Here is a 43,637-nt window from a genome sequence, read left to right as displayed (position 1 = left end):
GTCTAGGGTAGGCTCGTACTGTCCAGGTGCGCCTGGTAGCGATGGATCAGGCGGAGACGTGCCTGGAAGCGGATGATTCATGTTGCACGCGAGGAAATACAGTAAACAGAAATTTCGCCACGCATTATTGTTTGGCGGAGCCAGCCCCGTAGGATCAGAGATATCCAGCGGACGATGTAACGCATATGCATACGTGGATGCATCGACCAAGACTCCGAACGGGTCGCTCTGGATATAGCGTCCCGTGGCCGCTTCGTAGTCACGATTGACGTTGTAGATCAAATCTGATTCGGCATCGAAATACTGCCCAGGAAAACGCAGATTAAGCGTGTAGCCCGCGGTCGAAGTCGGCATTTTCTCGCCAAAGGGATTGCTGTTATAAGCCCACTGCCACAGCACAACGCCTGTCGAGTTCGTGACGGCACGGGGAGATCCCAGGCCATCTGCGTGAATGAAGCTAGTTGCAGCCGCGGACCCTGTGCGGTCGACAACGCCGACAGGCATGCTGTCCATCCACACGTAGTCGCGGCTCATCTGGCCTGTACTCTCGGCGAGCAACCGACTGTCCTCATCGTATTCGAATCGGGTGCTCGCACTTCCGACTGTCTTCTGAACACGTTGGCCCAATGCGTTAAGGACGTAGCTGCCAACGGTAATGCCATTGTTCTGAACAACAGTGAGGCGGTTCCGGACGTTGTATCCGTATCCATAGGCACCCGACGCGAGGACATCGGCTGTCGTGTTGCCGCGCGCATCGACTTGACGCGTCGTCGTACCTACCCCCATTAGATGATGGGTGTTCGGGTCGTAGTTGTACGTCCCGGTCAGGAGGCCGGGAGCGGCCTTCGTCAATCGATCGCCCGTGCGGTTGTAGGTGTACGCCTCGATGTCCGACCCGCTGGCCGCCTTCACGCCGGTCAGGCGGTAAAGTGGATCATAGCCATAGGTTTCCGTCGGCGTAGTAACACCCGCAGTATCGCCGAGGGCGACGATGTTCCCCACCGCATCGCGCTTGACGTGCAAAGAGAACGCGGTACTTGCGATGTCGGTCAGGGCGCCGGTTGCGTCATACGTCATGGTGACCGTCTGGCCATCGCCCAGCACGTAGCTGGCAACGGGGCCAAATGGCCGGTAGGCCACAGCACTAGCGACGGTAGTCGTCGCGCCACCGGAGGGCATTGCCGTGACGGATGTGATCTGGCCAAGCAGGTTCCGGGCGTACGTAATCACCGTGCCGTTCGGCGTGGTGACGGACTGAAGACGATTGGCCAGCGTCCACGTGTACGTTGTCGTCCGTGTGTCGGTACCGACGGTCTGCTGCTTCTTGATCACGTTGCCGCGACTGTCATAGCACCAGGCGATGCCGCCATTGCCCTCCATGATGCGGGTCAGATGACCCTTGCCAAAGTTACCTGTGCAACCGGTGACCGAGTCCGCTTCGTCGTATTTGTACTGGACGTTGAGTGCGGCGTCGGGATAGGTCGTGGTCAGCGGGCGATTGACCGCATCGAACGTCGACGCGTGGCTGACATTCGTCGCGTCGGTCGAGCTCGTGACGTTGCCGGCGACGTCGAATGTGCGCGTGGTGGTTTCCGTGTCCGGGCTGTGCAGGCCGGTGGCATTGCCGAGCGCGTCGATGTCGTACGTCGTGTTCAGACCGTCCGGATCACTGAACCCGGTGGTGCGGTTGAGTGCATCGAAGGTCGTGACCGATTGGCTGTTCGCCGTCGCCGTATTGGACCCTTGGTAGTCCTTGAGCGTGCTGACCAGACGATCCAGACCATCAAAGACATGTTTCTTCTGGACGCCAAGGCCATCGGTCGTATGGACCAGATTGCCGTTGGCGTCGTAGCTGTCGGTACTGGTGGCCGAGAACACGGTGCGGCCAAGACTGTCGGTCAGTGCGGTGAGCTGGCCCAGGGGATTGAACGTGCGGCCTAGAGAGCGGACGACCGCGCCAGATGACGTCAGCACCTGTTCGCTGGTTCGATTTCCCGCAGCATCCAGGGTGTAGTGGACCCGGTTCCCTGATCCATCTGTAACGTCAGTGAGGCGGTGGGCGGTGTCGTAGGTATAGGTCGCCGTGACACCGTCGGCATCCTTGACTTGCTGCACCGTGCCGTCCGGGTTGTAGGCGATCGTAGTGACGGCGTCGCTCGCGGAGGGTGTCCCATCCGCCGATGCCCTTGTGGTCTTTGTCGCGAGCCAGCCACGAGGCGTGTACGTGATGTCGGTCAACACGCCGTTCGGCGCTTGCACGCGTGTCGGCCGTCCCGCCTTGTCGTAGGCCACGTAGGTGGTCACGAGGCCGGTGCCGCCGGTGGCCGACTGCACATCGCCAAGATGGTGGCAGGTGCCGCCCAGGGAGGCGCAGCCTGACTCGTCGGTCGTGAGGTAGTACGCGTAAGTCACCGTGTCGGTGACGTCCGTACGCGGTCCATCGATCTGGAGGGGCAGGCCGGTCAATGGACAGGTCGTGCCGTCGATCGCCGTGCAGTAGGTCATGACCGAACGACGGACACCTGCCGGCGCGGTGCCAGCTGCCGAACAGGTGTAAGAAGGCGCCGCGATGGCATCGATGAGGCATGCGGCCGTGGTCAAGCCGGTGGCGCTGTAGTCCCAGCCTTCTTTGCTGACCGTGTTTCCGGCGTTGTCCTTGACGACACGGGTCAACGGCACGCGGAGGGTCGTATTCCAGGTGGTATTGATAGTGCGCTGATCGGGGGTTCCCTGTGCATCGATCTCTTCCGTCATCAAGCCATTGACGTCATAGGTCGTCGCACGGACATGACCCTTGAAGTCGGTGTACGTGGACGGACGGGAGTTGGCGTCATAGGTGCGCGATGCATACGGTTGGCCGCATTCGCCGCATGGCTTGTCGAGGGTCGCCACGCGAGCCAGGCCCTGGACGATGGTGAAGGCCTGATGCGAGATCCCGCCGAGTGGATACGTTACGTCCGACGAACCATCCGCGTTGTAGGCGACTGAGACCCTTCCTGCACCGGACGGAGCCTGGGTATAGACAGCCCGTCCGTTCACGTCATAGGACGTTTCGTCGTAGCGAACGCCGTTTTCATCGATCGTCCCGGTCAGCGTTGTCCGCATCTCCTGGTAGCTGGTGAACGCGTACTCCCCATAGACGTACTGGCGCGTCTTTCCGTCCGGGTATTGAACGGAGCTCAGCGCGTTATGAATGTCATGGGCATAGACAAATGTGCTGCCATCCGGGGCGATAACCTGATGGACGAGCGCGGCGGAGTCGTAAGTGAACGACAACTGGCGACCGTTTGGGGCTGTAACCGAAATCAATAGCCCTGGCTTCGGCGCCACGGCCGATGCAGTCGACGCGTCGCTGTAGGCGAGCGTGGCGACCTGTCCGGTGGCGTCCTGGATAGTGAGGAGGCGCCCATCTGCGCTGTACGTTTCGGTGTGGTGTAGGGCAGCGACCCGAAAGGTGTATCCGGTCGTTTGCCCGGACGTGTCAGTGAACTCAGTCAGCTGATCAGGGTTGTTCGCGGTGGTCGTCCAGGCGGTGCCTGATTTCCGGAAGAATTCACGCACGCCATTAGGGCGATTCACAACGAGCGTAGGCGACCCGGGGCTGTAGCGGGCAAGAGTACGGTTGAACGAATGGCTCCAGCGTGCACCCATCGGGGTCAAGATGCCGTCGGGCGCGCTGTTGTAGAAGCGTCGGAAGGTCAGCCATGGGTCGGCCGTGAAATCATCTTCCTGGATGTACTTGTTGCCGGTGGCCGTATTGATGGGATCGCCGACCGATAGATCGGCGACGTCGGCTGCGGCACTGGTATTCGCACTTCCTTGGTTTCTGGAGCAACTTGGCCCCGGGTCCTTGCCGTCGCCATCGTGCCCTTCGCCGCCATCGCAGCCTGCGCCGGGGCCATTGTTGGTTCCGGGATCGAGCGGGCTGATTTGGCAACCGTAATTGCCTAAGGGGCCCTCTCCCCAGTGATAACCCTCGTCGCAGCTGTATACCTGGTAGTTGATGGACGCTGAGTAGATGATCTCAGGCGGATACCCCGGAAGTGGAATGACGCAACGCGTATCCGCCACGTAGGTCGTGGTGTGTTTGTGCTGGTCTGCATTGTAAGCCGCCTGCGATGGATCCTCTCGCCAGTTTTGAAGCGCACAGGTCTCCGGCGAGCCGGCCGCCGCAAAATAAGCGGCCCAGTTTGCGGCCGTGTGGGTTTCGGTCCAATCTCTCGCGGTGTCGCCGTCCCACTGCGGATTCGTCGCGGTGTAGGTACTGACGGCGTTGTAGTTCTGCGCGTAGACCAACGGCGAACAGAAGCACAGCAGAAGGAAAATCCATATCCGGTTCATCGGTTCGCTCCACCACGGAATACAACGTCAGCGCCGGCGCCATGGCGTCCGAGCACAGGTAATGGGGGCGTGTCCTGCCGCGCCGTGGCCCGAGTCCCCCAACCGTCGGGCGCCGTCGCGGCGAATCCTAAATCGGCCATATCCGGAAGTCTGTAGGGGAACTCCTACACACCCCCTTGCTGCACCGCCGTTTGACATTCCCAATTTAGAACGATTTAAATGCGGGTTCCGCTAGACAAGGGGATGAGCGTGACGGTATCGAAGCACGGTTGGGGCAGGGCGGCATTCGCCCTGGTGACGGCGTCTCTTGTGGTACCGGTGGGGGCTCTCGCGGCCACCCGGCGCTTTGACAGCTCCTTCGAGTCGGGTCAGCCCGCGCCGCTGGCGGCGAAGGGTGCGCTCGACGTTAGCGTGGTCGGTGGGCCGCCGGCCGACGCCGTCCTGACGGCCAAGGCCAACGTCGGCTTCACCGGCATGCATTCCCTGCGCTACGCGGGCAATGGCAGCGGGTCGCCGGCGACGACGAAGCTGTTCGATACCGATGTCCGCATCGGCGACGACACGGTGCTGTCCTGGCTGGTCTTCCCGCGCTCGAACAAGGATGACCTGGTCAATCCGGCGAACTATGTGGCTGTGGACCTGGTCTTCGACGACGGCTCGCGCCTTTCCACCAGCGCAGCGCTCGACCAGCATCGCGTGCCCGCCACGGCGAAGGGGCAGGGCGAAGGTCGCGTGCTCTATCCCGACCAGTGGAACTATGTGAGCGTGGATCTGGGCAGCGTGGCCAAGGGCCGTCGCGTCCGCTCGATCGAACTCACCGCGGCCGCACCGGCAGGCGAAGCCTTCGAGGGTTACCTCGACGATGTCCGCATCGGCGATGTCAAGGCGATCAACAGCACGCATCCGACCGATTACGTCGACACGCGTCGGGGCTCCAATGCCAACGAAAACTACTCGCGCGGCAATAACTTCCCCGCGGTGGCGATGCCGCACGGCTTCAACTTCTGGACGCCGACGACCAACGCCGGCTCCAACTGGCTCTACCAGTACCAGGCCCGCAACGGCGACGACAACCGTCCGCGCATCGAGGCCTTCGCGCTCTCGCACGAGCCGAGCCCCTGGATGGGTGAGCGCCAGACCTTCCAGGTCATGCCCGCGCAGGTAGCCTCGGGCGCCCCGGCGCTCAAGCGCGAGACACGTGCGCTGTCGTTCGGTCACGATGCCGAGCTGGCCCATCCGGATTACTACCGGGTGCGCTTCGACAACGGCATCACGACCGAAATCACGCCAACCGACCGTGCGGCGATCTTCCGCTTCACCTTCACCGACAAGCGCTCCCAGCTGGTTTTCGACAACCTCAACGAGAAGGCCTCGGTCACGCTCGATCCCGGCCAGCGCAGCATCCAGGGCTGGTCGGATGTGAAGAGCAGCCTGTCGACCGGTGCCACGCGCCTGTTCTTCTACGCCGTCTTCGACAAGCCGGTGACCGAGAGCGGCCGCCTGACCGGCGAGAAGCGCGATGCCGCCTCGGCGTGGTTCGGCTTCGACACGGCGAAGAAGGGCGATCGCGTGGTCACTATGCGCATCGCCACGTCGCTGATGGGTGTCGACCAGGCCAAGGCCAACCTCGCGCAGGAGATCGCGGCGGACGATACCTTCGACAGCGTCCGCGAGCATGCACGCAAGGCCTGGGACGATCGCCTGGGCGCGATCAAGGTCGAGGGTGCGTCGCCGGACGAGAAGACGGTGCTGTACTCGAACCTGTACCGGCTGTTCCTCTATCCGAACCATGCGTACGAGAACACCGGTAGCAAGGACGCCCCCGTATGGCGTTATGCCAGCCCGTTCTCGGCGCCTGCCGGCAGCAACACCGATACGACGACCGGCGCACGCATCGTCGACGGCCAGCCGTTCGTCAACAACGGCTTCTGGGATACGTATCGCACCGCGTGGCCGGCATATGTGCTGCTCACGCCGACCGAAGCCGGCAAGATGATCGACGGTTTCGTGCAGCAGTACCGCGACGCCGGCTGGATCGCGCGCTGGTCGTCGCCGGGGTATGCCGACCTGATGGTGGGCACCAGCTCGGATGTCGCCTTCTCCGATGCGTGGCTCAAGGGCGTGCGTAACTTCGACGTCTCGGCCTTCTACCAGTCGGCCATCCGCAACGCGTCCAGCGTCAGCGAGGAGAAGGGCGCCGGCCGCAAGGGCATCCAGCGCTCGCTGTTCAACGGCTATACCGATGATGGCGTGAAAGAAGGTCTGTCCTGGTCGATGGACGGCTATATCAACGACTTCGCGATCGGCAACCTCGCCAGGGCGCTGGCTAAGGATGCGCCGGCCGGGGACGCGTATCGCGCCAACTACGCCGACGATGCCGCCTGGTATCGCTCGCGCGCCCTCGGCTACACCAACCTGTTCGATCCCGCCGTCGGTTTCTTCGTCGCGCGTGATGCGGCCGGCAAGTGGCGCTGGGATGCGAAGCAGTTCAGTCCGATTCGCTGGGGTGGCGATTACACCGAGACCGATGCCTGGAACATGGCCTTCCACGCGCCGCAGGACGGTGCCGGCCTGGCTGCGCTCTACGGTGGCCGCGAGGCGCTGGGTGCCAAGCTCGACCAGTTCTTCAGCACGCCGGGCAAGTACGACGTGGGCGACTACGGCGACGTGATCCACGAGATGCTCGAGGCCCGCGACGTGCGCATGGGCCAGTACGGCCATTCGAACCAGCCCTCGCACCACATCATCTGGATGTACGACGAAGCGGGCCAGCCCTGGAAGACGCAGGACAAGCTGCGTGACGCGGTGTCCCGTCTGTATGTCGGCAGCGAGATTGGCCAGGGTTATCCGGGTGACGAGGACAACGGTGAGATGTCGGCATGGTGGCTGTTCGGTGCCGCGGGCTTCTATCCGCTGCGCATGGGCACGCCGGAGTATGTCATCGGTGCGCCGCACTTCCCGCACATGAGCATCCGCCTCGAAAGCGGCGCGACGATCGACGTGAAGGCACCGGGCGTGAGCGACACGAATCGCTATGTGCAGTCGCTGACGGTCAACGGCCAGCCCTGGAACAAGGTGACCCTGCCGCACGAATTGCTGGCCAAGGGTGCCACGCTCGAGTTCACCATGGGGCCGACGCCGTCGACCTGGGGCACGGGTGCCGATGCGCTGCCGGCTTCCATCAGCGCCGAAGGCAGCAAGCCAGCGCCGCTCGTTGATTTGACGAGCGAGGGCGGCAAGGCCTTCGGTTCTTTGAAGGGGCCGGAGCTGGACACGCTGTTCGACAACACCTCGGACACCTCGGCGCATCTCGCCGCGAAGGACGCGGTGGTCGGCTGGCATTTCGCCAAGCCGGTAACCGTCGAGATGCTCACGCTGACCTCCGGCGCCAAGCCCGGCGATGCGTCCGGGTGGGTGCTCGAAGGATCGACGGACGGCAAGCACTACCAGGCCGTGGACAAGCGCGACGGCGAGACCTGGCCGTGGCGCCGGCAGACCCGCGCCTTTGCCGTGGGGACGCCGGGCGCGTACGCCTGGTACCGGCTGCGTCTCGTTGCCGGTGATACGAACGGGCTGGATCTGAGCGAAGTGGAGTTCCTCGGCCACAAGTAAGACGGGCTTTTGCTCGGTAGGAGCCGATTCATCGGCGATGGGTGCTCGCGGCGAACCTTGGCCGCCCATCTCCGCAGGGTTCGCCGATGAATCGGCTCCTACCAGTTCTCGCTCGTCTCCGCAGGGATCGCCGATGAATCGGCTCCTACCGAGTTGTCCCGATCTCGCAACTGTTAAGGGCGCCTCAGTCCCCGTGGCGGGCCCTGCTATGATGCCGGCCTGACATTGTTCATTCGGGGTTGACGTGCTCGAGATCCTTCTGGCTGGCGGCTGGGCTTTGCTGCCGATCCTCATTTGTTCGTTCGTTGCGCTCGCCATCGTTCTCGAGCGTTTCTGGGCGCTGCGCCGCGCCGCCGTGTTTCCGCCGGGCCTGGGTGCCGAAGTGCGCGAGTGGGCACGCTCGTCCTCGCTCGACGCCGCCCACCTCGACGCGCTCGAGAAGGGCTCCCCGTTGGGTGAGCTGTTCGCCGGCGCACTCGCGGTGCGCGACCGCCCGCGTGAGCTGATCAAGGAGCGCATCGAGGACACCGGCCGTCATGTGGTTCATCGCATGGAGCGCTACCTCAATACGCTCGGTACCGTTGCCCTCATCGGTCCGCTGCTCGGCCTGCTGGGTACCGTCATCGGCCTCATCCGCATGTTCCTCAGCGTGATGGCTGGCGGTATCGGCGATCCGACCAAGATGGCCGGCGGTATCGGCGAGGCGCTGATCTGCACGGCATTCGGCTTGGTCGTCTCGATCCCGGCGTACGTGCTGCACCGCTACTTCCGTTCCAAGGTCGGCGGCTACGTCGTCCAGATGGAGAAGGAAGCCACGGCCCTGCTCGACGATCTCTCCGCGCCGCGCCCGGTCCCGCGCCGTCGCACCGCCGCGTCGGAAGCCGCGACCTCGCAGGCTGGCTGATCCATGCGCATCGGTTCCCGTCGCGAGGACGATTTCGAGATCAACGTCATTTCGTTGATCGACGTGCTGCTGACCCTGCTGATGTTCTTCGTGCTCAGTACCACCTTCGTCGAGCACTCCCGTCTCAAGGTCAACCTGCCCAAGGCCGACAGCCAGGCGCGCGAGTCCACGGACAACGCGCTGACCCTGGTCGTCGACCGTGATGGCCATTACTCGGTCGGCAGCGACGAGGTGCTCGGCGAGGGCATCGAACCGCTCAAGGCGACCATCGAGCGTGTCGCCGGCAACGACCGCGATCGCCTCGTGGTGATCCGTGCCGACGCGATGACGCCGCACCAGAACGTGGTTCGCGCGATGGACGCGCTCGGCCAGGTGGGCTTCACCCGTCTGTCGATCGCGACCACGCCCAGTGAGGCGGGTCCGGCGCGGTGAGCAAGGAAAAAATCTCGGTCTGGGACGCAAAGACGTGGCAGACCTACAAGCGCCTGCTCGGCTACACGAAGCGTTTTCGTGCCGCCGGGCTGATCGCCGTGCTCGGGATGATCATCGACCCGGCGTGTCTGTCGCTGTTCACCAGCTTGCTCAAGACCCTGGTCGACAAGATATTTGTCGAGAAAGATCCCTACACGATCTTCTGGATGCCGATCTGGATCATCGTCATCTTCGCCATACGCGGTGTCGCTTCTTACGCCACCGACTACGGCATTGCCTACGTCGGGCGTAACGTGGTGCAGGCCATCCGGATCGATGTCTTCGCCTCGTACCTGCGCCTGCCGGCCACGTTCTTTGCCAAAGAGCCATCGGGACAGCAGATCTCGCGGATCACCTACACCAGCGAACAGGTCGCGTCGGCCTCCGCGGATTCGTTGAAGGTCGCAGTGACCGAGGGCCTCACCGTCGTCGGCATGCTTTGCGTCATGTTGTACTGGAGCGCCTATCTGGCGATGGCGCTGCTTGTGCTGGTGCCCTGCGTGGTGGTGATCGTCACGGTGATCAGCCGTCGCTACCGCAAGATCAGCAAGCGTATCCAGGGCAACATGGGCACGGTGACCAGCGCCGTGGAAGAAGCCGTCGCGGCCAACCGCGAAGTGCGCATCTACGGTGGTCAGGCGAGGGAAGGCGATCGCTTTGGCGAAATCGCCGAGCGCCAGCGCCGCCTCAACCTCAAGGTCTCCGCGACCAGCGCGGCCTCCAGTGCGACGATCCAGACGGTCGGCGCCATCGCGCTCGCAACCCTGGTGTTCCTCGGCTCGCGTCCCGGCGTCATCGAGACGATCACTCCCGGCATTTTCACCGCCGTGCTCACCGCCATGGGTGGCATGCTGCCGTCGCTTAAGCGCCTGGCCGGCATCCAGGCCAGCCTGCAGAAGGGCGTGACGGCGGCCGAAGACCTGTTCGAGATCATCGATACGCCGGCCGAGATCGACACCGGTACGGAAGACCTCGTCCGGACCAAGGGCGACATCCGTTTCGAGAACGTCCACCTGGTGTACGAGCGCAATAACCACGTTGCCCTGCGTGGCGTGGACCTGGTCTGCCAGCCCGGTACGGTGACGGCGCTCGTCGGCCGCTCCGGTAGCGGCAAGTCGAGCCTCGTCAGCCTGCTGCCGCGTTTTTACCAGGCTACCGAAGGCCGCATCCTGGTCGACGGTCGCGATTATTCGCAGTACACCTTGCCTTCGCTACGTCGGCAGATCGCCTGGGTCGGGCAGAACGTCGTGCTGTTCGATGACACCGTGGCGGCCAACATCGCCTATGGCGAAATGGCCGGTGCTTCCGAGGCCGACATCACCGCGGCGGCGAAGGCCGCCAACGCGATGGAGTTCATCGAGCGCTTGCCGGAAGGCCTGAACACGCAGATCGGGCAGGGCGGTAATTCGCTTTCCGGCGGCCAGCGCCAGCGCATCGCCATCGCGCGCGCCATCCTCAAGAACGCTCCGATCCTCGTCCTCGACGAAGCGACCAGCGCGCTCGATACCGAGTCGGAACGTCTGATCCAGGATGCGCTCACCCGCCTGATGCGCGACCGCACCACCCTGGTGATCGCGCATCGCCTGTCGACCATCGAGCACGCCGACCAGATCGCCGTGATGGATCAGGGCCGCATCGTCGAGCTTGGCACGCACCGCGAGCTGCTCGACAAGGGCGGCCAGTATTCGGCCCTGCACCGCATGCAGTTCCACGAGCAAGCGGCGAGCTAAGCCGTGGGCCTGGGCGCCTCACTGCAACGACGCTGGTACGGCGGCGGCAAGCCGCCGCTCTGGACGCTGCCTCTCGAGGCGCTGTATCGCGCCGTTGTGCGGCGTCGTGCTGACGCTTTTCGAGCCGATCCCTCCTCGGTGGTGCGCCTGTCGGTGCCGGTGGTCGTCGTTGGCAACATCACCATCGGCGGTACCGGCAAGACACCGCTGATCGTCGCCCTGGCGGCAGCGATGTCGGCGCGCGGTTTCGTTCCCGGTGTCGTCAGTCGTGGTTACGGCGGCAGCGAGCGTGGCCCCTATCTGCTCACCGGTCAGGACGATCCCTCGAAAGTCGGTGATGAGCCGAGCCTGATTCGCCAGAGTGGCGTCCCGGTGGCCATCGGGCGCGAGCGTCCGGAAGCAGCGCAGCGGCTGATCGATGCCGGATGCAACCTGATTCTCGCGGACGACGGGCTGCAACATCATCGGCTCGGTCGCGACGTGGAGATCTGCGTGATCGACGGGGAACGTCGCCTGGGTAACGGGCATCTGCTCCCCGCGGGCCCGCTGCGCGAGCCGGCGAGTCGTCTCGCCGACGTGGACTTCGTCGTCGTCAATAGCGGATCGCCGGGTGCCAACGAGATCGGCATGACGTTGGAAGGTGGCGTGGCCATCAACATGGCCGATCCGACGCTTTCGGCGCCGTTGAGCGACTTTTCGGGGCGGCCTGCGCATGCCGTTGCGGGCATCGGCAATCCAGCGCGCTTCTTCGCCAGCCTCGCGGCGTACGGTATCGCCGTGGATGGCCATCCCTTTGCCGACCACCACGCGTTCACCCGTGACGACTTCACCTTCGCCGACGGTTGCCCCGTCTTGATGACGGACAAGGACGCGGTGAAGTGTCGCGACTTCGCGCGTGCGAACTGGTGGCGCGTGCCGGTGCGCGCGGTGTTGCCCGAATCGTTCTACGACGCGATCGCGGTGAAGGTGGGAGCCGATTCATCGGCAATGCTTCAACGCTGACTAACGTAGGAGGCCCTGTATGCCGCCTCGGCCCACCGCGAAGCGATGACAGGGCTGCCGATGTAGACGATGTCTTCCGTATTCGCGGTGATGGCGCGTTCCAGCATGCTTATGTCGGCATCGTGCGGATGGGGTACGAGCGGGTCGCAGAAGAAGATGACGCGTTGGCATTGATGCCTTAGAACCAGATCGGCTATTTCTGCGTCGCCGCCAAGTGGGCCGCTCCTGTAGCACGATGTCCACGCGATATCGATCGGCCAACCTCGCCCTCGCGCAAGCTCATTGAGTCGAACACCCGTGGACGCTGTCGAGACACGGCGCGCAAAGCGTGACAACAGGTCGAAATTGTCCTCGACGAAGGTCAGCATGGCCTTCTTCATGCCGTCGTGCGCGATGAGCGCGAGTGTCTGTGAGGACATGAGGTCGACGGTCGAGATGAGCTCCGGCCGGCGCGGATGCCCCGTCCAGAGACACTCCGTCGCGATCCAGTCGAGGACGGATGCAACAGTGGAAAGATAAGGTTTCGCGTGAATCAGGGACTGGCGTTTCAAAGCGACAGCTTCGGGAAGCAGCGTCGATGTGTCGTCAGGGGAGGTCAGATAGATAACCCCATCCAGCGAGCCGGGATCACTGCCTACCAGGTCAGCCGTCATGCGTACGAGGCCTCGGTACCGGTCGGTCGAATAATGATGGAGGCCTTCATAGTTCGACATCACGCCGTGGCTGACGATCGCGCCATAGGCCTTCCCGACCACATGCAGGCCCACCTTCAGCCGTCGAAGGTCGGCTTCGCATCGTCCCAGGAGGCGGAGGAGCGTCGACTCTTCGCTTCTGAGGTAAGTGCTGCTGGTGACCAGGCCCAATTCCATGGTGTTTCGGTCCGGCGCGTCATTGCGCCCGCGTTGACGAGTTCTATCCTAGGCCGATCGGATGGGTGGCGGAGCAGGTCCCCCGTCGGTATGAATGCGGGAAACCGGCACTGTCAGGAATAAGCGTCCGACTGTGCATGCAAACAGCCATGTGCGCGGCATGAAAAAAGGCCGACCCGAGGGGCCGGCCTTCCGAACCAGGGCAAGGAGGACCTGCGGCGTTTACTGAACGCGCTGGATATTGCCCTTGTCGTCGACCACCACGATGTCGCCCTCGCGGATGGCCGAGGCGTCGGCGACCTGGACGTTGGTGTAGCCGCCACCACCCATCTTCAGGCGCAGGGTGTAGCTCTCGCTGCCGCCGCCCTTGCCGATGGCGTTGCCGGCGAAGCCGCCGCCGACCGCACCGGCCACCGTGGCGACCTTGCGGCCGTTGCCACGACCGACCTGGTTGCCGAGGACGCCGCCGGCGATGGCGCCGATGACAGCACCGGCGGTGCCGTGGTCACGGCCCTGGGTGACGTTGCGTTCGATGCTCTGGACCACGCCGCACTGGTCGCAGCGCACGTAGATGCCATCGGGCCGGTTGATCGTCGCGGCGGAGGCGGGAGCGACGGCCGCGGTGGCGAGCAGGGCGGCGAGGGGGATGCCGAGGACGGTCTTGAAATTCATGGTGATCTCCTTTCGGGCGGCTGGCAGGGTTAGCCGCATGGGGACAGTCTAAGCATGTCGGCTGAACGAAGATGGAGCGATTCCGGCTTCACGTGTTCCGTGGATACTAGGCGGATGAGCACAGCTATCCTCTGGTTCCGCCGCGACCTGCGTCTTGCAGATAATCCCGCCCTCAACGCCGCCATGGCCGCCCACGCGAAGGTGGTGCCGCTCTATGTCCACGCCCCCGACGAGGACGGCGAATGGGCGCCGGGCGCGGCCAGCCGCTGGTGGCTGCACCATTCCCTCGATGCGCTGGATGCTTCCCTGGGCCGGCACAAGGGCGGTCTGCAGATCCTTCAGGGGCCCAGCCTCGACGGCTTGCGTAGCGCCATCGAAGCGACGGGCGCGACCGCCGTCTACTTCAACCGCCTCTACGAACCCAAGGCGATCGCCCGTGACAAGTGGGTGCGGGGCGAACTCGAAAAGGAGGGCATCGCGGTGGCCTCGTTCAATGCGGCGCTCTGGTGCGAGCCCTGGGACATCGCTACCCAGCAGAACGAACCCTATCGGGTGTTCACCCCGTTCTGGCGCAACCTGCGCGCGCGCATCGATGCGGTTGCGCCGGTCGCCGAGCCCTCGCCCATGCATCTGGCCACGTTGCCGAAAGCGTCATCGCTCGATGCGCTGGGCTTGCTGCCGACGCTGAACTGGGCAAGCGGCTTCGCCGAATGGACGCCGGGCGAGCAGGGCGCGCAGGAGATGCTCGACCTCTTCGCCGACGATGCCGTGGGTCACTATGTGGAAGGTCGCGATATCCCGGCACGACACGGGACGTCGCGCCTCTCACCGCACCTGCACTTCGGCGAGATCTCGCCTCTGCAGGTAGCGGAGGGGCTGCGGGATCGGGTGAAGAAGCGAAAGAGCGGCGCCGATGTCGAGCCGTACCTGCGGCAGCTCGGCTGGCGCGAGTTCGGGCACCATCTGCTGTTTCATTTTCCGCACACGCCGAAAAAGAACTTCAATCCGAAGTTCAACGCATTCCGCTGGGAAAAACGCGACGCCCACGCGCTCAAGCGCTGGAAAGCGGGCAAGACGGGCATTCCCATCGTCGACGCCGGGATGCGCGAGCTGTGGGCCACCGGCTGGATGCACAACCGCGTGCGAATGCTGGTGGCGAGCCTGCTGACGAAGAACCTTCGCCAGCACTGGTTGCTCGGCGAAAAGTGGTTCTGGGACACCCTGGTCGATGCCGATCTGGCCAACAATGCAATGGGCTGGCAGTGGGTGGCCGGGAGCGGGGCGGATGCCGCCCCGTACTTCCGCATCTTCAATCCGGTGACGCAGTCGGAAAAGTTCGACCCGGACGGCGCGTACATCCGTCGCTGGGTCCCCGAACTGGCGAACGCGAAGGGTCGCCTTGTCCACGCGCCCTGGGAGGACGCCGCGTTTCTGAAACAGTCGGGCTATCCGCAGCCGCTGGTCGACCTCAAGAGCAGCCGCGAAGATGCGCTCACGGCGTACCAGTCGATCCGGAGCGGTCCTTCAGGAGCAGGGCCAGGATCGGCGGCGTGACCATCGCGGTCAGTAGCGACATCGCCACGATCACGGCATAGATCGTCTCGTCGAAAACGCCGGCGGCGAGGCCAAGGCTGGCGATGACCACGCCGACCTCGCCACGCGGCACCATGCCGAAGCCGACGATCAGGGCGCCGCGCCGGCCCAGCGACATCGAGCCGAGGTAGCCGCCGGCGAGCTTGGACACGATGGCGATCAGGGTGACGACGGCGAGCATGCCCAGCGCGCTGGCGCTGGCCAACGCGGAGAGGTTCACCTTGGCGCCGGTGACCACGAAGAAGAACGGCGTGAGGAAGGCCAGCAGGGGCGCAGTCTGTTCCTCGAGCTGATGCCGCTGGCGGGTCTCCGAGGCGATCATGCCGGCGAGGAAGGCACCGATGATCGCGGCCAGGTGGAACTTCATCGAGAGGAAGGCGAGACCCAGGCAGAGGGCTAGCACGATCGCAAGGGGCGACATCGGGTTGCTCGGCTTATCCAGCCAACCGGAGCCGCGACGCATGACGCGCGTGCCGCCCCAGCCGATCACGGCGACGAAACCGATGGCGCCCGCCAAGGTTCCGATCAGGCCGCCGACATCGACGTCGCCGCCGCCTTGCAGCGAGGAAACGATGCCGAGCAGGAGCATGGCGAGGATGTCGTCGATAACGGCGGCACCGAGGATGATCCGCGCCTCACGACGCTGCAGCACGCCCAATTCCTGCAGCACGCGCGCAGTGATGCCGGCCGAGGTGGCGACGAACACCGCAGCGACGAACATCGAGCGGATCCAGTCGAAGCCGGAACCATGCGCCCATACCGCGCCGCAGGCGAAGGGGATGATGACGCCGAGAACGCCGACCATGAAGGCGCTCGCGCCGACCTTCTTCAGATCGTCGAGTCGCGTTTCCAGGCCGACTGAGAAAAGGAGCAGGATGACGCCGATTTCGGCGAGCACATCGAGGGGCGTGCCGGTGGCGATATCGGGCAGGCTGACCCAGCCCAGCGCCGAAGGCCCGACCACGCAGCCGGCGGCGATTTCGCCCACCACGGCGGGCAGGCGCAGGCGCTGAGCGATCTCGCCGCCGATCTGCGCGGCGACGAAGATGATGAAAAGCGTCAGCAGTATGCCTGCGGAATCGTGCATGGGATGCTCCGGATCGTCCTTGAGAGTAACCCTTTATGCCGTGGCGTCGACCACTTTGCCAACCCGCGTCTCACGCAGGCGGCTGAAAATCCAGCTGGCGGCCAGGGTGATCATGCCGAGCACGATCACCGACCAGCGAAAGGCCCAGACGTAGCCCTGGGCATTGTGCGAGCCGAGGAAGCCGCCCATCAGCAGCGATGCCAGGGCGATGCCGAAGCTCATCGACAGGTATTGCGCGGTCGATGCCATGGACGAGGCCATCGCCGCATGGCTCACATCCAGGTCCACATAGGCCAGGGTATTCATCGCGGTGTACTGCAACGACATCACGGCGCCATAGACGTAGACGAAGCTCGCGATGATCCACATCGGTGTTTCCGGTGTGAGCAGGGCGAACGAACACAGCACGATGGACACCGCGATGGTGTTGCCGAGCAGCAGCTTGCGATAGCCGAACTGCGTGAGCAGCCGGTGGATGAAGGGCTTGACCGAAATCGAGCCGATCGCCTGCGGCACCATCATCAGGCCGGCATGCAAGGGCGACCAGCCGCAGCCGATCTGCAGGAACAGCACCAGCAGCAGGTACATGCCGGATACGCCGAGCCGGGTGAACAGGTTGCCGGCGAGCGAGACCCAGACGCTGCGCACCTTGAGCAGGGACAGATCGCTGACCGGGTGTTCGGTGCGACGGCTGTGCCGCACGTACAGCATGCCCAGGCCCACCGCGGCCAGCGCGTAGCCGGCGATGCTCAGCGCGTGTCCCGACGTGCCCACGGTCTCGGCGGCCATCAGGAACAAGGCGGACGAGCCGGCGAACAGCAGGAAGCCAGTGGTATCGAAACGGTTCGCCTGCTCCAGCCGGTACTCGGGCATTTCCCGGCGATTGAGCAACAGGCCGACGATGCCGACCGGGACGTTGATCAGGAAGATGAGTCGCCAGTTGGTGAACTCCACCAAGGCACCGCCGAGCAGGGGGCCGAACACCGAGCCGAGCAGGCCGAAGGTGGCCACCGTGGTCATCGCGCTGACGAATTCGCGTCGGTCGATGCTGCGGACGAGCACGTAGCGGCCCACGGGCATCAATGCCGCGCCGCCAAGGCCCTGGACGATACGCGAGGCGACCAGCTCGGGCAGGGTCTGCGCCAGGCCGCACAGCAGCGAGCCCAGGGCGAACACGGTGATGGCGGCGCCGAAAACGCGCCTCGTGCCGAAGCGATCGCACAGCCAGGGACTCATGGGAATGAAGATCGCCAGGGTCAGCACGTAGCTGGTCAGGGCGGTGCGCATGCTCAGCGGGCTCACGTCCAGCGCGCCCGCGATAGCGGGTACGGCCGTGTTGACGATGGTCGAATCCAGCGCCTGCATGAAGAAGGCGGCCGACACGAGCCAGATCAGGCCGCGATAGCGGGCCCTGCTCGAGGGCTCCGCGGGCGCAAGCGCCGGTCGGTCGGTGGAGAGGGCGTGAACGTCGTTCGGCGGGAGGGTGTCGATGACGTCGTGGGCTGGCATGGCTGTAACATTATAGACGATCAGAGCCTGACGGACCCCGCACATGCCCCAAGCCCCCGCCCCGGCCGATGCCGTCGAGCGCGCCACCGCGCTCCGCCATCGCCTCGAAGACGCCAATTACCGCTATCACGTGCTTGACGATCCGACCCTCGCCGATGCCGAGTACGACCGTCTCATGCGTGAGCTCGAGGCGCTCGAAGCCGAGTATCCGGCGCTCGCCGTCGCCGATTCGCCGACGCGACGCGTGGGCGCCCGTGCGCAGGGCGGCTTTGCCGAAGTCACCCACGCGGTGCCCATGCTGTCGCTGGGCAACGCGTTCGAACAGGAAGGCGAGACCGTTCGCGAAAGATATCGCGAAGTCGCCGACTTCGAGCGGCGTATCGAGCAGACGCTCGATCGTCGTGAGCCCGTGTTCTCGGTCGAGCCCAAGCTCGATGGCCTCGCTATCAGCCTCCGCTACGAAGACGGCGTGTTCGTGCAGGGTGCGACGCGGGGTGACGGTGCGGTCGGCGAAGACGTCACGGCCAACCTGCGCACCGTCAAGGCGATTCCGTTGCGCCTGCGCGGCGAGGGTTGGCCGCGCGTACTCGAAGTGCGCGGTGAGGTGATCATGCCGCGCGCCGGCTTCGAGGCTTTCAACGAGCGGGCGCGTACGAGCGGCGAGAAGCCGCTGGCGAATCCGCGCAACGGTGCCGCCGGTTCGCTGCGTCAGCTCGATCCTGCCATCACGGCGAAGCGTCCGCTCGCCTTCTTCGCCTATGCGGTCGGCCGCGTCGAAGACGGTGAGCTGCCCGACACGCACTCGGCCACGCTGGCGAAGCTGCGTGACTGGGGGTTTCCTGTCTCGCCGGAAGTGTCCACGGCGAAGGGTTTCAATGGCCTGCTGGCGTACTTCCGCAAGATCGGCGAGAAGCGTGACAGCCTCCCTTACGACATCGATGGCGTGGTCTACAAGCTAGACGACTACGCCGGCCAGCGCGAGATGGGCTTCGTTTCGCGTGCGCCGCGTTGGGCCATTGCGCACAAGTATCCCGCGCAGGAGCAGACGACCACCGTCGAGGCGATCGAGATTCAGATCGGTCGCACGGGCGCGGCCACGCCTGTCGCGCGACTGACGCCGGTGCAGGTCGGTGGCGTGACCGTCACCAATGCGACGCTGCACAACGCCGACCAGGTGGCACGCCTGGACGTGCGCGTCGGCGACACGGTGATCGTGCGTCGCGCGGGCGATGTCATTCCCGAAGTCGCGCGCGTGGTCGAGGAAAACCGGCCAGCGGGCACCGTGGCCTGGAAGATGCCCGAGGTCTGCCCGGTCTGCGGCTCCGAGCTGTTGCGTGAAGAAGGTGCCGCCGCATATCGCTGCTCGGGTGGCCTGATCTGCGCCGCGCAGCGCAAGGAAGCCCTGATTCATTTCGCCTCGCGGCGCGCCATGGATATCGACGGCCTCGGCGATCGTTTCGTCGATGCCCTGGTCGAGTTCGACATGGTGCATACGCCGGCCGACCTCTACACGCTCACCGTCGAACGCTTCGTGCAGTTGAAAACGCTGGCCGATGAGCGCGACGGATCGACGCCGGAGACGGTGAAGCAGGGCAAGGTCGCGACCAAGTGGGCGGAAAATCTCGTCGAGGCGATCGAAGCCAGCAAGGCCTCGACGCTGCCGCGTTTCCTTTTCGGCCTTGGCATCATGCACATCGGCGAAAGCACGGCGAAGACGCTGGCGGCGTGGCTGGGCTCGCTGGACTTCGTGCGCCGTACGCCGGCGCCCGTGCTGCGGGTGCTACCGGACATCGGCGACGAGGTCGCGACCTCGATCGCCGCCTTCTTCGAGCAGGAGGGCAACCAGAAGGTGGTCGACGCCTTGCTCGATGCGGGGATCACCTTTGCCGACGAAGGCGCACCTTCGCCCAAGTTGCGCGAGCGGCTGGGTCTCGACGTGCTGCTGGATGCCGCCAAGGTGTCGAAGCTCGGACCGAAGAGCACGGGCATCCTGGCAAAGAACTACGCCAGTCTCGATGCGCTGGTGAAAGCAGGCGAGCACCAGTGGATCGTCGCGGGCGTGCCGCAGGCGGCGGCATCGAATCTCACGGCACTACTGGCCGATGACGAGCGCGTCGCCGAACTGCGTCGTGCCGACGAGGCGATGCGCGCGCTGGCTGCGGCTTTGCCGTCGAAGAGCGTCAGCGCGCTTCCGCTCGAAGGGCTGACCTACGTCATCACCGGCACGATGGAAACGCTCAAGCGCGACGACGCCACCGAGCGGCTCGAATCGCTCGGCGCCAAGGTGGCCGGCTCGGTGTCGAAGAAGACCACGGGTGTGTTCGCGGGTGAGGCGGCCGGGTCCAAGCTGGACAAGGCCAACGAGCTCGGCGTGCCGGTGTATACGGAGGCGGATCTCGTGGCCTTGCTGAGCGAACACGGCGTGGCGCCATGAATCGCATGACGTCGCTGCGCTTGCGCGCGCAGACGTATGCCACGATCCGCGGGTTCTTCGCCGAACGCGATGTGCTCGAGGTCGAGACGCCGATGCTCTCTGCCGCCGGCAATACGGACCCGAACATCCAGAGCTTCCACACGAGCTTCAGTGGCCATGTCGACGCGGGTGCGCGCGAACGCTGGCTGCGCACCTCGCCGGAGTTTCCTCTCAAGCGCCTGCTCGCGGCCGGCGTAGGCGATTGCTATGAACTGGGTCGTGTCTTCCGCAACGGCGAAGCCGGTGGGCGGCACAACCCCGAGTTCACCATGCTCGAGTGGTATCGCCTGGGCTGGGACCATACGAAGCTGGCGCGCGAGGTGATCGACCTGCTCGAGAGGCTGATGCTGCAGGCGGGACGCAACTTCGAGATCGTCGAGACCACGTATCGCGGCTTGTTCCACGACACGCTGGGCGTGGATGCGCTGCTGGATCCGGTCGAGGCGTTGAGGAAGCCGCTCGCCGATGTGCACATCTCCAGTGGCGGCCTCGAGCGCGACGACTGGCTGGACCTGCTCATGACACATCGCATCCAGCCGGAATTTCCACGCGATCGCATCACCGTCGTCTCGGAGTTTCCGGCCAGCCAGTGTGCGCTGGCGCGTATTCGTCAGAGCGACCCCCCGGTGGCGGAGCGGTTCGAGGTGTACGTGGGGCAATACGAGGTGGCCAACGGGTACCACGAGCTCAACGATGCATCGGAGCAGCGTGCGCGGTTCGAGCGGGATAACGAAAAGCGGCGCGCGCGTGGCGATGCGGAAGTGCCGATGGATGAGCGGCTCCTTGGCGTGCTGGGTGATATGCCGGCGTGCGCGGGTGTTGCGCTTGGCATCGAGCGGTTGTTGATGGTGCTGGCGGATACGGATGCGATCGCGGATGTGTTGGCGTTTCCGTTTTCGCAGGCGTGAAAGGAGGCCGCTGCGCGGCGTGATACCAGGCCGCTGCGCGGCCATCGCCGATGAATCGGCTCCTACAAGGGCGCCGTGACCTGCGTGGTTATCGATGACCCGTACGGCTATCGCCCCCCTGCTCGGTAGGAGCCGATTTATCGGCGATGCTCTTCCCCAGGAAACGAAAAATCCCCATGCTCGAATCAATCCACCACGTCGCCATCATCTGCTCCGACTACGCCCGGTCCAAAGCGTTCTACACGGACACCCTCGGTCTCAAGATCATCCACGAGACGTATCGCGAAGCACGCGATTCCTGGAAGCTCGATCTGGAAGTGAGTCCCGGCGTGCAGCTGGAGCTCTTCTCGTTCTCCTCGCCACCGAAACGGCCGTCGCGGCCGGAGGCGCAGGGGTTGCGACATCTGGCCTTTGTCGTGAGCGATGTCGAGGCGGTCGTGGCGACGTTGGGCACGCGTGGCGTCGTGTGCGAGCCGATCCGGGTCGACGAATTCACCGGTAAGCGGTTTACCTTCTTCGCCGATCCGGACGATCTGCCGATCGAGTTGTACGAGCGGTGAGGTGGCTCGATCTGCGGGCTGCGGCTCGCTTTTTGTAGGAGCCGATTCATCGGCGATCGGGTGCTCGAGTCAACCTGGCCCGCTGTCGCGGGATCGCCGATGAATCGGCTCCTACCACGCGCATCGCCGCTGAAGCGGCTCCCACATGTCCTATTCGCCGATGAATCGGCTTAGAACTCGAGTTCCTGGGCTGCGCAGAGGTAGTCGACCATGGGCGCGAGGCGCTTGAAGGTGTCGACGACGAACGGCAACAGCTCCGATGAGCACGCCAGCGCTTCGTCGAAATTCTGCCCCGCCGCGAAATTCTTCCGCTTCAGATCCTCGATCAGTTCGTGGTTCGGATCGAAGCCGCGCGGCGGTCGGGTCAGGCTCTCGCCCCAGAACTCGAAGCGCTCACGAAATGCCTTCCCGTGCGTTGCCCGCTTCCACGAATCCGGATTGTCGGCGAGGAAATCGCGCAGCTTTTTCAGCACCGGCGGTTCCGGATGCCACATGCCACCGCCAGCGAAGCACTCGTCTGGCTGGATGTGCAGGTAGAAACCCGGCGCCTGGATCTCGTGGCGGCGCTCGTGGAAAAACCGCGAACCCTGCCAGCCCTTGTACGGCTGCTTGTCGTTGGCGAAGCGGGTATCGCGGTGGATGCGATACAGCGAGCCGCCGACCTTGCGCGTGTCGGCACGGTAGTGCGGGCTGATCTTCTTCAGCGGCGCATCGAGATCGCCGATGAGCGCAAGGAAGGGCTCGCGTACGTGTTTCTCGTAATCGTCCTTGCGTTCGTGGAACCACTCGCGGTTGTTATGACGCATGAGCGATTTGAAGAAGCGGAACGTGGCGGGCGTGAAATAGGTTTTGGCCATGGGTCAGGTCAGGTCGGTCAGTTCAGTGCGAGTTCGAGGCCCCAGGCTTCCAGCTCGTCGAGCAGGGGCAGGGGCGAGCCGGGCAGGGCGCGCAGGGTGGCGAGCTCGGCGTTGTAGTCGTCGAGGGTGAGCGTGGTCAGCGCGCTGCGCCGGGTGAGACGGTCGAGGCGGAAGGCTGCCCAGCGTTCCTGTTCGTCGGGGCTGAGCGTTTCCGGCCAGTTGCGCGCGCGATAGCGGAACAGCAGCTGCGGGTAGCGCGGGTCGCGGAATGGGAAGGCACGGGTGCCGAGCTGGTCCGGCGGCGTCGCGCGCACCTCGCCGAGCAGGCGGCGATCCGCATCCGGCAGGAAGCCCCCATAAAGGGCGAGTTCCGCGTCTTCGGCCGGCGGCAGCGATGCGGCGTGACCGTAGATGCGGCGTAGCTTCTCGGCCAGGCCATCGGCCTGGCGCAGCAGGGCGAGGTGGCGCTCCACGGCGGCCATGTCGAGACCGAGGCGGCCGTGATCGGCCCCCTTGAGCACCGACAACGGCGCGAGCGCCGGCGCCTGGTTCGCGCGCACGGTGCGTAGGGCGACCCGCTCCACGCCTTCCGGAAGGTCGGCGCGCGAGGTGAAAACGCGGTCGGCCACGTCGCCGTCGTCGAGGGTGAGCAGGTCGGTGGGATCGGCGCTGAGATCGTAGACGATGACTTCGCCCGCCCGCGAAGGATGTGCGGCCAGCGGCGCGATGACGGTCAGGCAGTGACGGCTCGCGGGGTAGCGCGAGGACACGTGCACCACCGGCGTCATCGCGGCGACGTCGAGCAGCTCGAATACCCGTTGCTTGCGGCGCAGCCCGTAATACCAGTCCCAGAGCTTCGGCTGGTGCTGGCGGATCAGGCGGGCGAGGGCGATCAGGGCCTCGACGTCGGAGAGGGCGTCGTGCGCGCGGTCCTGTTTCAGGCCATTGGCCGTGGCCAGATGCTCCAGCTTGAAGCTGGGGCTGCCGTCGTCCCGCGTCGGCCAGACGATTCCCTCGGGGCGCAGGGCCTCGCACAGGCGCACCAGGTCGATCAGGTCCCAGCGGGAATTGCCGTTCTCCCACTCCCGCCCGTACGGATCATAGAAATTCCGGTAGAGGAGATGGCGGGTGAATTCATCGTCGAAGCGCAGCGAGTTGTAGCCCACCGTGCAGGTGCCCGGCATCGCCAGCTGCTCGTGGATCGCCGCGGCGAACTCGGCTTCCCGCATGCCTTCACGTTCTGTCAGCTGCGGAGCGATGCCGGTGATCAGGCAGGCGGCCGGCTGCGGGGGCATGTCCCGTGGCGGCTTGCAGTAGATCATCAGGGGCTCGCCGACGACGTTCAGGTCCGCATCGGTGCGGATGCCGGCGAACTGGCTGGGGCGGTCCCGGCGGGGATCGGCGCCGAAGGTTTCGTAGTCGTGCCAGAAGAAGGTCGGTTCGGCCATCGGGGCATGATCGCATACGCTAGACTGCGGGGTACTTCCAAGGAGAACCCATGACGCCCGCACACGAGGACAACCTCATCTGGATCGACCTGGAGATGACGGGTCTGGACACGGACAACGACTCCATCCTGGAGATCGCCACGATCGTGACCGACAAGGATCTGAACGTGCTGGCCGAAGGCCCGGTCTTCGCCATCTCGCACAGCGACGCCCGCCTGCAGAAAATGGATGCCTGGAACCGCAACCAGCACCAGCGTTCCGGCCTCTGGGGCCGCGCGGTCGAATCCGACGCCACACCCGAGCAGGCCGAAGAAGCCACCATCGCCTTCCTCAAGCAGTGGGTGCCCGCCGGCAAGTCGCCGATGGCCGGCAACTCCATCTGCCAGGACCGCCGCTTCCTGCACCGCGAGATGCAGAAGCTGGAGCGCTACTTCCACTACCGCAACCTCGATGTGTCCACGTTGAAGGAGCTATCGCGCCGCTGGTCGCCGGAGATCTCGCGTGGCTTCGCCAAGGATTCCGCGCACACGGCGCTGTCCGACATCCGCGATTCGATCGACGAGCTGCGCTATTACCGCCGTTTCATGGGCCCGATGGCGGGCACCCAGCAGGGCTGATCGCATGAACGACCCCTTTGCCACCGTCCTGGACTGCAACGGCCGTGCCCTCGTGCTCGACAGGCCCCGGGTGGTCGGTATCGTCAACGTCACGCCGGACTCGTTCTCCGACGGCGGTCAGCACGACAGCCTCGACGCGGCGTACGCCCATGCGTTGAAGCTGGTGGAGGAGGGGGCGGACATGCTCGACATCGGCGGTGAATCCACCCGCCCCGGTGCCGACGATGTCTCAGCCGAGGAGGAGATCCGTCGCGTGGTGCCGTTGATCGAGCGCCTCGCCGCGGCGACCACGGTGCCCTTGTCGATCGACACCTCCAAGCCCGAGGTGATGCGTGCTGCCGTCGGCGCGGGCGCGGGGATGATCAACGACGTCTACGCGCTGCGCCGCGAAGGCGCGCTCGACACGGCCGCCGAGCTGCGCGTGCCGGTCTGCCTGATGCACATGCAGGGCGAGCCCCGCGTTATGCAGGACGCGCCGGATTACGACGACGTGGTTGGCGAGGTCCATCGTTTTCTGACCGATCGCCTGTTCTCCTGCGAGCTGGCCGGCATCGATCGGAAGCGCGTCCTGGTCGACCCGGGCTTCGGATTCGGCAAGAACCTCGAGCACAACCTCGCCCTGCTGCGTGCCATGGCCCGGTTCGCCGAGCTCGGTGCCGGGGCGTACGCCGGGGTGTCCCGCAAGTCGATGATCGGCGCCATGACCGGCCGGACGGACCCGGCCGCCCGGGTTCACGGCTCGGTGGCTGCGGCCCTGATCGCCGTCCAGCGCGGCGCCATCCTGGTCCGCGTGCACGATGTGGCAGCCACGGTGGATGCCCTGGCCGTCTGGGCCGCCGTGAAAACCGGGGATACCGCGCCCCGCATCGACAAGCCGTCGATGCCCCGCTGGCCCGACGACGACTGAGCTCCCCGTGGCCTGGGTCTAATGCTCGGTAGGAGCCGATTCATCGGCGAACCCGCGGCAGCGGGCCGGGATGCCGCGAGCACCCAATCGCCGATGAATCGGCTCCTACCTGAGCTAGGCCAGCCCTACAAAAGTCCTACAGGCCTTTGGAATATCTGGCTAATACCGCTGTCGGAGTATGCTCTGCGTCCCCGGAAGGATGATCAGTATGAGCGAGCGTAAATACTTCGGCACCGACGGCATTCGTGGCCACGTGGGCACCTATCCCATCAGCGCGGATTTCATCCTCCGCCTCGGCCGGGCCTTGGGAGCCGTGCTGGCGCGCCGTCGCGCCGCCGACAACCGGGGCCCCAACGCCGGTCCGGACCGCCGCGACCACGGTCGCAAGGTCACCGTCGTGATCGGCAAGGACACACGCGTTTCCGGCTATATGTTCGAGTCGGCGCTGGAAGCCGGCCTGGTCGCCTCGGGCGCGGACGTGCGCCTGCTCGGCCCGATGCCCACCCCGGCTGTGGCGTTCCTTACCCGCTCCCTGCGTGCCGACGCCGGCATCGTGATAAGTGCCTCGCACAACCCGCACCAGGACAACGGGATCAAGTTCTTCTCCGGCCAGGGCGAGAAGCTCGACGACGCGCTGGAGGCCGAGATCGAGGCCGAGCTCGACGCCGAGTTCGTCACCGTCGCCTCCGAAGCGCTGGGCAAGGCCAGCCGCATCGACGACGCGGTCACCCGTTACGCCGAATTCTGCAAATCCACCGTTGCCGACGAGTTCACCCTCAATGGGCTGAGCGTGGTCCTGGACTGCGCCCACGGCGCCACCTACCAGGTCGCGCCGAAGGTATTCCGTGAGCTCGGCGCCGACGTCTCGACCATCGGCGCCGAGCCGAACGGCCTGAACATCAACCATGGCGTCGGCTCCACCGACCCGGATGCCCTGGCTCGCGCAGTCGTTGACCGCGGTGCCGACCTCGGCATCGCCTTCGACGGCGACGGCGACCGTGTGCGCATCGTCGATCGCGACGGCACGGTGACCGATGGCGACGACATGCTCTATGTCATCGCCCGGCACTGGAAGCGTCGCGGCAACCTGCCGGGACCGGTGGTCGGTACGCTGATGAGCAACTACGGCCTGCAGTGCGCCCTGAAGCAGATGGAAATCCCCTTCATCCGCGCGAATGTGGGCGATCGCTACGTGCTGCAGCAACTGAAGGAACACGGCGGCGTGCTCGGTGGCGAGACCTCGGGTCATGTGTTGTGCCTGGACCGTTTCACCACCGGCGACGGCATCGTGGCGGCGCTGGCCCTGCTCGAAGCCCTGGCCGACGACAACGAAACCTTCGCCGACGCTCGCGCCGGCCTGGTCAAGCTGCCGCAGACCATGCTCAACGTCCGCGTCGAGGGTGCCAAGGCCGCGCTGGGCAGCGAGTCGGTCAAGCACGTACTGGAAGAGGTCGAGGCTGTGCTGGAAGGCCGCGGCCGCGTGGTGTTGCGTGCGTCGGGCACCGAACCGCTGGTCCGCGTCACGATCGAAGCCGCCGATGCCGCCGAAGTGGAACGGCTGGCGGCCAGGCTGGCGGACGCCGTAAAATCGGCGGCTCAGGCGACCGCCTGACGCCTCCACCGGACCCCGCATGAAAAAGGTACCCACCCTCGATATCCGCCGCTACGACACCGACCGCGAAGCCTTCGTGGCCGAGCTGGGCGCGGCGTATCGTGAATTCGGCTTCTGCTGCATCAGTGGCCACGGCATTCCTGTCGAGGCCGTCGACGGTGCCTACGACGCGTTCAAGCGCTTCTTCGCGCTGCCCGACGACACCAAGCGCAAGTACCACATCCCCGGCGGTGGCGGCGCGCGCGGCTATACGCCGTTCAAGGTGGAAACCGCGAAAGACAGCAAGTTCGCCGACCTGAAGGAGTTCTGGCATATCGGTCGCGAGATTCCGCGCGACTCGAAGTTCGCCGACGTCATGCCGCCGAACGTGTGGCCGAACGAAGTGCCGGACTTCGAGGACAAGGGTTACGGCATATACGAGGCGCTGGATAACCTCGGCGCGCGCGTTCTGCGTGCCCTGGCCCTGCACATCGAGCTGCCGGAGACCTTCTTCGACGACAAGATCGACTCGGGCAATTCCATCCTGCGCCCGATCCACTACCCGCCGATCGTCCAGGACGATGTCCCCAACGTGCGCGCCGGCGCCCACGAGGACATCAACTTCATCACGCTCCTGGTCGGCGCGAGCGCTGAAGGCCTGGAAGTGCTCACGCGTGAAGGCGAGTGGCTGCCCATCACGACCGAGGGCGACGCCATCGTCGTCAACATCGGCGACATGTTGCAGCGCCTGACCAACCACGTGTACCCGTCCACGACCCATCGCGTGACCAATCCGCAGAACGCCAACGCGCGCAAGCCCCGGTATTCCGTGCCGTTTTTCCTGCACCCGAACCCGGACGTCGTCCTCGACGTGCTGCCGTCCTGCGTGACGCCCGACAACCCGAAGCGCTACCCGGAGCCGATCACGGCCCACGAGTACCTGCTCGAACGCCTCCGCGAAATCAAACTGATCTGACGAACCCTTAGCGGGTTTTTTACCGGGAGGGTCCACCATGGACCCTCCCGGTCCTGTTTCCGGAGCACCCCGTGAAATCATCCAGCCCGCAAGTGCGAGCGAAGCGTTCGTCGCCCCAGAAAAAAGCCAGCACCCGCTCGCCTGCGCAGCGCGCACGGCGCCAGCGCGTCGTCTCGTCACGCGGCGGCCGCCGCTAGGACCGAGCGTTGTGGGCGCCTGGTCTATGTGGGAGCCGGCGATGCTCTTGCTTACGGCGCGACCAGATCCGATGCATCGGCAGCCTCACCCCGGTGCAACAGCGGATGCGCGAACACCGCGCCGATGATCACCGCGACGCCCAGGTAAAACGTCCACCCCAGTTCCCGCTGCTCACCCAGCAGCGGAATAGCCAGCACGATGGCGTACACCGGCTCGAGATTCGTCACCATCTGTGTCGCGAACGCCGTGAGATGACGCAACGCCGCCAGCGCCAGGGCGAACGGCAGCAGCGTGCACCCATAGGCCAGCACCGCGATCAGCGCGCCGTCGTGCAGCGAAGGCAGCACGAAGGCCGGCGTCGCCATGAACGGCGCGAGCACGGTGAGGAACAGGGTGCCGGTGCCGAGTTCCACGCAAGTCACTGTGAGCGCATCGGCGCGGTCGATGAGCTTCTTATTCAATGCGCTGAAGAAGGCGACGAACAACGCCGACAGCACGCCCACGGCCAGGCCAAGCCGCATCTCTCCGGGCAAGCCGCCTGCTACCAACGCCACGCCGGGCACGACCGCCGCACCGATGAACAGCTCGCGGGGATCGAAACGGCGGCCTGCCACCCAAGGTTCGACCACGGCGAGAAAAACCGGGCACAACGCGATGCATGTCGCTGCGACCGAGGCGTTGGCGAGCTTGATCGCGCCGTAGAACGTGAGCCAGTGCATCGCGACGATCACGCCGATGCCCGCATACGAAAGCAGCAGCTTCGCCGGCAGCGCGCGCAGCCCACGCCACACGCGCGGCACGCAGAGCAGGGTGGCTGAGACCAGCAACATGCGCCACCACACCAGCGGCAACGCCGCCAGCGTGATCAGCTTGCCGAGGATGGCGGTGACGCCCCAGAGCAGGACGCAGAAGTGGATCTGTAGATGGGCTTTGCGGGAAGGCGACATGGAACGAAGCTTGCCGGTCGCACCGTCGATCCACAAGCGGCATTCATCGCGCGTCCGCGTAACAATCAACAGCGCCGCTTCGGCACTGCCGATTCAGCGCCTGATCTTGGACGGGGAGGCACTTCCGCCGCCTATCCCGGGAAGGTAGAAGGGGGCATGCCGGAGGCATCCATCTCAAGGAGTGAGTGATGGTGACGCAGTCTGGAAGTCCGTTGCGCGGTGCGATCGTGCTCATCACCGGAGGAAGCCGCGGCATCGGCCGCTTCTATGCACATCGCCTCGCCGCCGAGGGCGCCGTCGTCGTTCTTGTCGCACGGTCCGCCGTTGAACTGGAAAATGTTGCCCGGTCGATCCGGGCAGAGGGTGGAAAGGTCGCGACGTATGTCGTCGACGTCACCAGCAGGGCCGCGGTGACGCGCGTGGTCGGTCGGATCGAAGAGAGGCTTGGTCCGCTCGATGTCCTGATTAACAACGCTGGCGTCCGTGGACCCATCGGCAACGCGTGGGAGTGCGACTGGAATGCCTGGTGGCGCGCCATCGAAGTCAACCTGGGAGGAGCTGCCGCCTTCAGCCATACCGTGATTCCGGGCATGGCCCGGCGGCGCAAAGGGCGTGTGGTCAACATCGTCAGTGAGGCGGGCATTTTTCGCTGGCCCACGGTCTCCGCCTATTCCGTCTCGAAAGCAGCGCTCATCAAGTTCAGCGAGAACCTGGCGGCGGAATGCCGGGACTTCTCGCTGACCGTGTTCGCCTACCATCCGGGCTTCCTGCCCCTGGGGCTGGCCAGCGAAGCGCTTGCCTTGCAAGCGTCGACAACGCCTTCCGAGGCCAGCGTCGCGGCCTGGTGCCGCGCTCAACTCGAGTCCGGGAACGCCGCATCGCCAACGGCCTCCGCCGACAAGCTGATCCTGCTGTTGTCGGGCGCCTACGACATCCTCACTGGCCGTTACGTCACCGTGCACGACGACCTGGACGTACTGGCAGAGCGTGTCAGCCAGGTGGCGGCATCGAAGGATTATCGGATGTTGCGGACGAGCGCCTGATGCCGCGCGCTCTTCGTGCCGGATAGCCAGTCCAGGAGGGACCACCATGAACGTCACCAAGCCATCCCGAGCCACCGAATCATCGTCGCTGTCGCGCGGACCGATCGTGCTTATTACCGGCGGCGGGCGCGGCGTCGGTCGCCTGTTCGCACGACGCCTTGCCGCGGAGGGGGCGATGGTCGTCCTCGTCGCGCGCTCTCCGGCCGAACTCGCCGAGGTCGCTGGTTGCATCGAAGCCGACGGCGGACGTGTCAGGACCTTCGTGGTCGACGTGACCAACGTGATCGTCGTGCGAGACACGGTCGCAACAATAGAACGCGATGTGGGTCCGATCGATGCCCTGATCAACAACGCGGGGATCTTCGGGCCGATCGGTAACACTTGGGAATGCGGCTGGGATGACTGGTGGAAAACCATCGAGGTGAACCTGGGCGGTGCCGTTGCTTTAAGCCAGGCAGTGATTCCGCACATGGCGTCCCGCCGTCGCGGGCGCATCGTCAACGTGACCAGTCAGGCGGGAGCCTTTCGTTGGCCTACGGTCTCAGCGTATTCGGTGTCGAAGGCTGCGCTCATCAAGTTCAGCGAGAACCTGGCCGTCGAATGTAATGCGTCATCACTCAAGGTGTTCGCGTACCACCCCGGTCTGTTGGCATTAGGAATGACGCTCCAGGGTGCTGCCAAAGCCGGGACGACAGAGCCGGCACTGGCGAAGGTAGGCGCATGGTGCCGCACTCAGCTGGAGTCCGACGTCCTCGCGTCAGACGATGAGGCGGCCACCAGGCTCGTACAATTGTTGTCGGGATCGTATGACACGCTGACCGGTCGCTACATTGCGGTGTGGGACAACCTGGATGAGCTGGTTGAGCGTATTCATAACGCAACGGCCGCCGAGTTCAACGACTACCTTATGCTCAGGCCGCAAGCCTGATCCCCAGGGACACACGGATGTCCGTACCTAGAAGGGAGGATGGAAGAATGCATGCTCACATCAACAGGTCGTGTATCTGGATCGCTATATCCTGCTCCGTGGCGATGGTCTGCAGTGGTCTTGGTGCCCAGACCACGAGTGAAACCAATTGCACGCTGTCACATCAGGACTTTGTCGCGGATAACGTCGAAGCGTGTATTCAGATGCTTCGGGAATGGCCGGCGAGCGATTCCTATCCGGAAATGATGGAGGATGCCGGCCAGGCAGTCGACTTCAATGCACCTCCGCCGACGACCGGCTTCAAGGTAGTCAACGTGGGCGGGAAGGACCTATCGACGGTATTCACCCGTTGTATCAAGCGAGCCGACCCCTCGTATGAAGGCAGCACGACGACGAGCGTCGGGCTGCCTGTGAGCGGTAGCGGTACGAGTACTCCGCGCTATCGATATACCGACATGTACCAGCGACACGAACTCAGGGATGCAAAGGACCGGATCGTTTACAAGCTGGTTCGTATCGGTCGTGGGATAGAAGCCATGGGCGATGCATCCGGTGCGCCCGTGCATGGTTCCTATGAAGCGTCGTCCGATTGCAGGAATTCTTATGGTGATACCTGCGGTACGGAGTACCTGCGCACGAGGGCGGGTACTTTTGAGAAGTTCTGATCGCCTCGGCATCAATGTTTTTTGGCATCGACCTGAGCCTGGGTCTTGCCTGCGGGCGGCGCCTTCGGCGGGGCGCTCTTGAGGTCGTCGAGCAACGGCTTGCACTGCGTGGCATCGGCTTTACCGCTTTCCGGAACGGCCAGGGCGGCAAGCGCTGCGACCGGCGCGGCGAAGACAGCCAGGGCAACCGCACCACCACCGCGAAGGATCAGCGGCCCCGGATGCACGCCGACCGAGGGGTTCTTCATCGTGCCGTGCACGTACAACGGCGAACGCAGCGAGAACAGGCGGAAGCCCTTCGTATGCGGCACGATATCGAGATTGAGCTTCTCGCTCTTGAAGTCGATGTCGCCGGTGACGTTGATCAGCGCTTTCTCGGTATCGAAAGCGAACAGCTTCGAATCCATGTTGCCGTTGGTGGCGACCAGGTCGGCGGCCATGCAGTTGATCTTGACCGTTTCATCGCCGAACAGCTTGTTTACGGCGTAGCTGCCGACATTAAGTCCCGCCAGCTCCAGCAACGAACTGCTGACTGCCCCGTCGTTGATCAATAGCTTGATCTCGCCGTTCGAACTGCCCAGCAGGGCGGCCGGCGAATTGCCTACGGCTGTCAGCGACGCATCACCGTTGAGCTCACCCAGGGTCGTGTCGCCCGGCGCCAGCTTCGGGAACAGCTCCTTCAGTTTCAGGTGGCGCGCACCCATGTTGAACGTGCCTTTCATCGGCGTGGTCGAGCCATCCACGTGGATATTGCTGCCCACGGTGCCGCTGGCCACACCGAATTTGAGCGGATCGAGCGTCAGAACAGCGTTCTTCATGGTCAGGTGCGTATAGAGGTTATCGACCGGTAGGCGATCGCCATGGACGATATGCACGCCGGTGAACTCGACATCCGCATCCATCGCATTCCAGCGATCGGTCTTGAACGGCTCGACCGGGATGACCTTGTCAGCGGGTTGCTTCACCGAATCGCCACGTTCGGTCTTCTCCGCGTTAGATCCACCGCCGATCAGCGGGGCGAGATCGGAGAACAGCAGCTGGTTCGACTTCAGCTTGCCGGTGAGGCTCGGACGCTGACCGCCGGTGTTGAAGGTGAGGCTGCCACCGAGGTCACTGCCACCGACTTTGCCGGTGAAGTTGTCATAGGTGAAGACACTCGCGCCTTTCTTCAGGTTGGCCTTGAGGTGACCTTCCGTCGCAAAGGGTGGCGTATCCGGCAGGGTGATACCCGTCAGGTCATAAAGATGGGACATGCTCGTGCCGGAGAACCACAGGCGGATATCGAGCGCACCGACGTTCAACGGATCGGTCAGCGTGCCGACAAAGGCGATATGCGTATCGCCGAAGCGCGCATCGGCCTGCACGGGGAACGGGCGATTGGCATCGCGTAGCGCGAGCACGCCGCCGGTCTTCGCCTTCGCGGCCACCGTGGATTTCTTATAGGTGCCCTTGGCGTCCCAGGCGAACAGGTAGACCTGTTTTTTCTTGGTCTCGTCCTGGCGGTCCTTCTCGTCCGCGCCGGATTTCGCCATGGTCTTGGCGGTTGCGCCGTTGGTCTTGTTGGCCTGCGCGCGCGAGTCCTTTTCCTGCTGGGCCATGATCTCGTCGAAGGGGATGCCCTTGCTCAGCGGCGTTACGTCGATGCCCATCGCGATCTGGTTCGTCGCGTCGTTGAAATCGATGTGTCCCTTATCGAAGGCGATGGCGTTGAGCTCGAGCTGCCACTCGGACGGCCCGGTGCTCTCGGGCATCTTGAACGTCCAGGTGTTGTCGCCGTTCTTAACCCGCTCCAGGTCGATGTTCGGCTGACCCAGGCGGATCTCCGGTACGACGATGCGATGCGATATCAGGGGGAAGGGCGAAAGGCGAAACTGCAGGGATTGCAGCGTCGCGAACTGCTTGGTCTTCGCCCAGTCCGGGTTGGCCACACTGATATCGAGTGCGGTGAAGTGGGGCCAGGGGATCAGACTCACCAGTCCACCTTCGCCGGGCTCACGCGACCAGTGCGCGGAAAGGTCGCCGTTGATGGCGAAGGGTCGGCCGATGGCCTCCGAGACCTTCTCGTTGATCGTCGGTTTCAGCCTGTTCCAATCGAACAGGGCGATAAACAGGATGATCAAGATAATGAGCAGGACGAAGATGCCTACCACCCATGCCAACACTTTCCTTCCACGCCGCATCATGTCGCCTCCACTCCCATAGCTAACGAGGATAGAGGTAACCGGTGGGCTGGCAAGGTTATGTGTTCATGAATGGGGGCGGTTAAGGGACGTCCACGGGGTGTGATGGCGCGTGCCGCGCCGTCACCGCCGCTGACGTCCCGTGGATCCGCCTCAACTTGCCTGCCAATACCCCGTCGCTTTCACCCAGTCCTTGTCGATACCGCGCGTCTCCACCAACAACGACCGCAGCGTACGTGCACGCATCGACTCGACGGCGACCCACCAGAACGTGTCGCCGGGGGGAATCGGCAACGTGGCGAGCACCTCGTCCATCGACGGCGACTCACCGCGGACGAACCAGCGCACGTCGCGGCGAAGCGACTGCTTCTCGTCGGCCGAGGCGATTTCGGCGAACACGGTCACCGGCGTGGACGAAGGCATTTCCTCGAGCCGCCGGCCGATCGCGGGGAGGGCGGTTTCGTCGCCGACAAGTACGTAGTGATCGTAATCGTCGGGGATGACCATGGAGCCTCGGGGACCGCCGACGCCGAGCTTGTCGCCGACCTGCACCGATTCCGCCCAGGTCGATGCCGGGCCTTCGCCGTGCAGCACGAAGTCGATGTCGAGTTCGTTGCTGGCGGCGTCGTAGCGGCGCGGCGTGTAGTCGCGGGCGGGCGAGGGCGTGACGCCCTCGGGGTAGACCGGACCGTCGGGTCCCATTGTCGGGCGGTTGATCGCGCCGTCTTCCACCGGGAAGAACAGCTTGACGTGATCGTCCGGCGAGGCCGAGACGAAGCCGGCGAGGTCTGCACCGGTCAATGTAACGCGCACCATGTGCGGGGCGAGCCGCGTTACCTGCTTCACCTCGAGCAGGCGCATCTTCAGTTCATGGCGCACGCGCTGGATGGCATGCCGTTCGGTGGCGCTCATGCATTGCGCTCCGCGATCACCTTCGCGGCGGATTCGATGATGGCGGCGACCCGCTTCGTTTCCGCGTCGTCCCAGGACTTGTGATGGTTCATGAGCTGGTGCTTGATCGTATGCATCGCTTCGCGGATGGCATTGGGCACACCCATGCGGCGCATGTGGCGGGACATCACCTGCAAGCGCTCGGTGAGAGCCTCGAGGGTGTCGCGGTTCTCCAGGAGGAATTTGCTGCCCGCCTCGGTGATGGCGTAGAGCTTCTTGCCACCGGTTTCTGCTTCGACCCGGGCGTAGCCGAGTTCTTCGAGCATGGTCAGGGTCGGGTAGATGGCGCCGGGGCTGGGGCTGTACTGGCCATCGAACATCTCCTCGATGGTGCGGATCAGTTCGTAGCCGTGGCGCGGCTGTTCCTCAATCAGGGCGAGGAGCAGGAGGCGCAGGTCGCCCGTACCGAACATGCGACCGCCGCCGAACCGACCGCCGCCGCGACCGCCACGCATGCCATCACGATCGTCGAAGCCGAAGGGGCCGCCGCCGAAACGGCCGCCGCGGCCCATGGCCATGGCAGCCATCTGTTCGTGAAAGCGGTGCTTGGCGTGATGGAAAAAGTGCATGGGTGCTCTCCGATGTATCGTACGTAGTGATCGTACGATATATCTTAAGAAACACTCTTGGCAAGCCCCGGGTGCCTTGTCTCGGTAGGAGCCGATTTATCGGCGATCCCTGACGAAGCGGCGAGCACCCGTCGCCGATGAATCGGCTCCTACCGAGCGGGGGGGGCGGTTTAGCCGAAGGTGAAGGTGAACATGTGGAAGTTGGCCTTCGGGATCTTGATGGTGAGCACGTGATCCTTGTAGCCGTCGCCGTCGAACAGGGTGTAGAGCTTGCTCGCCTGCACGGCCACCGGCGCCTGGGGCTTGCCGTCCACGGCCACTTCAACGGTGATCGGGTCGTTGGCGCTGGCGACCATGTGGACCTTCTTCGCCTTGAAGTGCAGGCGAATCTCGCCGCTGGCACCGACCAGGCTGGCATTGTCGCGGCCGATCTCCCAGCGCCCGACCAGGGCGAACTTGTTCAGTTCCAGACGGGACGGCGCGGTGAAATCGCGCGTGCCGGTGTCCTTGCCCTCGGGGCTGGCGTTGTTCGCGCTGCGTTCGGCGCCGAAGTACATCTCCGGTGAGCCAAGCTGGGCGAAGTCCGGGGCGTCCTTGTCGGTTTCGGCGGCAGCGGCCGCATCCGCCAGGCGCGGCAGGCCCAGCAGGGTGCGGATGGCGTTCTCCATATCCATGTAGTTGCCTTCGCCGTAGTGGTGCGCGACGACGTTGCCGCGCTGATCCACCAGGTACTCGGCCGGCCAGTACTGATTGTCCCAGGCATCCCAGGTTTCCAGGTCGTTGTCCTGGGCCACCGGGTACTTGATGCCGAAGCGGGCGATGGCGTCGCGGACGTTGCCCTCCTGCTTCTCGAACGGGAATTCCGGGGAATGCACGCCGACGATCACCAGGCCCTTGTCCTTGTACTGGTCGTACCAGTGGGTGACATGGGGCAGGGTGCGCAGGCAGTTGATGCAGGAGTAGGTCCAGAAATCGATCAGGACGACCTTGCCGCGCAGGCCCTTCATGGTCAGCGGCGGGGAGTTGTGCCATTTGGCGATCCCGGCGAACTCGGGCGCGGTCTGGGCAGCCATCGCCGTGCCGGTCGCGGCCAGGGAGGCCAGGGCGACGAACAGGGCGAGGAGGGCGAGGCGGATGGGGCGCATGGAAACTCCGTGTTTTCTGGGTGCCGTGAATAGACCGGCCGATGGCCCGGCACCTTACAACGGCAGGTGCGCTAAAATCCCGGCTTTGCCAGCCTCGCGAGCCAGCCGACGCGCCATGACTTCGATCAAGCAGGACGACCTCATCCAGAGCGTCGCAGACGCCCTCCAGTACATCTCGTACTACCACCCGGTCGATTACATCCGGAATCTCTCCGCCGCCTACGAGCGCGAAGAATCACCGGCCGCCAAGGACGCCATCGCCCAGATCCTGATCAACTCGCGCATGTGCGCCGAGGGCCACCGGCCGATCTGCCAGGACACCGGCATCGTCACCGTGTTCCTCAAGGTGGGCATGAACGTGCGTTGGGACGACGCCACCATGGGCGTCGAAGACATGGTCAACGAAGGCGTCCGTCGCGCCTATAACGATCCGGACAACAAGCTGCGCGCCTCCGTGCTCGCCGATCCCGCCGGCAAGCGCATGAATACGCGCGACAACACGCCGGCCGTGGTCAACGTCTCGATCGTTCCCGGCGACAAGGTCGACATCATCGTCGCGGCGAAGGGGGGCGGTTCGGAAGCCAAGTCCAAGTTCGCCATGCTCAACCCGTCCGACTCGATCGTCGACTGGGTGCTGAAGACCGTACCGACCATGGGCGCCGGCTGGTGCCCGCCGGGCATGCTCGGCATCGGCATCGGTGGGACCGCCGAGAAGGCAATGCTGTTGRCGAAGGAGGCTCTCATGGAGCCGATCGACATCGTCGACCTGATTGCTCGCGGCCCGTCGAACCGTGCCGAAGAGCTGCGCCTGGAACTGTACGAGAAGGTCAACGCGCTCGGCATCGGCGCGCAGGGCCTCGGTGGCCTGACCACGGTGCTCGACATCAAGGTCAAGGATTACCCGACCCACGCCGCCAACCTCCCGGTCGCGCTGATTCCGAACTGCGCCGCCACGCGCCACGCGCACTTCGTGCTCGATGGTTCGGGTCCGGTCGCGCTGGATCCGCCGTCACTGGAAGACTGGCCGAAGCTCACCTACGACTCCTCGAAGGGCCGCCGCGTCGACCTCGACACGATCACCCGCGAGGACGTGCAGAGCTGGAAGCCGGGCGAGACGATCCTGCTCAACGGCAAGCTGCTCACCGGCCGCGATGCCGCGCACAAGCGCATGATCGACATGCTCAACCGCGGCGAGCAGCTGCCGGTCGACTTCACCAACCGCTTCATCTACTACGTGGGTCCGGTCGATCCGGTGCGCGACGAAGTCGTCGGTCCCGCTGGCCCGACCACCGCTACGCGAATGGACAAGTTCACGCGCCAGATGCTCGAGACGACCGGCCTGCTCGGCATGGTCGGCAAGAGCGAGCGCGGGCCGACCGCCATCGATGCGATCCGCGACAACAAGGCCGTCTACCTTATGGCGGTGGGTGGCGCGGCGTATCTGGTGTCGAAAGCGATCAAGGCCTCGCGCGTGCTGGCCTTCGAAGACCTCGGCATGGAAGCGATCTATGAGTTCGAGGTGAAGGACATGCCAGTGACGGTCGCGGTCGATAGCGCCGGTTCGTCGGTGCATATCTCCGGCCCGAAGGAATGGCAGTCGCGGATCGGGAAGATTCCGGTCGTCGTGGTCTAAAGCTCAGCTCTCTGTAGGAGCCGATTCATCGGCGATGGCCGCGCAGCGGCCGCCAGGGTGTCGCAAGCACCCTATCGCCGATGAATCGGCTCCTACACGAGCAGGTTTGCGTCAGCTGGCAAGGCGCCAGGTATGGCGCGCGATCTGCTCATCCTCTTCCGTGGGGATGACGCGGGAATCGAAATCACCGATCCATTGCAGGCCGGCGAGGATGTCGTCGCGGGTGACCGCGTCGTTCTCTCCGATGCCGCCGGTGAAGACCAGCAGGTCGATGCCGCCGAGTGAGGCGATCATGCCGGCGATCTGCTTGCGTGCCGCGTGCACGAACACATCGAGTGCGAGACGTGACGCCGCGGTGTCCATCGTGTGCAGCTCGCGCATGTCGCTCGTGCCGCCGGACAAACCCTTCAAACCCGACTCGCGATCGACCAGTGTCTCCAGTCGCCTGGCGTCGAAGCCGCGTTCGCGCATCAGGTAGATCAGCACGCCGGGATCCAGGTCGCCCGGACGCGTACCCATCACGATGCCGCCGGTGGGTGTGAGGCCCATCGTCGTGTCGATCGATTTGCCGTCGCGCACGGCACAGAGGCTGGCGCCGTTGCCGAGGTGCGCGATGACCAGTCGGGATGGCACGGCATCGCCGAGCTGCCGCACGATGGACTCGTACGACAGCCCATGGAAGCCGTAACGCTCGATGCCGCCAGTGCGCAGATCCGCCGGTAAGGGCAGGGTGCGGGCGACTTCCGGCATCGTCGCGTGAAACGCTGTGTCGAAGCAGGCGACCTGCGGCACGCCGGGGAATGCCACGCGGCAGCGCTTCACCATCTGCACTGCCGCAGGGACGTGGAGCGGCGCGAAGGCACGGGCTTCATCCAGATGCACCATCAACTGCTCGTCGATACGCGCATGCTCACGTACGTTCGGGCCGCCATGCACGAGACGATGGCCGATGGCGTCCGGTGCCGGTAGCCCCTTATCGCGCAGCGTACCGACAATGGTCGTCACCGGGTCGCTGCCATTGCCCGCGGACTCGGTGTTCTCCGTGAGCAAGGCTTCGCACGTATCGCCGTCGACGCGGTACAGCCCGTACTTCAGTGACGACGATCCCGTGTTGAGCGCAAGCACATGGCCCGTGGTAACGCTCACTCGTCAACCTCCTCGGCCTTCCACTGCCAGTCACGCACGTCGGGCAGGTCCTGGCCATGCTCGCTGACGTAAAGCTTGTGACGCTGGATGTCCGACCAGTAGCGCTGCGTCGCCGCCTCGCGCTGGTCGGCGAGGCGTGGCACGCGGTTGATCACATCGAGGGCGAGCTGGAAGCGATCCATGTTGTTCAGAACCATCATGTCCAGTGCGGTCGTCGTCGTGCCTTCTTCCTTGTAGCCACGCACGTGGATGTTGTCGTGGTTATGCCGGCGGTAGGTCAGCTTGTGGATGATGCCCGGATAACCGTGGAAGGCGAAGATCACCGGCTTGTCCTTGGTGAACAGGTCGTCGAATACGTCGTCGTCCATGCCGTGCGGATGCTCGTCCGGCGTTTCCAGCGACATCAGGTCGACCACGTTGACCATGCGGATGCGGATATCGGGCACGTACTCGCGAAGCAGCATGATCGCGGCGAGTACCTCGACCGTGGGCGCATCGCCCGCGGACGCCATCACCACATCGGGATCGTCCTCGCCACGACCGGCCCACGACCAGATGCCGGCGCCGGCGGTGCAATGGCGCACGGCGCTCTCCATGTCCAGCCACTGCCAGTCCGGCTGTTTGCCGGCGATGATCACATTGACGTAATGGCGGCTGCGCAGGCAATGGTCGGCGACCGAAAGCAGGCAGTTCGCATCCGGCGGCAGGTAGACGCGGACGATCTCGGACTTCTTGTTGGCGACATGGTCGATGAAGCCGGGATCCTGGTGCGAGAAGCCGTTGTGGTCCTGATGCCACACATGGGAGCTGAGCAGGTAGTTGAGCGAGGCGATCGGCGGGCGCCACGACATCTTGCGGGTGACCTTGAGCCACTTCGCGTGCTGGTTGAACATCGAATCGATGATGTGGATGAAGGCTTCATAGCAGGAGAAAAAACCATGCCGGCCGGTAAGCAGGTAGCCCTCGAGCCAGCCCTGGCACTGGTGCTCGCTGAGCACTTCCATCACGCGGCCTTCGGGCGAAAGATTCTCGTCCACGCCCTCATACTCGCCCAGCCAGGTCTTGCCGCTGACTTCGTAAATCGCCTCCAGGCGGTTCGACGCGGTTTCGTCAGGACCGAAGACGCGGAACGTTTCCATGTTCTGCTGCATCACGCCGCGCAGGAACTTACCGAGCACTCGCGTCGCTTCGGCCTTGTGGTCGCCCGGCGTCTTGACGTCCTGGGCGAACGGGCGGAAATGCGGCATGTGCAGTTGCTTGAGCAGCAGGCCGCCATTGGCGTGCGGGTTCATGCCCATGCGCCGCTGGCCGCGCGGAGCGAGCGATGCGAACTCGTCGCGGAACCGTCCGCGCTCATCGAACAGTTCGTGCGCGTCGTAACTCTTCATCCAGTCTTCGAGGATCTTCAGGTGTTCGTCGTTATCGAACTTGTCGATAGGCACCTGGTGCGCGCGCCATGTCCCTTCCACGGGCTTGCCATCGACGACCTTCGGGCCGGTCCAGCCCTTCGGACTGCGCAGCACGATCATCGGCCAGCGCGGTCGCTTCGCTTCGGATGCCGTGCCCTCGCGCGCTTCGGTCTGGATACGCCGGATCTCGTCCAGGCAGGTATCCAGCGCCGCGGCGAAGGCCTGGTGCATCGGCTCGGGCTCATGGCCTTCGACGAAGTGGGGTTCGTAGCCGTAGCCGCGCACGAGATCGCGGAGTTCTTCCGGCTCGATGCGGGCGAGCACCGTGGGGTTGGCGATCTTGAAGCCGTTGAGGTGCAGGATCGGCAGAACGGCGCCATCGCGTACGGGGTTGAGGAACTTGTTCGAGTGCCAGCTCGTAGCCAGCGCGCCTGTTTCAGCCTCGCCATCGCCGACCACGCAGCTGACGATCAGGTCAGGATTGTCGAAGGCCGCACCGAAGGCATGCGACAGCGAGTAACCCAGTTCGCCGCCTTCGTGAATGGAGCCCGGGGTTTCCGGTGCCACGTGGCTTGGAATGCCATATGGCCAGGAGAACTGACGGAACAGCTCGCGCATGCCGGCCACGCTGCGGTCGATATGCGGATAGATCTCGGTGTAAGAACCTTCGAGATAGGTATGCGCCACCAGGCCCGGTCCACCATGGCCGGGGCCGATGACATAGATCATGTTGAGGTCGCGCTCGACGATCGCGCGATTGAGATGGGTATAGATGAAGTTGAGGCCGGTGGTCGTTCCCCAGTGACCGAGCAGGCGATGCTTGATGTGTTCCCGGGTGAGGGGCTCTTCGAGCATGGGGTTGTCACGGAGGTAGATCTGGCCAACGGTGAGGTAGTTGGCGGCGCGCCAGTAGGCGTGCATGCGACGAAGCAGGTCGGGCGCAAGCGGCTCGGTCATGGGGAGCTATCCAGGCGACGGGGTCCCCTTGAGAGTATGCGGGGGAGGATTGCCTCGGCGTGAAAGATCGGGCTCTATTTGCCCCACGCGACCCTGCCTCATTGCCGCACCCAGCTGCTCGTGTTCGCGGTCTCGTTGTCCATGAATGCGTCGAGTTCCGCAATGTCGTAGGCGTTCTCCCAGTGTTCCAGGATGCATCCGTCACGAAAACGCCATAATCCACAGAAGGGCATGCTGATCTCGCGATCGCCGCAGCGGGCCTTGATGCTTCCAATGACGGCTCCAAAATAGTCGTTGGCAACGATGCTTTCCACGCTCATTGTCAGCGTTTGCCCACTCTTGCGAATCAGCGCGTTCATCTTTTCGACCACGGCTTTCTTGCCGTAGACGATGCCGCTGTCGACGGCGGGGCGTCGCTGAGCGGTATGCAGCACCATGTCCTCGTCGGCGTGGCGTTCGATACGGCGCAGATCGTCGTAGATGAACCGAAGGGTGGCTATGTTGGGATGCAGGTCAGACATGGGAGCAGCTCCGGCCGGATGGATGTCAGCGCCCAGTGGCCATCGTCGGCGCGTCACGAGTGGGGCGCCAGCCGGGCAGGCCTGCGCGGTCAACGTCTTCGGCGATAGTCCTCACGTCCGCTGGATTGAGGGTCACTCGTGCGGCGCGGGCGTTTTCCTTCAGGTGCCGAACGGAGGTCGTGCCGGGAATCAACAGGATCGCGGGCGATCGGTGAAGCAGCCAGGCGAGGGCGAGCTGGGATGGCGTGATACCCCACCGCTCCGCGATAGCGCCTAGTGGACTTTCCGGGCCGACCAGACCTCCGTGGCCCAGAGGAAACCATGGGATGAAGGCGATGTGGTTCCGGGTCGCGTGATCCAGCACGGCGTCGTCGGCCCGGTCGGCGACGTTGTATAGGTTCTCGATGGCGACAATCCGCGCGGTCTTCTGGGCCTCGACCAGTTGCGCAACGCTGACTCCCGGCTGGTTCGATAGGCCGATATGAAGAATCTTGCCTTGCTCCTGGAGGCGCACCAGCTCGCCCAGGCTTTCGGCCAGCGGCACATTCGGGTCGATGCTGTGCAGTTGGTAGAGTGAGATGCAATCCACATTCAGCCGTCTCAGGCTTAATTCCACCTGCTGGCGCAGATACCTTGGATCGCCAAGGGGCTGAATGTACGGTGCGCCAGGGGCGTCGTGGATCCAGTCGAGTTTGCCCGATCGCAACATGCCCCCCTTGGTGCAGATGACCAGGTCGTCGGGATACGGATGCAGCGCCTTGCGAATGATTTCTTCGTTATCTCCAGGACCGTAGGCGTCGGCGGTATCGATGAAATTGATCCCCAGTTCGTACACCGCGTGACGAAGCACCTGTATGGCATTGCGTTCGTCATCCGGTGGTCCCCACATGCCGTAGCCGGTGAGGTGCATCGCGCCATAGCCAAGCCTGTTTACTGGCATGTCCCCGCCGAGTAGGAAGCGTTCGATCGTGGCATCTTCGGGTTTCGTCGTCATGTCACCACTTCCGTATGGATGAGGCTGTCTATGGAGGGATACGCGTCGTTCGTGTGCCGGCACCACGTTCCGAGTGTGACTTCGGCGGTGATGCCCGGGCCGAATCCGGCGATGAGGCCATGCGCTCCGTCCGGAGCGCCGCCGCTTTCGAACAGGCGGCGAAGTGCATCCAAAACCACGGCTGACGCGATGTTGCCGTAGTCAGACAAGGTGGCCCGGCTGTG

At 64.4% G+C, this 43,637-nt stretch carries 34 protein-coding genes (1 of these 34 cut by a window edge); 17 read left to right on the top strand and 17 right to left on the bottom strand.

All coding sequences use genetic code 11. The annotated features are described in order from the left end of the window. Positions 1–4,341, bottom strand: a 4,341-nt coding sequence (locus AC1DYM_RS12385; protein ID WP_477338683.1) for an RHS repeat-associated core domain-containing protein, incomplete at its 3' end; no start/stop codon positions are given. A gap of 249 nt (positions 4,342–4,590) precedes the next feature. Here AC1DYM_RS12385 and AC1DYM_RS12380 point away from each other — a divergent pair. The 5 genes from AC1DYM_RS12380 (at position 4,591) to lpxK (ending at position 12,060) form a co-directional block, all read left to right on the top strand. Then, positions 4,591–7,953: a GH92 family glycosyl hydrolase gene (locus AC1DYM_RS12380; protein WP_477338681.1), complete on the top strand. Its 3,363-nt coding sequence runs from the start codon at positions 4,591–4,593 to the stop codon at positions 7,951–7,953. Positions 7,954–8,197: 244 nt separating this feature from the next. Further along, a complete protein-coding gene (locus AC1DYM_RS12375) occupies positions 8,198–8,857 on the top strand; it encodes a MotA/TolQ/ExbB proton channel family protein (RefSeq protein WP_477338679.1) in 660 nt (219 codons plus the stop codon). Between the two features lie 3 nt (positions 8,858–8,860). Then, positions 8,861–9,289, top strand: coding sequence for an ExbD/TolR family protein (locus tag AC1DYM_RS12370; protein WP_046969271.1), 429 nt, complete (start codon positions 8,861–8,863; stop codon positions 9,287–9,289). Beyond that, positions 9,286–11,058, top strand: coding sequence for a lipid A export permease/ATP-binding protein MsbA (msbA, locus tag AC1DYM_RS12365; RefSeq protein ID WP_477338677.1), 1,773 nt, complete (start codon positions 9,286–9,288; stop codon positions 11,056–11,058). The genes AC1DYM_RS12370 and msbA overlap by 4 nt, the downstream gene beginning before the upstream one ends. A 3-nt stretch (positions 11,059–11,061) precedes the next feature. After that, positions 11,062–12,060, top strand: a complete 999-nt coding sequence (lpxK, locus tag AC1DYM_RS12360; RefSeq protein ID WP_477338675.1) for a tetraacyldisaccharide 4'-kinase — start codon at positions 11,062–11,064, stop codon at positions 12,058–12,060. On the opposite strand, the gene AC1DYM_RS12355 is transcribed toward lpxK, so the two are convergent. Together AC1DYM_RS12355 and AC1DYM_RS12350 are read right to left on the bottom strand one after the other, a co-directional pair. After that, on the bottom strand, positions 12,051–12,929 hold the full coding sequence (locus AC1DYM_RS12355) for a methylglyoxal synthase (protein WP_477338673.1): 879 nt from the start codon (positions 12,927–12,929) through the stop codon (positions 12,051–12,053). The two genes, lpxK and AC1DYM_RS12355, sit on opposite strands and share 10 nt — an antisense overlap. Positions 12,930–13,151: 222 nt before the next feature. Beyond that, positions 13,152–13,601, bottom strand: coding sequence for a glycine zipper 2TM domain-containing protein (locus AC1DYM_RS12350; RefSeq protein ID WP_477338672.1), 450 nt, complete (start codon positions 13,599–13,601; stop codon positions 13,152–13,154). Between the two features lie 114 nt (positions 13,602–13,715). Between AC1DYM_RS12350 and AC1DYM_RS12345 the strand changes: the two genes are divergently transcribed. Further along, positions 13,716–15,155 (top strand): cryptochrome/photolyase family protein, encoded by a 1,440-nt coding sequence (locus AC1DYM_RS12345; RefSeq protein WP_477338670.1) that lies wholly within the window; start codon positions 13,716–13,718, stop codon positions 15,153–15,155. Here the strand turns inward: AC1DYM_RS12345 and AC1DYM_RS12340 are convergent. Both AC1DYM_RS12340 and AC1DYM_RS12335 read right to left on the bottom strand, forming a co-directional pair. Beyond that, a complete protein-coding gene (locus AC1DYM_RS12340; protein WP_477338668.1) occupies positions 15,094–16,281 on the bottom strand; it encodes a cation:proton antiporter in 1,188 nt (395 codons plus the stop codon). The genes AC1DYM_RS12345 and AC1DYM_RS12340 overlap by 62 nt on opposite strands. Before the next feature lie 33 nt (positions 16,282–16,314). Continuing rightward, entirely contained in the window at positions 16,315–17,790 is a 1,476-nt protein-coding gene (locus tag AC1DYM_RS12335) for an MFS transporter (RefSeq protein ID WP_477338666.1), read from the bottom strand. 43 nt (positions 17,791–17,833) lie between these two features. Here AC1DYM_RS12335 and ligA point away from each other — a divergent pair, with 43 nt between their 5' ends. The 3 genes from ligA (at position 17,834) to gloA2 (ending at position 21,731) form a co-directional block, all read left to right on the top strand. Next, positions 17,834–20,224 carry an NAD-dependent DNA ligase LigA gene (gene ligA, locus AC1DYM_RS12330; RefSeq protein WP_477338664.1) on the top strand — a complete coding sequence of 797 codons (2,391 nt, stop codon included), beginning with the start codon at positions 17,834–17,836 and terminating at the stop codon, positions 20,222–20,224. Continuing rightward, the gene (gene epmA, locus AC1DYM_RS12325; protein ID WP_477338662.1) at positions 20,221–21,171 is read left to right on the top strand and encodes an EF-P lysine aminoacylase EpmA; all 951 of its coding nucleotides are present in this window, start codon (positions 20,221–20,223) and stop codon (positions 21,169–21,171) included. The genes ligA and epmA overlap by 4 nt, the downstream gene beginning before the upstream one ends. Positions 21,172–21,347: 176 nt before the next feature. Then, positions 21,348–21,731 carry an SMU1112c/YaeR family gloxylase I-like metalloprotein gene (gene gloA2, locus AC1DYM_RS12320; RefSeq protein WP_477338660.1) on the top strand — a complete coding sequence of 128 codons (384 nt, stop codon included), beginning with the start codon at positions 21,348–21,350 and terminating at the stop codon, positions 21,729–21,731. A 170-nt stretch (positions 21,732–21,901) separates the two neighbouring features. Here the strand turns inward: gloA2 and AC1DYM_RS12315 are convergent, their stop codons facing one another. Both AC1DYM_RS12315 and sbcB read right to left on the bottom strand, forming a co-directional pair. Then, the gene (locus AC1DYM_RS12315) at positions 21,902–22,588 is read right to left on the bottom strand and encodes a DUF2461 domain-containing protein (protein WP_477338658.1); all 687 of its coding nucleotides are present in this window, start codon (positions 22,586–22,588) and stop codon (positions 21,902–21,904) included. Between the two features lie 17 nt (positions 22,589–22,605). Beyond that, on the bottom strand, positions 22,606–24,036 hold the full coding sequence (sbcB, locus tag AC1DYM_RS12310) for an exodeoxyribonuclease I (protein ID WP_477338656.1): 1,431 nt from the start codon (positions 24,034–24,036) through the stop codon (positions 22,606–22,608). Between the two features lie 50 nt (positions 24,037–24,086). On the opposite strand from sbcB, the gene orn reads away from it, so the two are divergent. The 4 genes from orn to AC1DYM_RS12290 all read left to right on the top strand — a co-directional run bounded on the left by orn (position 24,087) and on the right by AC1DYM_RS12290 (position 28,127). Further along, a complete protein-coding gene (orn, locus tag AC1DYM_RS12305) occupies positions 24,087–24,653 on the top strand; it encodes an oligoribonuclease (protein ID WP_046969237.1) in 567 nt (188 codons plus the stop codon). A 4-nt stretch (positions 24,654–24,657) separates the two neighbouring features. Then, on the top strand, positions 24,658–25,560 hold the full coding sequence (gene folP / locus AC1DYM_RS12300; protein WP_477338653.1) for a dihydropteroate synthase: 903 nt from the start codon (positions 24,658–24,660) through the stop codon (positions 25,558–25,560). A gap of 208 nt (positions 25,561–25,768) precedes the next feature. Beyond that, positions 25,769–27,172, top strand: a complete 1,404-nt coding sequence (glmM, locus tag AC1DYM_RS12295; RefSeq protein WP_477338651.1) for a phosphoglucosamine mutase — start codon at positions 25,769–25,771, stop codon at positions 27,170–27,172. Positions 27,173–27,191: 19 nt separating this feature from the next. After that, entirely contained in the window at positions 27,192–28,127 is a 936-nt protein-coding gene (locus AC1DYM_RS12290) for an isopenicillin N synthase family dioxygenase (RefSeq protein ID WP_477338649.1), read from the top strand. A 248-nt stretch (positions 28,128–28,375) separates the two neighbouring features. On the opposite strand, the gene AC1DYM_RS12285 is transcribed toward AC1DYM_RS12290, so the two are convergent. Next, positions 28,376–29,272: a DMT family transporter gene (locus AC1DYM_RS12285; protein WP_477338647.1), complete on the bottom strand. Its 897-nt coding sequence runs from the start codon at positions 29,270–29,272 to the stop codon at positions 28,376–28,378. 188 nt (positions 29,273–29,460) lie between these two features. Here AC1DYM_RS12285 and AC1DYM_RS12280 point away from each other — a divergent pair, with 188 nt between their 5' ends. Genes AC1DYM_RS12280 through AC1DYM_RS12270 form a run of 3 tightly spaced genes read left to right on the top strand, consistent with a single transcriptional unit; the run spans position 29,461 to position 31,908 of the window. Continuing rightward, the gene (locus AC1DYM_RS12280) at positions 29,461–30,315 is read left to right on the top strand and encodes an SDR family NAD(P)-dependent oxidoreductase (protein ID WP_477338645.1); all 855 of its coding nucleotides are present in this window, start codon (positions 29,461–29,463) and stop codon (positions 30,313–30,315) included. 46 nt (positions 30,316–30,361) lie between these two features. After that, on the top strand, positions 30,362–31,243 hold the full coding sequence (locus AC1DYM_RS12275) for an SDR family NAD(P)-dependent oxidoreductase (RefSeq protein WP_477338643.1): 882 nt from the start codon (positions 30,362–30,364) through the stop codon (positions 31,241–31,243). A gap of 47 nt (positions 31,244–31,290) precedes the next feature. Continuing rightward, entirely contained in the window at positions 31,291–31,908 is a 618-nt protein-coding gene (locus AC1DYM_RS12270; protein ID WP_477338641.1) for a hypothetical protein, read from the top strand. A gap of 11 nt (positions 31,909–31,919) precedes the next feature. On the opposite strand, the gene AC1DYM_RS12265 is transcribed toward AC1DYM_RS12270, so the two are convergent. From AC1DYM_RS12265 to AC1DYM_RS12250, 4 genes are all read right to left on the bottom strand, one after another. After that, positions 31,920–34,088, bottom strand: coding sequence for an AsmA family protein (locus AC1DYM_RS12265; protein WP_477338687.1), 2,169 nt, complete (start codon positions 34,086–34,088; stop codon positions 31,920–31,922). 153 nt (positions 34,089–34,241) lie between these two features. Then, positions 34,242–35,000 (bottom strand): siderophore-interacting protein, encoded by a 759-nt coding sequence (locus AC1DYM_RS12260; RefSeq protein ID WP_477338639.1) that lies wholly within the window; start codon positions 34,998–35,000, stop codon positions 34,242–34,244. Further along, positions 34,997–35,608, bottom strand: coding sequence for a PadR family transcriptional regulator (locus AC1DYM_RS12255; protein WP_477338637.1), 612 nt, complete (start codon positions 35,606–35,608; stop codon positions 34,997–34,999). Before AC1DYM_RS12255 ends, AC1DYM_RS12260 begins: the two co-directional genes overlap by 4 nt. A gap of 170 nt (positions 35,609–35,778) precedes the next feature. Next, positions 35,779–36,753 (bottom strand): thioredoxin family protein, encoded by a 975-nt coding sequence (locus AC1DYM_RS12250; RefSeq protein WP_477338635.1) that lies wholly within the window; start codon positions 36,751–36,753, stop codon positions 35,779–35,781. Positions 36,754–36,868: 115 nt separating this feature from the next. Here AC1DYM_RS12250 and AC1DYM_RS12245 point away from each other — a divergent pair, with 115 nt between their 5' ends. Next, positions 36,869–38,386 carry a fumarate hydratase gene (locus tag AC1DYM_RS12245; protein ID WP_477338633.1) on the top strand — a complete coding sequence of 506 codons (1,518 nt, stop codon included), beginning with the start codon at positions 36,869–36,871 and terminating at the stop codon, positions 38,384–38,386. 111 nt (positions 38,387–38,497) lie between these two features. On the opposite strand, the gene AC1DYM_RS12240 is transcribed toward AC1DYM_RS12245, so the two are convergent. The 5 genes from AC1DYM_RS12240 to AC1DYM_RS12220 form a co-directional block, all read right to left on the bottom strand. Continuing rightward, positions 38,498–39,532: an acetate/propionate family kinase gene (locus tag AC1DYM_RS12240; protein WP_477338631.1), complete on the bottom strand. Its 1,035-nt coding sequence runs from the start codon at positions 39,530–39,532 to the stop codon at positions 38,498–38,500. Continuing rightward, positions 39,529–41,898 (bottom strand): phosphoketolase family protein, encoded by a 2,370-nt coding sequence (locus tag AC1DYM_RS12235; protein ID WP_477338629.1) that lies wholly within the window; start codon positions 41,896–41,898, stop codon positions 39,529–39,531. Before AC1DYM_RS12235 ends, AC1DYM_RS12240 begins: the two co-directional genes overlap by 4 nt. Before the next feature lie 98 nt (positions 41,899–41,996). Further along, positions 41,997–42,419 carry a nuclear transport factor 2 family protein gene (locus AC1DYM_RS12230; RefSeq protein ID WP_477338627.1) on the bottom strand — a complete coding sequence of 141 codons (423 nt, stop codon included), beginning with the start codon at positions 42,417–42,419 and terminating at the stop codon, positions 41,997–41,999. A 25-nt stretch (positions 42,420–42,444) separates the two neighbouring features. Then, complete coding sequence (locus AC1DYM_RS12225; RefSeq protein WP_477338625.1) at positions 42,445–43,413, bottom strand: aldo/keto reductase; 969 nt, start codon at positions 43,411–43,413, stop codon at positions 42,445–42,447. Next, positions 43,410–43,637, bottom strand: the 3' end of a protein-coding gene (locus tag AC1DYM_RS12220) for a type III polyketide synthase (protein WP_477338623.1). The gene runs 876 nt beyond the window's last position; only the last 228 of its 1,104 coding nucleotides appear in the window; its start codon lies beyond the right edge, outside the window; the stop codon is at positions 43,410–43,412. Before AC1DYM_RS12220 ends, AC1DYM_RS12225 begins: the two co-directional genes overlap by 4 nt.

This window comes from Luteibacter sp. P1_D3, from assembly GCF_056406135.1.
This window is presented reverse-complemented; position numbering and strand designations above follow the sequence as displayed.

Coding starts and splice junctions, on each gene's coding strand:
- AC1DYM_RS12370 (WP_046969271.1), top strand. CDS start 8,861: ATGCGCATCGGTTCCCGTCGCGAGGACGATTTCGAGATCAACGTCATT.
- AC1DYM_RS12355 (WP_477338673.1), bottom strand. CDS start 12,929: ATGGAATTGGGCCTGGTCACCAGCAGCACTTACCTCAGAAGCGAAGAG.
- AC1DYM_RS12350 (WP_477338672.1), bottom strand. CDS start 13,601: ATGAATTTCAAGACCGTCCTCGGCATCCCCCTCGCCGCCCTGCTCGCC.
- AC1DYM_RS12345 (WP_477338670.1), top strand. CDS start 13,716: ATGAGCACAGCTATCCTCTGGTTCCGCCGCGACCTGCGTCTTGCAGAT.
- AC1DYM_RS12340 (WP_477338668.1), bottom strand. CDS start 16,281: ATGCACGATTCCGCAGGCATACTGCTGACGCTTTTCATCATCTTCGTC.
- AC1DYM_RS12335 (WP_477338666.1), bottom strand. CDS start 17,790: ATGCCAGCCCACGACGTCATCGACACCCTCCCGCCGAACGACGTTCAC.
- ligA (WP_477338664.1), top strand. CDS start 17,834: ATGCCCCAAGCCCCCGCCCCGGCCGATGCCGTCGAGCGCGCCACCGCG.
- epmA (WP_477338662.1), top strand. CDS start 20,221: ATGAATCGCATGACGTCGCTGCGCTTGCGCGCGCAGACGTATGCCACG.
- gloA2 (WP_477338660.1), top strand. CDS start 21,348: ATGCTCGAATCAATCCACCACGTCGCCATCATCTGCTCCGACTACGCC.
- AC1DYM_RS12315 (WP_477338658.1), bottom strand. CDS start 22,588: ATGGCCAAAACCTATTTCACGCCCGCCACGTTCCGCTTCTTCAAATCG.
- sbcB (WP_477338656.1), bottom strand. CDS start 24,036: ATGGCCGAACCGACCTTCTTCTGGCACGACTACGAAACCTTCGGCGCC.
- orn (WP_046969237.1), top strand. CDS start 24,087: ATGACGCCCGCACACGAGGACAACCTCATCTGGATCGACCTGGAGATG.
- folP (WP_477338653.1), top strand. CDS start 24,658: ATGAACGACCCCTTTGCCACCGTCCTGGACTGCAACGGCCGTGCCCTC.
- glmM (WP_477338651.1), top strand. CDS start 25,769: ATGAGCGAGCGTAAATACTTCGGCACCGACGGCATTCGTGGCCACGTG.
- AC1DYM_RS12290 (WP_477338649.1), top strand. CDS start 27,192: ATGAAAAAGGTACCCACCCTCGATATCCGCCGCTACGACACCGACCGC.
- AC1DYM_RS12285 (WP_477338647.1), bottom strand. CDS start 29,272: ATGTCGCCTTCCCGCAAAGCCCATCTACAGATCCACTTCTGCGTCCTG.
- AC1DYM_RS12280 (WP_477338645.1), top strand. CDS start 29,461: ATGGTGACGCAGTCTGGAAGTCCGTTGCGCGGTGCGATCGTGCTCATC.
- AC1DYM_RS12275 (WP_477338643.1), top strand. CDS start 30,362: ATGAACGTCACCAAGCCATCCCGAGCCACCGAATCATCGTCGCTGTCG.
- AC1DYM_RS12270 (WP_477338641.1), top strand. CDS start 31,291: ATGCATGCTCACATCAACAGGTCGTGTATCTGGATCGCTATATCCTGC.
- AC1DYM_RS12265 (WP_477338687.1), bottom strand. CDS start 34,088: ATGCGGCGTGGAAGGAAAGTGTTGGCATGGGTGGTAGGCATCTTCGTC.
- AC1DYM_RS12260 (WP_477338639.1), bottom strand. CDS start 35,000: ATGAGCGCCACCGAACGGCATGCCATCCAGCGCGTGCGCCATGAACTG.
- AC1DYM_RS12255 (WP_477338637.1), bottom strand. CDS start 35,608: ATGCACTTTTTCCATCACGCCAAGCACCGCTTTCACGAACAGATGGCT.
- AC1DYM_RS12250 (WP_477338635.1), bottom strand. CDS start 36,753: ATGCGCCCCATCCGCCTCGCCCTCCTCGCCCTGTTCGTCGCCCTGGCC.
- AC1DYM_RS12235 (WP_477338629.1), bottom strand. CDS start 41,898: ATGACCGAGCCGCTTGCGCCCGACCTGCTTCGTCGCATGCACGCCTAC.
- AC1DYM_RS12230 (WP_477338627.1), bottom strand. CDS start 42,419: ATGTCTGACCTGCATCCCAACATAGCCACCCTTCGGTTCATCTACGAC.
- AC1DYM_RS12225 (WP_477338625.1), bottom strand. CDS start 43,413: ATGACGACGAAACCCGAAGATGCCACGATCGAACGCTTCCTACTCGGC.